Below are 57,496 nucleotides of genomic sequence, written 5' to 3'. Positions count from 1 at the left end.
AGGCGGAACAGGCTCTGCAGCCGCTCGGTGTTGTCCTCGTCGTGCTCGAGATCCTCGATCAGCGCGAGCTGCTGCTCGACCAGCGATTGGCTGCGCCGCGACAGCGTCTCGAACATGCTGCCGATCTGCACGCGCAACCGCGCCTGCTCGGCGGCCAGGTGCAGCGAGGCCTGGTGGATGTCGTCGACCGCGCGGGCGAGCTGGCCGATCTCCTCGGTGGTGCGGATGTCGACCGGCGTGATCTTCGGCGTCGCGCCGCCCGCGCGCACCACCTCGATCTCGTTCGGCAGGTCGACGTGCGCGACCTGGAGCGCGTCGTGGCGCAGGCGGCGGATCGGCACCACCAGCGAGCGGGCGACGGCGAGCGCGAGGGCCAGGCCGGCGAGCAGCGTGGTGATCACGATGGCGACGTCGCGCAGCACCGCGCCGCGCAGCTCGATGGTCCGGTCGGCCAGCTTGGAGTCGATCGTGTCGAGCAGGGTGTTGGTGGCCTGGCGGTAGGCCTCGGAGCTGGTGCGCAGCGAGTCGGTGATGACGCCGTTGTTGCCGAGGCTGTTCGGGGCCTGGCTCAGCGCGCCGATGCGGACCTGCACCTGCTCGATCAGGGTCTGCGCGTTGGTCGCGGAGGAGGGGTTCATCTGCGGGTACGAGTAGGTCAGCATCATCTCCGCGCCGAGCGTGGAGAGCATGTTGGCGAGCGCGGCCGGGTTGTTGCCGCCGCTGGCCGTCGCCGACATGATCTGCTCCTGGGTGAGCAGGCGCGAGGCGTTGGCCATCAGGCCCAGCTGCAGGAAGTAGCGCTGGATGGTGATCTCCTCGATCGAGGAGGACACCGAGATAGCTGTGATGATGCGGGTACCGACCTCGTCGACCTGTCCGCCGATGGTCGCGGGGGAGGAGGTGCGCAGTCCGTTGCGCATGGTGCGCGCCACGGCGATGGCGGCGGGCAGCTCCTTGGTCGTGCCGTCGTCGACCTTCTTGGTCCGCAGCGCGGTCTCCAGATCGATGGCCGCCTGATCGAACTTGGCCGCGACCGTGTCGATCGGGTCCTCCGGCCGGGCGGTGACCGCCGCGATCGCGAGTTGCTCGGTGGCCTCGCTGAATTCGAGGATCGGACGCAGAATACGGGCCTGCTCGGTAGCCGCGTCGAGCTTCGAGATCACCCCGAGCTCGTCCTTGATGCGCAGTCCGGCGAAGGCCGAGGCGAGCAACACCGGCAGCAACAGCACGATGCCGACCTTGCGCGTGACCGACATGTTGGACAGGCTGAATTGCCAGGAACGCGGTGCAGCTTCCATTCCGCTTCCGTCGCCTCCACTTCGCGCATGGTCCCCGAATGGTGGCTGTCTAGGAGCAGTCTGATCAACCCGCCGAGAACCAACTCAAGGTCTTCTTTTTACCGCACGGAACATACCGTGCTGACTGGCCGTCGGCAATCTGAGGGATCAGGTATGCCAGTGGCCGAATATGGCTACGCGGAACAGGTTTCGCGCTCTTTGAGTTTCCGAGTCTACATAGCTCCTGGACGTTTGATCTAGATGCCGCGAGATCGTTGATAGCTGATCGGGTGCTGGCCTTCGGCGGGCCGCGCGAGCCCGGCGGCGGCGTGTCGAGCGTGCCCTCTCAGTCGCCTCTCAGTCGGTACGGTCAAACTGGTCGCATGCGCATTCTGGTAGTCGACGACGATCGGGCCGTCCGCGAGTCCCTGCGCCGGTCACTCACCTTCAACGGCTACTCCGTCGACCTGGCGGTGGACGGAGTCGACGCGCTCGACAAGGCGACGAGTCAGCGGCCCGACGCGTTGGTGCTCGACGTGATGATGCCGAGGATGGACGGCCTCGAGGTCTGCCGTCGCCTGCGTAGCACCGGCGACGATCTTCCGATTTTGGTTTTGACTGCCCGTGATTCGGTGTCCGAGCGCGTTGCCGGACTCGACGCCGGCGCCGACGATTATTTGCCGAAACCCTTCGCGCTGGAAGAATTGCTCGCGCGTTTGCGCGCGCTACTGCGGCGCACGACCGCCGATCCCGGAGAGGTTTCGGAGGCAATGACGTTCGCCGATTTGTCGCTGGATCCGGTGACCCGCGAGGTTTCTCGCGGTGCGCGCGCGATCAGCCTCACCCGCACGGAGTTCTCGTTGCTGGAAATGCTGATGGCCAATCCCCGCCGGGTGCTGACCCGTAGCCGCATCCTCGAGGAGGTCTGGGGATACGACTTCCCGACCTCCGGCAACGCGCTCGAGGTCTACATCGGCTATTTGCGCCGCAAGACCGAGGCCGAGGGTGAGTCGCGGCTCATCCACACCGTCCGCGGTGTCGGCTACGTGCTGCGGGAGACGCCCCCGTAGGGGGGAAAGGCCATGGCACGAACAGTTCCCAAGCGGCCCGTGGTCGCCGGTCTCGGACAGCGCCCACCCGACCCGGCCGAGATGCGCCCGCCCATCCCGCTCACCCGCTCGGTCTCGCTGCGCTGGCGCGTGACGCTGCTCGCCGCCTCGGTGGTGGCCATCGCGGTCGCCGTCACCTCGATCGCGGCGTACGCGCTCGTCGCCCGCGCGCTCTACGCCAACGTCGACACCGAGCTGCGCAGCAGAGCCAAAGCGGTGACCGCCATCGACCCGTACGGGTTCAATCTGCAGAACCTGGCGCTCGCGACGGCGTTCTACCCCGACACCGGCATCGTGCTGATCTACCCCGACATCGGCCCGTATTCGGTTCCGCAGGCGACGATTCCGCCGGTCGGGGATCAGGAGATGGCCGTCTTCCACGGGCAGCTGAGCTCGTCGCTGCGCACGGTCGCCAACCAGCGCGTGCTCGCCATGCGCACGAATGAGGGTGCGACGCTGGTGATTTCGCAGCGGCTCGAGCCGACCAGGAACGTGCTGGACCGGCTCGCGTGGTTGCTGTTCGTCGTCGGCGGCTGCGGCGTCGTGCTCGCGGCGGCGGCAGGCACCGCGGTGGGCCGCACCGGGTTACGCCCCATCGGGCGGCTGACCGCCGCGACGGAGCGCATCGCCCGCACCGACGACCTCACCCCCATCCCGGTGACCGGCGACGACGAACTTGCCCGGCTCACCGAGAGTTTCAACGCCATGCTGCGCGCGCTCGCCGAGTCGCGCGACCGCCAGCGCAGGCTGGTCGCCGACGCCGGGCACGAACTGCGCACCCCGCTCACCTCGCTGCGGACCAACACCGAGCTGCTCATGGCCTCCAGTCGCCCTGGCGCGCCGCGGATTCCGGACGAGGACATGGCCGAGCTGCGCTCGGACGTGATGGCACAGATCGAGGAGCTGTCGAACCTCGTCGGCGACCTGGTCGACCTGGCGCGCGAGGACGCGCCCGAAACCGTCTACGAGCGAGTCGATCTCGGCGACGTCACCGAGCGGGCGCTGGAGCGGGCGCGGCGACGCCGCGGCTCGGTCGAGTTCGTCTCGACGGTCCGGCCGTGGTTCGTCTACGGCCACGAGGCCGGGCTGGAGCGGGCGATCCTCAACGTGCTCGACAACGCCGCGAAGTGGAGTCCGGCCGGCGCCCAGGTGTATGTCGAGATGCGCGAGACCGGACGGGGTCTGCTCGAGCTGACCGTCGACGACGCCGGGCCCGGCATCCCGCAGGCCGAGCGGGAGTTGGTGTTCGAGCGCTTCTATCGGACCACCGCCTCGCGCTCCATGCCCGGCTCCGGTCTCGGGTTGGCGATCGTCAAACAGGTCGTGACGAAGCACGGCGGGACGATCACCATCGAGACCTCCGCTCGCGGCGGCGCGCGGATCAGGATCGTGCTGCCGGGCGAGGCGGGCAGGCCCGCGGAGTCCGAGATGCTCGGGCAATGAGAATGCGTACGCTGATTGCCTGAAGCGGGTGGGTCGGGGTAACCAGCCTCGACGAGGCCGCGGCCGATGGGCCGGCAGGTCTCGGGTAATTGAAAGCACGGTCTCAGTCCGCTCTCAGTAGTCGTCGTCAAGCTTGTCGGCAGACGCTGAGGAGAAACGAGGAGTCCATGACCGAGGATTCGAAGGACCGGCGGGACGAGCCGGAAACGGCGAACGCCGCGCCGGATCAGCCCAATCCGACCGATCAGATCCCGGCCGCATCGACGGGCCACGCGGGCGCGCCGTACGGAGCGGGCTACCCGCCATCGGGGTACGGGCCGTACGAGGCGCCGCACCAGCCGTATTCGACGCAGCAGTATCCGCCGCCGCACCAGCACACCCAGCCGTTCCCCGGCCACGAGTACGGCGCCCCGTTCGAGCACGGGCAGCCGGGCCACGGACAGCAACCCCAGGGCGCCCCGCTCGGCGTGCGGCAGGAGCCGCGTCGCCCGGTGCGCACCGGCCTTGTTCTCGGCGCGGTCGCGCTGGCCCTGGTCAGCGGCGGCGTCGGCGGCGCGGTCGGCGCGCTGGCCACCCACTCCGACAACGGACGCCCGGCGGTCACCAACGCGCTCGACCAGCCGAAGCCCAACGTCAACAACGTCTCCAACGCGCCGGCCGGCTCGACCCAGGCGGTCGCCCAGAAGGTGCTGCCGAGCGTGGTGATGATCAAGGTCGCCAGCAGCCGCGCCGAGGGCGAGGGCTCCGGCGTCATCCTGTCCTCCGACGGCCTGATCCTCACCAACAATCACGTGGCCTCCGGCGGCGGGCCGAACGTGAAGATGGAGGTCATGTTCTCCGACGGCAGTACCGCCCCGGCCACGCTGGTCGGCGCCGACCCGGTCTCCGACCTCGCGGTGATCAAGGTCAGCGGCAAGACCGGGCTGACCCCGATCGAGCTCGGCTCCTCGGCCAACCTTCAGGTCGGTCAGCCGGTCATCGCGATCGGCTCGCCGCTCGGCCTGGCCGGAACGGTGACCACCGGCATCGTGTCCGCGTTGAACCGTCCCGTGTCCACCAGCGGCGAGAGCGATCAGCAGAACCCCGCCGCGGTGAACCCGGTGATCGACGCGGTGCAGACCGACGCCGCGATCAACCCCGGCAACTCCGGCGGCGCGCTGGTGGACGCCACCGGCAAGCTCATCGGCATCAACACGGCCATCGCCACGCTCGGCGCCAGCGAGATGGCCGGCGGCCAGAGCGGCTCGATCGGCCTCGGCTTCGCCATCCCGGTCGATCAGGCGCGCCGGGTCGCCGACGAGCTGATCAAGACCGGGCACGCGACCTACGCGCAGATCGGGATCAGCGTGTGGCGTCAGCCCGACGGCCAGCAGTCGGTGCTGGGCGCGAAGGTCCGCGACGTGGTGCCGGACGGCCCCGCCGCGAAGGCAGGCATCCCGGGCGGTGTGATCGTCACCAAGGTCGACGACCGCCCGATCGATTCGGGGAACGCGCTCGTCGCCGCGGTCCGCTCGCACCAACCAGGAGACAAGGTGAAGGTCACCTACACAGATGATCAAGGCAAGAATCCGAAGACCGTCGAGGTGACCCTCACCGGCGCGCCCGCGGACGGGGGTAGGTGATGCGGGTGCTCCAAGGTGGCTTGACGCCGCTGCTCGACACCGCCGCAGAGGTTCTCGGCGCAGACGCTACGGTTAGCACCATGGAAATCGATGCTCCGGTGGCGGGGCGTGCTCTGGTGGTGGTCGTCGACGATCGAACGGCGCATGGAGGTGTTGACTCGCTCGGGCCGCTGGTCACCGAGCTGCTCACCGAGGCAGGCTTCCTGGTGGACGCGTCGGTCTCCGTGCAGGCCGACGAGGTCGAGATCCGTAACGCGCTCAACACGGCGGTGATCGGCGGCGTCGACCTCGTCATCTCCGTCGGCGGCACCGGCATGTCCCCGCGCGACGTGACCCCCGAGGCGACCTCGCAGGTGCTCGACCGCGAGCTGACCGGTATCAGCGAGGCGCTGCGCGCCTCCGGCCGGGTGGCCGGCTCGCTCGACGCGGGCCTGTCCCGCGGCGTCGCCGGCATCTCCGGCAGCACCCTGGTGGTGAACCTGCCCGGCACCCGGGCCGCCGTCCGTGACGGTATGGCGACGCTCGGCCCGCTTGCCAGCAAGGTTATCGGCGAGCTCTCCGGATTGGTCGAATAATTACGGTTTCCGGTTCTTCCGACGACATCCCTCGTCCGGCCGCTCGCCGGGCGAGGGATGCGGCGCGTCTGGCCGAGATCTTCGGCGACGCCCTCCCAGACACTACGAGCGACGAACGCGGATACGACTCCGAGAACGAGTCCTCCAGCGACGATTGGCTGCGTGCGCAGAAGCCGCCGCATCACGGTTGATTGCCCGAAATCTACGTAGTTGCTACGTATCGAGAAGTTGGCTCGCCGTAATTTACTTGTGATTGTTTCACATCGGTGTTTTTCTATCGTTATTTGTACGGTGCTGTCCCGTAATCGGCGGCTGGCGCTTTGGCGACTTCGCCGGCACCGGCCGGTCGGTTCCACTGTCTCCACCAATGCGTTTGCGCACGTCGCGAGATGTTTGCCTCGGCAGGATTGTGACCTACATCACATTGATCTTTACGAAACCTCGCGTTGCAGCGCCGTTACCTAGCGTTTAATGTTCGCACGAGCCACCCACACTGGACTTCATGGGCCCGGGTGCGGCACGTACGCGTCGACCCGGCGGAACCTGGCTCGGTTCCGGTCGCCAGCCGGAGCGTCACGCCGAACTGAATAGCCGGTTACATATCGGCAACAAAGGCGCGACAAACTGAGCTGGGCCTGCGAGGACCACCTGTGCAACCTCGATGGTCGAGGTTGACTGTTTGAACCTGATGAGGGGAAGTATGAGCGAGAACCGCACCAACGGTCTGCGCCGCGGTGCCCGCGTCGCGGGCGTCGGCGCTGCCGCTGCCGTGGCCATGGGCCTGCTTTCGACCGGCGCCGCCAATGCCGATGTTTTTGTACCGTTGCCGGACGGACAGAAGCTCGGCCCGGGCGTGACCATCACCCGTACGGGTGAGCATGCCGTCGTGTCGCCGTCGCTCGCGGCCAACGGCGCCGGCCGTGTCGTCTGGGTCTCCGGCAACGCCTCCGCCGATGTCACCTCCACGCCGGAGGGCAAGGTCGGCCCCTGGAACGGCCCGAAGAACAGCCCCGGGAGCAACAACTCCTCGACGCACGGCACGTCCCAGATCAACACTGGCTACATCGTCGGCTGTCAGGTCAGCATCGCCGATGACGCGATCAGCCTCGGCGTCTCCGCCAGCGTCGATCTCACCAAGGGTGGCCTCGGCGGCTCGGTCGGCCTCAACCTGGGCCCCGGAGACGTGAAGTTCGTGCAGATCGAACTCAAGGACATCACCAAGCCGGGTACCTACTCCGTCGAGTACCAGGATGTCGAGATGGAGATCCAGGGTTGCGCGGGCTACGCCCAGGCCCGCTCCTACACCGTTGTCGAGATCATCGGTAACGACTACTCGAAGACCACCCTTTACGGGATGCCGTTCAGCATTGGCTGACGACTGTCGACTGTCGAAAACTCTTCTCGCTGAAACGAACTCAACCCCTGAGGGATTCACAACATGATCAACCGTAAGAATGTGGCGCGGGCAGCTGGTGTCTGTGCCGCCGCCACCATGGCTCTCGGCCTGTTCTCCACCGGTGCCGCCAACGCGGACACCTTCGTCGCGCTGCCGGGCGGCGAGATCACCAAGACGCTGTCCGACGGCACCGTCGTGACGGTGCGTCTGGTCAACGAGTCGGCCAACATCAACCCGTCGCTCGGCTCGACCCCGGTGCACCGCAACGCGTGGGTCTCCGGTTCGGCGCGCGTCGAGGTCTCCGGTGAGGGCGCCACCGGCGGCAAGATCCGCCCGGGCTACGTGGTCGGCTGCCAGGTCAACATCGACGGCGGCGGCGCGACCGCCGGCGTCGAGGGCAGCGGCCAGTGGGACGGCCAGAGCGGCAGCATCGGCGCGAACGGCGGCGGCAACCTGTCGCTGGGTCCGGGCCAGGCGACCTCGTTCTACCTGCTCGACCGTGAGGTGGCCGACGACTACGGCAACGAGGATCACTCGACCACGCTGACGTTCAAGGGCACCAACGGCTCGGTCACCTGGGCCGACTCGACCATCGGCCTGACCGGCTGCGGTGGCTACGCGCAGGCGCGGGCCTTCGTGAAGGTCAAGGTCGAGACCGACAACGTCATGTCCTACGTGACACTGTGGGGCCAGCCCTTCAGCATCGGCTGACGCCGAAAAACCAACTCGCACAATCTGAGCGGGCTCGTCGCTACGGCGACGGGCCCGTTCGGTGTTGCCGCCTGTCGCTGTTGAACCTAGGGGTCGACCTTCATGCTCAACCGTAAGAAACTGACGCGGCCGGCCGGGCTCGGGGCCGCCGTCGCCGTCACGATGGGTTTGTTCTCGACCGGCGTGGCCGACGCCGATATCGTCATTCCGCTGCCGGGCGGCGAGACCGCCAAGACGCTGGCCGACGGCACCGTGGTGACCGTGCAGCTCGTCGACGAGTCGGCCGAGATCGGCCCGACCCTCGACGCCCCGCCGCACCATCGCAGCGCGCGGGTCTCGGGTCGGGCGCAGGTCGAGATGGCGGGATCGCAAGGCGGACAACGCGGCTCGATCTTCCCGGGCTATGCCGTCGGCTGCGCGGTGGACATCGCCCAGGCCGTCACGGGCGATCTGACCTTGGCCGGAGACGCGAACGACGGCGTCGCCACCGGCCGCGATCTGACGCTCGCTCCCGGCCAGGCGAAGTCGTTCTACGTGCTGGACCTGGAGCAGGACGACTACTTCGGCAGCGCGGAGTACAAGACGCGCAATCAGTTCGAGGGCAGCAGCGGCTCGGTGAGCTGGACGGGGGAGAGCATCGACCTGTCCGGCTGCGACGGGTACGCGCAGGCGCGCGCGTTCGTCAGCGTCAGCGTGGAGACCGACTCGATCGTCACGTGGATGACGCTGTGGGGCAAGCCGTTCATCATCGGCTGAGGCCGAAAACCAACTGCGGCAAGGAAACAGGCTCGTTGCCATCGCGACGGGCCTGTTTCGCGTTCTCGCACAGGCTCGTTCGGTACTCGTGTGTTCCATTCGGCGCGGCGCTCGCGCATGCGTGAACATCTCAGTGGAAGACCACGGTGAGGGCTGTCTGCAGGGACGCGGCCGCGACGGCGGCGGCGTGTTCGGCGTCCATCGCGACCAGGACCACCCGTTCCTTGGCGGCCCGCCCGTCGCCGGGGCCGGACACCAGCACCACCGCGGCATCGGTGGCCAAGGTCCGGGCGGGCCGCGAGCCCTGCTCCTCGCCGCCGACCACGTCGACACGGTCGCCCGCGCGCAAAATCTCGGCGACGGCGGTGTCGGCGGGCCGGATCGGCACGATCCGCGCGTCGCGGGCGCCGGACGCGACGGCGGCCAGGCGTGAGCCGACGACGCGCAGATCGGTGAATATCTCGCCGCCGCGCATCGCCCCGGTCAGCGTGGCGCCGAGCAGGGTCGACGGATCGCGCACGACGCCGTCGGGCAGTGCCGAGGCTTCGCGGGGAGCCGCGCGCAGATCATCCGCCTCGAGGATGTGTCCCGGCGCGAGATCGCGTCCGGCGACCACGACCGAGGTGCGCCGCGCGCCGGGATCGCCGCGAAGGAACAGCACCGCCGCCGCCAGAACAAGGCCGAGGGCGAGCAGGCGCCGCGCCAGCAGGCTGTCGGCCCAGGGCGGTCGGTGCCAGGCCCCGAAGCGGAGGTCGCCGCCGCGACCGAGATCGGCGAATGAGCGAGTCATGACCGGATCCTATGGCGGCGAACACACCTCGCCCGGCCGGGAAACGACTAGCTGTGGATAACTAAGTGCCTGGGGATAACTCGTCGAATTAGCTGGCCACGGCGGTGCTGGCCGCCGTGCTGCTGCCGGTGGACGAGCTGGAATCCGAGCTGGACGACGACGTCGAGGAGCTGGACTCCTTAGAGCCGTTGTCGGACTTCGCGGGCTCGCTCGCCGTGGACGAGCCGTTGCGGCTGTCGGTTCGGTAGAAGCCGCTGCCCTTGAACACGATGCCGACCGAATTGAACAGCTTGCGCAGCTTCCCGGAGCACTCCGGGCACACCGTCAACGCATCGTCGGAAAAGGACTGAACGATGTCGAAGCGGTTATCACACTGGGTGCACGCATACGAGTAAGTTGGCACAGCATCCTCCGCGAGTTTCGTCATCTGGCACTCTACAGCCGACAGTGCCAACGTTGCCAATCCGCCTTTCATTCCACGGCGTGATCTTCGCCAAGTCGTTGCAGGCCGCCACGCGGAGTCAGCGCCCAGGCCATTCGCCGATCGTGCGGTTCCTCCGGTAGCCGCGGCACCAGTTCGTCGTCGCCCACCACCGCGACCAGCCGCGCGTCCGGCCGTGCCGCGGCCAGCGTCCGATCGTAGTAGCCCGCCCCGCGCCCGAGCCGGACTCCGCGCCGGTCCACCGCGAGCGCCGGCACCAGGATCAACTCGGCGGAGCGGATCGCGGACACCGGCAGCGTCTCGCCGGCCGGTTCGAGCAGGCCGAACCTGGCGCGCCGCAGGCTCTCTCGCCCGGTGTACTCCGCCCAGTTCAATGGCCCCGGCGGCCCGGTGACCGGCACGAGCACCCGCGCGCCCGCGACCCGCAGTGCGTCCAGCAGCCCGGTCGAGCCCGGCTCACCGCGTACCGGCACGTACGCGCAGACCCACTCGCCGACGTCGAGCCCGTCCACCGCCGCGGCCAGCGCGAGCGCGTCCGCCGCGTACTCCTCGGCGGTCTTCGCCGCCCGTCGCGCAAGAATTTCGGTGCGCCATGCATGTTTATCGCGCTCACCGGGCATGTCCATGGCGATCACCATAGGCTGACCGGGATGCCGGTCGGCTCGACGCCGAGTCAGGGGCTGTGACGATGGATAGGGTATGCGCATGACAGCAAAGGCCGGACAACCCGGCGACGCCACACCGGCTTCGTGCTTCCGCACGGCAGTTGTGCCCGCCGCAGGGCTCGGAACGCGGTTTCTGCCCGTCACCAAGACGGTGCCGAAGGAACTTCTCCCGGTGGTCGACACCCCCGGCATCGAGCTGGTGGCGGCCGAGGCCGCCGAGTCCGGCGCCCAGCGCCTCGTGCTCGTCACCTCGCCGGGCAAGGACGGCGTGGTCGCGCACTTCGTCGAAGACCTCGTGCTGGAGAGCACCCTCGCCGAGCGCGGCAAGTTCCAGCTGCTGGAGAAGGTGCGCAAGGCGCCGGGTCTGCTCGACGTCACCTCGGTGGTGCAGGAGGAGCCGCTCGGCCTCGGCCACGCGGTCGCGCAGGCGGAGTCGGTGCTCGATGACGACGAGGACGTCATCGCCGTGCTCTTGCCCGACGATCTGGTGCTGCCGTCCGGGGTGCTGGATGTGATGTGCCGCGTGCGCAAGAAGCGCGGCGGGACCGTGCTGTGCGCCATCGATGTGCCCAAGGAAGAGGTCAGCGCGTACGGCGTGTTCGATGTGGCGCCCGTGCCGGACGCGGTGAATCCGAATGTGCTGCGGGTCAAGGGCATGGTGGAGAAGCCCGCGCTCGCCGACGCACCGTCCACCTTCGCCGCCGCGGGCCGATACCTGTTGGACCGCGCCATCTTCGACGCGCTGCGCCGAATCGAGCCCGGTGCCGGCGGCGAGCTGCAACTCACCGACGCCGTCGCGCTGCTGATCGCCGAGGGTCACCCGGTTCATGTTGTGGTGCACCGTGGGTCGCGCCACGATTTGGGCAACCCGGGCGGCTATCTTCGTGCTGCGGTCGATTTCGCTCTGGAACGCGACGAATACGGCCCCGCCCTTCGGGAGTGGCTGGAGCATCGGCTCGGACCCGATTGGAATCCGCAGCTGACAACCGACGACTGAGGCGTCGGGTTTCGTCGGGAGTGGGCCGTCGGGTACCAATGATGGTTCACCGTGCGGGGGCGCGCCTCCGGCCGTAGCTCGCGGGACCGCGGAGGGCCAGAGCGCGCCGCCGACGACGTTGGCGTGCGCCGAATGGGTTGTGCCGGGCGAAGTTCGCGCGGTGGAATCGAATGGCGTGCGGAGAGATCAGGGAAGGGCTGGATGCGCTCGGTTGAGGATCAGCAGATCAAGGTGACCGCCGCGGCGGTCGCGCCTCGGCCGGTCCGGGTCGCGATTTCCGAGGCCCAGGGGCTGCTGTGCGCCGAGGACGTCGTCACCGAACGACCGTTGCCCGGCTTCGATCAGGCGGCCATCGACGGTTACGCGGTGCGCAGCGTCGACGTGGCCGCCGCGGGCACCGACATTCGCAACGAGGACGACGAACTCGTCGATCTCACCCTGCCGGTGGTCGGCGAGGTGATCGCCGGATCGCGCCAGCCCATCCGGCTGCAGCCGCGCCAGACCGTCCGCGTCGACACCGGCGCTCCGCTGCCGACGCTCGCGGATGCCGTGCTGCCCCTGGACTTCACCGACGGTGGCCGCGCGAAGATCAAGATCTACGAGCCGGTCCGCTCCGGCGACTATGTGCGGCGCATCGGCGACGATGTGCAGCCCGGCGACGTCGCGGTGCGCGCGGGCACCATCATCGGCGCGGCCCAGGTGGGCTTGCTGGCCGCGGTCGGGCAGGACAAGGTGCTCGTGCATCCGCGGCCGCGGCTCTCGGTCATCTCGGTCGGCGGCGAGCTCATCGATATCGACCGCACCCCCGGCCCGGGTCAGGTCTACGACGTCAACTCCTATGCACTCGCCGCCGCGGCCAGGGACGCGGGCGCCGACGTGAATCGGGTCGGCATCGTCAGCGCGGACCCGCGCCAGCTGCGCGACGTGGTCGAGGGACAGCTGGTGCGCTCCGAGGTCGTCGTCATCGCGGGTGCGGTCGGCGGCTGGGCCTCGGAGCAGGTTCGCGAGGCGCTCGAGGGGCTCGGCGAACTCGAAATCGCCCGCGTCGCCATGCATCCCGGCTCCGTGCAGGGTTTCGGGCGGCTCGGGCGCGACGAGGTGCCAACGTTTCTGCTGCCGTCCAATCCGGTCGGCGCGCTGGTCGTCTTCGAGGTCATGGTGCGTCCGCTGATCCGAATCGCGTTGGGGCGCAGGCATCCCATGCGCCGGATCATCATGGCGCGCACCATCACGCCGATCAGTTCCATGGCAGGACGCAAGGGATACTTACGGGCACAACTCATGCGCGACGAAACCACCGGCGACTACCTCGTGCAACCGCTCGGCGGCGGCGCCGGCGCCTCGTCGCACCTGCTCGCCACGTTGGCCGAGGCCAACAGCTTGATCGTGATAGACCCCGACGACACCGAGATCCGCACCGGTGACGAAGTCCGGGTCGCTTTTCTCGCACAGCGCGGCTGAGGCATGACGGCGATGAGCGTGTTCCGGGTGACGCAGCATCCCGGCTGGCCCGCGCGCCTCGGCCCGCTTCGCGTCCCCGCCGGGGAGGTGACCCTGCGGCCGGTGCGTCTGCGCGACGCCGCCGCGTGGAGCCGAATCCGCTTGCAGGACAGGGCGCATCTGGAGCCCTGGGAACCCACCGGCCGCGGCGCGTGGGAGGCGCGCAACCACGCGTCCAACTGGCCGTCGCTGTGGTCGAGCCTCAAGGCCGAGGCTCGGCGCGGCGCGATGATTCCCCTGGTGATCGAGGTGGACGGCGCCTTCAGCGGGCAACTGACCGTCGGCAATATCGTGCGCGGCGCGCTGCGTTCCGGCTGGATCGGCTACTGGGTCGCCAAGGATCTCAGCGGCCAGGGCGTCGCCACCGCGGCGCTCGCGCTCGGACTCGACCACTGCTTCGGCCCGATCGGCCTGCACCGGGTCGAGGCGACCGTGCGGCCGGAAAACCTGGCGAGTCAAGCGGTCTTGCGCAACGTGGGCTTCCGCGAGGAGGGTTTGCTGCGCCGCTACCTCGACGTCGACGGCGCCTGGCGCGACCACCTGCTGGTCGGCCTCACCGTGGAAGAGGTGATGGGCACGGTCGTCGACCGGCTCGTTCGCGAGGGCCGGGCGATCCTGCCCCGATAATCGTGCAATACGGACACGCCCGGCGCATCCGACGCGCGGAAGAATTGGTGGCTTTGTGACAGGTGTGGCGTGTGTGCACGGCGCGCCTGCCGTATCCCGACGCGTCACGGAATTAACCTACGGACGTCGGAGGTGCGCCCTGCATCCTCGGCAGGGAGCCTGCGAGGCGACCGGCGTCCACGCCACAGCGGCGGACGGACGCCGGGCGGACGCGGGGCGTGCTGCGCACCGCTCGCCGGCCGAACGGACCAAACCAGGCCGGGACGGAGGTGCTGACCACGATGCCGAACTCGATTCTGTGGATCGGTCTCGTCGTGCTCTGGGTCTTCGTCCTGTTCCCCATCCTCGCCGACCGGCACCCGAGAATCCGGCGGACCACCGACGCCGCCCTCGCCACCCGCGTCCTCGTGCGCGGAGATTCCAAGCGGCGCACCAAGAAAGGGCCGGCCGCGGGCCACGAAACCGATCCCAACTGGCGGCCCCGCCGCACACAGAGAAAGCATGCCCACAGCGATGATGCGGAGGACCGGATGACAACACCGGCCGACGAACCAGTCACCGAAGGCGACCTACCGGCGCTCACCGAATCCGCGGCATCCCAACCCGATTCCGAACCGGCCGAGGTCTCGCTGGATGCCCACGACGCTGATGTCGAGCCGGCCGAGGACGACGAGGTTGTCGAAACGGTAAGTGCCGAAGGGGAATCCGTCGACGCGGACGCCTCCGGCGACGAGCAGCCGCTCGACGAAACTGAGCTGGGCGATGACGAGGTCGGCGACCAGCGCGCCGAACCGGCGGCCCGCATCCCACCCGCGCCCTCCACCGCCCCCGCACGCGTCACCCACGACTACCTCGGCGACGACGACTCTCGCGGCCACGACGACTACGACGACTACATCCCCACCCGCCGTGGCCGCGGCGGCTTCGACCCCGAAGCCGACGCCATCGCCCGCGCCGCCCGCTACACCTTCCGCCAGCGCGCCGTCCTCGGCCTCGTCCTGGCCGGCCTGCTGTTCGGCGGCCTCGCCGTCGCCATGTCACCCCACTTCTGGTGGGGCTGCGGCCTCGCCTCCGTCGTCCTCGTCGCCTACCTCACCTACCTGCGCAAGCAGGTCCGCATCGAAGAGGACATCCGCCGCCGCCGCGCCGCCCGCCTCAGCCGCGCCGAACAACTCGGCCACCAGCCCGCCCACCGGAACCCCCACGCCGCCCGCGCCGCCATGGACCGCGACACCGCCCGCGCCCTCCGCCGCCGCTCCTCCCTCCTCGAGGTAGACGACGAAGACCCCTCCTTCGACCACCTCGACCCCTTCGACCCCGCCACCGCCCGCGCCCTCCGCGACCGCACCGGCGGTGGCGACATGCGTCGCGCGGCAGGCGAATAGTTCCTCCACAAAACCCCAGCTCACCCGCCCGATTCGGAGTCTCGCCGCAACCTTTGCTACAGTGACACAGCGCGGTTCCCCGGAGCCGCACGGGGCTATAGCGCAGTTGGTAGCGCGTCTCGTTCGCATCGAGAAGGTCAGGGGTTCGATTCCCCTTAGCTCCACCAATCGTGTCATTGCACGAACCGACTCCATTGGGGCTGGTACCGCGGAAGCGGTACCGGCCCCAATGTCGTTTCCGGGTTGGGGGATGCGGAAGGTGGGGACCAGACGGTCGGGGCCGGTGATGGCGACATGGGCGACGAGGGTCTCGATGAGTGCTTTGGCTTGGGTTCGGGTGCCCGTGGCGATGATTTCGGCGATGCCATCCAGGGTGGAGGGTTCCGGGGCGATGGGTGCGCTGGCAAGGGTGATGGTGAGTTCGTCGCGGCGGGTGGCGAGCTGGGCTGTCTGGGTGCGCAATTCGCTGAGCCTTCCGGCGAGGAGTTCGGGATCGAGAGTGCCGTTTTCGAAGGCGTTCAGGTACCGGTCGATCGCCTGCTGGGCTTTGGTGAGCTCGGCGACGACAGCGTCCAGTTCGATGCGGGTGTCACTACTGGAATCTTGGTGGCGTCGCTGCTGGGCGGTGATGGCTTGGCTGATCAGGTCGTGTCGGGTGCGGTAGAACTTGCCCAGGGCTTCGAGGACGGCCGCGTCGACGGAGTCGGCATCGAGTCGGGTGAAGTCGCACTTGTCGGCGTCGTAGCGGGCGCGATTGAAGCAGGTGTAGTAACGGTAGGTGCGGGAGCGGCCGGTGGCACGGGTGCCGCTCATGGCGCGCCCGCATCGCGGGCAGCGCAGGCGGCCGGTCAGCAGGTAGTCGGACGAGTTCGCGGCGCGGTGGGCGTGGGATTCCCCGCGCGCTTCGAGAACTGATTGGGCGTGGTCGAAGATGTCGGCGTCGATGATGGCGGGGTGGGTGTCGGTGACGGTGGTGCCGCGGAAGGTCAACTCGCCGAGATAGATCCGGCCGTTGAGGATCCGCAGGATGTGGTGGCCGGACCATTCGCGGCCGGTGCTGGCGCGATGCCCACGCGTATTCAGCTCCGCGGCGACGGCGCGAGCACCGAGAAGTTGTCGGGCGTAGAGGTCGAAGATCATGCGCACCACCACCGCTTCGGCTTCGTCCGCGACGAGGGTCTGAGTAGCCTTGTCGACCCGGTAGCCGTAGGGCCGTTTGCCGCCCTTCCATTTGCCTTTGGCTGCTTTGCGTTCCATGTCTGCGATGACGCGGTCGATGATGGTGTCGCGTTCGAATTGAGCGAACATTCCCAGCATCTGCACCAGCATGCGACCCATGGGTGTGGAGGCGTCGAATGGTTCTGTGGCGGAGCGGAACACGACCTTGGCCCGGTCCAGCTCGTCGAGCAGCGTGACCAGGTCGCGCAGGCTGCGGGAGAAGCGGTCAACCCGATAGACCACGAGCACATCAATGACCCCGGTACGTGCTGCTTGCAGGGCACGCTGCAGGCCGGGCCGTTCGGTGCTTGCGCCGGAGGCGTCGTCGGTGAGGGACGTCGTGTGTCGCCAGCCCGGTTGGGAATCGATATGGGAGTCCAGGCAGGCGTCCTGGGCTTCGATGGAGTAGGGCTGGTTCTCTTCGGTTGTGGAGCGGCGGGTATAGGTGCCTACCCGCACATCCTGTTCCCATGCGGCAGTGTTGGTGGGGATACGCGAGGATTTCTTGGTGCCTGCATGCTGCCGGTCCTTCCCATTGATACACGCTTCTCGTAAAGGTGGATATCCGAAACAACCTGTGACGGCACACAATTCGAGTGCGGGATTCGGTCCGGTATGTCGCCGGTCCTATTGTCCCTCGACCGGTTTTCGAATGTGTTGGTGTGGCGGGTATTTCGGTAGCCGCGTGTCATGCGGCGTTCCGTTCGCCGTTGTCGGTGTGGTGACGGTGGGTCCATGCAGTGAGGAGGTCGGCCAGGAGGGTGACGGCCTGGTCGTGTTGGGTGGTGGTGAGCGCTTCGGTGTCGACTCGGTCGATGTGCCAGCGCTTATGGGCGCGGTCCCGAGCAGGCGGCTTGGCGGGTTCTGTACCGGTCGGGGCGTGTTTTCCGGGTGCGGGACGTTCCATCGGGGCTCCTGTGGGATGTTCGGCGTTTGGAGTGGCGTCACCCTGTACTGGCAGGAGAACCCGCGTTTATCCGCGTCCGGGAACGGAATTGATGCAATTCCGTGTTCCGTGGTCAAAGTTCGGCATCAATCACGGGATCCGCTGGGTTCCGGCGTATAGGGGGTGTCGCGCCTGTTACCTGCCAAGAAGGGGCCCGATTTCGACCTTTCAGTACGAAACGGTTCAATAACGATCGGTGTCGCCGCAGGAAAGCGCCCCAGGGGCGATTGTCTTGTCCCTGGGGCGCTTTGGATGCGGTCACGGCGGTGGGCGACTCCTATCGCCGGTTGACCAGCCCGGTCTGGTCCTGTCCATCGTTACTGGCGGTGGTGTATTTGGTGTCGGTGTCTGTGCAGATCACGTCGGTGATCTTGACGAGTGCCGGGATATCGTCGGGTTCGAAATGGTCTGCGCTCGGCGCGATCACGCCGTTGGCGTGCTCGCTGTAGGCGAGGTTCATCAGGCGGTTGATCACCGCGCCGCCGGGTCGGTCCGGGTCGCCGTAGTACACCAGGATCACCGACCACCCGCGCTCCGCGGCAAGCGCGTGGATCCGCGGGGCCGGTGTCTACCAGCTGGCCGATTTCTATGTCGCCTATCAGCCCGCACCGGAGCTGGTGTGGATGGTTGCGGGCCGGGCGGTGAACGAGGGCTATGAGGCCGACGACCCGTACGTGATCGCGTGCAGTGCCTGGGCGATGGTGCAAGCCTTGCGCGATTCCGGGCGGTGGGAGGAAGCAATCACGTTGGCCCGCAATGCGATCGACCAGATCAGCCCCTTCCTCGGCCGCGAAGACACTCCCGACGATTGGCACGGCATCGTCGGAGCTCTGGAATTCGAGATCGCCTACGTCCACGGCCGGCGGGGCCGCTCCGGCGACGCCTGGCGCGGCCTCGAACAAGCCGACCGCATCGCCCAACAGCTCGGCCCGACCTATCGGCACGTGCAGACTAGCTTCTCCCAGCCGATAATGGCCGCGCACGCAACGACTCTCGGCGTGGAACTTCGCCAGCCCGGCGAGGCATTGCGCGCGGCCCGCTCCGTCGACACCGACCGCATCGTGTCTGTGCCCCGCCGCGGCCGTCATCTCATCGAGGTCGCTCGCGCGTACATGCAGCGCGACGAGGACACTGCGGCGCTCGCGATGCTGGTGAAGTCGGAACAGACTGCACCCGAGACGATCCGCTACAACGGATTCGCCCGCGACATGCTCTGTGACTTGCTGAAGAAACCACCGACGGGCATGCACGCCGATATCCGCGAACTGAGCCAGCGGGTCGGCGTCCGCGTTTAGTGGGAGTACGAGACCCTGGTGGAAGTCTGGAAGCGCGCAGACGCGGTTGAAGCAAAGTCAGACGGAGTTATCGACGGCTGGCTGCATCCCCTGTCCGACTACCGAACTTCGCGGCGACCTGCAAAGAGCCGTGGTGAGGGTGTGGCATCTACGGCGGGGTAGTCCTCCCTGCCTCGGTACACAAACGCGGTCGAGTTCAACCGGAGGGTGTTTGCGTGCTTCCACATTAGGAGGCATTGAACAACCTGCTCGTTCTGGAAACGCACTGTGCAGCAAGGTTATTACATACAGGTGCAGGGCCAGGTGTGACCGGTCCGACCACATGGGCGGCTGGGCGGACAACTCAACGTTTGATTGCGACGATCTCAACGGTGGCGCCCATACCCTGAAGAGCGGTAGCTGCTTGGAGCAGCGAGACCTGAGCGAAGGCGAACAGTGAGCCGACGGTGATGGGCTTACCGCCTTTTAGGAGAATCGCGAAGACGACGGTTGGCGCCCTGAGTGCATTCGTGACCACGCCGTCCGAGTTGGTCTTGGCGAGAAGGGCGAGGAACTTCTCGCGTACTTGTGCGTCATAGCGGAGCGTCTCGATGGAGACTCGACCCTGAGCGAAGAGATGGTTGAGATCGGCGGTGCTCTTGTCTGCTTTTTTTACATGGATAAGCTGGCCTTCGGGTCCGAGGAGGTCACAGATCTCAAGCCCACCGCCCCTGAATTTCTTGGTACGGACGGTCTTCTTATCGAGCAGCGTGTACGCGGGGTGCTTGGCGGCCTGCTCGTTGTACCAGCCCTCGTCCTTGCCCTTTGGCCACGGCGGCAGAACTATCTTGGTAGGACGGTCAAGGAGTTCCTGGATGCCGTCCTCGATTGCTTTGAGGTATTCCTCGCCAACCTCGTACCAGGTGCCCTGCCAGTAAAAATAGTGGACTGGTGCCTCGACGACCTCGGCCGTCAACCAACGGTGGGCGGCCACCCTGCGGCTGACCGGATCCTCCGCTGCCGGGTCGCTAAACATCTGAACCCGCATCTCCTTGAGCGTCTTCAGGCGGCTTCCCGCCGGTAGGTCACGGACGACGGCTAATAGGTGGTCCAGTTCCAGCTCATCGACGGTTTCCTCTATCGCCCCTTTTGAGACGGTGAATGTGTCAGCAAATCCGAAGTAGTCCACGCATTCGTTCGGCGCGCTCAAAGCCACGCGGTGGGCGTCCGAATCCGCCAGCATCTCGTCGAGCTTGGCGTCGAGATGCTGCACCAGATTGGTCTTGCCTCGGCCATTGAGGGAACGGACACGGGCCACGAGGTCGAAACCGGGCAGCGGCTCTAGTCTTTCGCAAACGTCCTCGATGGCTCGAAGGTCGCTCAGAAGCTCTGCCGGGGTCCGGGCAAGAGGAAGCTTGATCGAGTTGTCGCTTCCCGTGATTCGAGCAGAGCGGCTTCCATCGCGAGAGTAGGTGAGGGGGATGTCAAGAACGCTTCCCGTAATCCGGCTGACGATGTCACCGAACCGTTCGACACCGAAACCGCGGATATGCTCGCCGCGTGTTGCTGTGTTCTCATCGGTACGGCCGCGTGCGTCCATGAGGTGGTGGCGCACCAGAGTAATGCTGTTCTCGTCCAGGCAGCGGATTGCGAACGCGAGGCCGAAGCCCGAATCCAGCCGGGCCGAATCGATCATCAGGTGGCCCATGCCGTAGGTGAGTGCGTAGACGAAACGCCGAGTGCGGACCAGTAGAAGTCCAGCAGCTGTGCGGTTCTCCTCGTGTGTAGCGAGGCCAGTGAGAGACTCGGCGACCTCACACCAACCGGTACGACCGCGGGCGATTGTGCCCGTCGCCAAGAGGCCTTGAAGGCCGTCATGGTCGAAGGGGGCGGCCGTAAACCCGTCTCGGGTCAAGTACGACTCGGCGAGAACCGTGTGTAGATCGAGGTCAGGCCCCTCTGGGGTCCGGATGCGGTACAACGATGCCTTGTGAGTAGTGGGTGGCTGCTTGGTGCGGGCCATCGGTGGCGTCACCTTTCGCCGAGGAACCGGCATGGTCGATGGGAACGGCTCGAACAAGGAAGAGCGAGGAATGAACGTCGACGACCACCGGGGACAATGGCTCACGATGGTGACGCGATCATCTTGGCAGATATCCGTTAGCGCCGTCAACGGGTTCACAGATTTACGTCCTGGAGCAGGGCGTGTACTCTAGCTCCCATGTCTGAAGAGGAAATTGCTTCAGCGCCCGTGATCACATCTGCGCAGATCGCTCGACTTGCAGGTGTGACCAGGGCCGCCGTCGCAAACTGGCGACGACGGTATGAGGACTTCCCCGCACCCGTGAGCGGGGTCGCAACGGGCCCACTTTTCCCGCTCTCTGAGGTCGAGAAGTGGCTCGCTGGCCAGCGGAAGGGGCGTGGCACCTCACCGGAAGTTGCCCTCTGGCAGTCTCTGAGGTCCGCGTATGGCGACGACATGACCGGCGCACTTGTCAGGATCGGGTCTGCACTTAGCGGAGGCGGAATTGAATCCGGGGTGCTGCCGGACGAGTTGTCCAGCACCGTAGAGCAACTCCTTGATGAGCGGTCGGCACCACATCTCTTCGAGGATCTGATTAGTCGATACGTTGCGTCAGTCAGCCGGGCCGGCGCCCATGCCGTCTCGCCGCCGAGACTTGTTCGTGCTTTTGCGAACTTCGCTGGCACAGTGGACGGTTCGGTGTACGACCCTTCCTGTGGCATCGGCTCCGTACTGCTCGCTGTAACAGGCGATCGCACAACCCAGATTGCTGGTCAAGACGTCAACCCGGCCCTTGTGCGCCTGGCGGAACTGCGCCTCGGCTTTGCCGACGGTCCCCCATCTCGATTCAAGACCGGAGACTCACTGCGAGACGACGGTATCCAAGATATGCGAGCCCAACTCGTTGTATGTAATCCGCCGTTGGGCCAATCCGACTGGGGGCGCGAGGATCTACTGCTTGACCCACGCTGGGAACTCGGCGTGCCACCGCGTGCTGAAAGCGACCTCGCTTGGCTTCAGCACTGCTATTTCCACACCGCTCCGGGTGGCCGCACACTGATCGCATTGCCGCCATCTGCCGCCTATCGCCGAAGTGGCCGCCGAGTCCGCACTGAGCTCGTTCGGCGAGGTCTCCTCGTGTCGGTTGTCGCGTTACCTGCTGGCTTCGCGTCCAACCACAACCTGCCTACACTGCTGTGGGAACTCCGCCGCCCTGCCACGCAGGGCGAAGAAGTCCGCTTCGTACGGATGGTCGACCTCACAGCAAATGACCCAGACTGCTCTCTCGATCCGGCGCCGGAGCAAGTCACGGATGTACCTCTGATAGATCTACTCCGCGACGAAGTTGATCTGAGCCCAAGCACGTATGTCGTTGCAGTCAAGCCTGATTACCCGGCAGAGTACGCAGCGCTACGCCGAGCTCTTGAACGGCAGTTACGTGAACTTGTCTCGCTGCTCCCAACCCTGCCCGCTGGCCCAGGCACGGGGACGATAGACGAGTCGGCAGTCGTGAACGTCAGCGACCTCATCCAAGCGGGACTGGTAGACCTCAAAGGGCAGGAGGCGATCTCGACCAGCGATCAACTCGACACCGACTATCTGCGCGGGTTTCTACGCAGCGCTGGAAATATCCGCCGCAACACCTCGATCACTGGAACTCACCGCATGGACTTGCGTGGTGCTCAGCTGCCACAGATGGACATCGAACAACAGCGCCTGTATGGCGCGGTCTTCCGCGGATTGGATGAGTTCGAGCGGGGGATCAAAGAGATAGCCAAAATAGCCGACCAGGCTGCCCGGCTGGCCTACGACGGACTAACTAACGGCGCGCTCGCGCCGGACACGACACTGGAAGGTGGCAAGTGAGGAAGACCAATCAGGAGTTGGCCGACTTTATCTGGTCGATCGCCGACAAGCTGCGCGGGGACTACAAGCGCTCCGAGTACGCGAAGGTCATACTGCCGCTCACTGTGCTTCGTCGGCTTGATTGCGTATTGGAGGAGAAGGGCACGCGCCAGGCAGTGCGGGATCGTGCTGAGTCGTATCCGGGGGAACGCCCGCACAAACTACTCCGCGGCGTAGCCGACTTGCCCTTCTATAACGTGTCAAAGCAAGACTTTCGAACCATCGGTAACGATGACAAGAACGTCTATCTCAACCTCAAGGACTTCATCCGGGGTTTCTCCCCCGAAGCCACCGAGATCATCGACCGCTACGATTTCCACATCCAGATCGAACGTCTGAACGACGCCGGTCTGCTCTACCAGGTCGTGCAAAAGTTCTCTGAGATAGATCTAAGCCCGCAGCGAGTCAGCAATCACGATATGGGCTATGTATTCGAGGAACTCATCCGCAAGTTCGCGGACGCGTCGAACGAGACCGCTGGTGAGCACTTCACTCCGCGTGAGGTCGTCGAACTGATGGTCGAATTGCTGCTGGGGCCCGACGATGCGGCGTTCGTCCGCCCCGGGCAGGTTGCCGACATTCTTGATCCAGCCTGTGGCACCGGCGGCATGCTCGCTGCAGCCGACGAGCACATAAAGAAGATTAATCCCAGTACCCGAGTCAACCTTCACGGGCAGGAAATAAACGCCGAGTCGTACGCTATTTGCCGCTCAGACTTGCTGTTGAAAGGGCATGTAGCGGACAACATCCGCTTCGGTAATTCATTCACCAGCGATTGGTTCGACGGCGCCAAGTTCACATACATGCTGGCCAATCCGCCCTTCGGGGTCGAGTGGACGAAGTCGGAGGATGCGGTTAGGGATGAATATAAGCAGAAAGGCGATGCCGGACGCTTCGGTGCTGGCCTCCCGCGTATTAACGACGGATCATTCCTCTTCCTCCAGCACATGCTACACAAGATGAAGCCAGTGACCAGGAACGAAAAAGGCGAGTTGGACGGGGGCTCGCGTATCGCTGTTGTCTTCAACGGCTCCCCTTTGTTCTCCGGTGGCGCCGGCTCTGGAGAGTCCGAGATCCGACGCTGGATCCTAGAACATGATTACCTGGAGGCGATCGTTGGCCTGCCAGACCAGCTCTTCTACAACACCGGAATCGTTACGTATATCTGGATCCTCTCCAACCGCAAGACCAAACAACGCAAGGGTAAGGTTATTCTTCTCGATGCCCGGGGCGAATGGGTTAGGCGCCGGAAATCCCTTGGCGAGAAGCGAAAGGAGATTTCGGAGGAGCAGATTCGCCATATCTGTGCGATGTATCGCGACGCGGAGCATATCGCAGCGGACGAAAATCATCCTGATAACGCGAAGATAAAGATATTCCGCAACGAGGAGTACGGCTACAAGCGCATCGTTATCGATCGCCCTCTCAAGCTTCGTTTCGAGGTTACTGAGGATACCTTGGCTGAGCTGGCCGAGTCTGCCGCCCTTGGAAAAATCCTTGGCGACAAGACGACCGACCGACAAGAATTGGTTATGCGAAGGCGAGAATTTACGGCTGCGCTCGAACCGCTGATCGGTCAAACGTGGCCGACGAAAGCAAAAGCATGGGATGCCCTGCATCAGGCTGTCACTGCATCCGGTCTACTTTGGCCCTCATCATCCTCTTTTCAGAAGGCGCTGCGAGATGCTGTGGGTGTTCGCGATGCTAAAGGTGAAGTGCAGTACGTGAAAGGCAAGCAGCCTGAGCATGACCCTGACCTGCGCGATGCGGAGAACGTCCCTCTGGAGCGAGACATTGACGAATATCTGGAGACTGAGGTTAAACCGCATGCCAACGATGCGTGGATCGCTGAACTCAAGAACCCGAAGACTAAGCTGACCGAACGCTACAAGATCGGATATGAGATCCCGTTTACCCGTCACTTTTACGTTTACGAACCACCCCGCCCGCTTGTGGAAATTGATTTGGAGTTGAATTCGCTTGAGGATGAGATCCAGATGCTGCTTGGTGAGGTGACTGCATGACGATCGCTCATTCGATCTGGGGCACCCGGCGTTTGAAGCTGCTGACAACAAAGATCGGAAGCGGCAAGACTCCGTCGGGCGGCGCCGAGACCTACCAGGATTCGGGCGTTATATTCCTGCGTAGTCAGAACATCCATTTCGACGGTCTTCGCTTGAATGATGTCGCATATATTGACGAAGACGTCCATTGTGAAATGCGTGGAACGCGAGTGATGCCAGGGGATGTCCTGTTGAACATCACGGGAGCCTCTCTCGGTCGTGTCACGAATTTCCCTGAGGGGCTCGGGGAGGCGAACGTTAACCAGCATGTGTGCATCATACGCCCGAGTGAAATTGTTGATTCAAAATTTCTTTCTTACGCTTTGGCGTCGCACCCTTCTCAGGGTCAGATTCTATCAATGCAGGTGGGGGGGAATCGTGATGGGCTCAATTTTGAACAAGTTGGTCGTCTTGAGATCCCTGTTCCGGAGATCGAGTCTCAGCGCCGAATCGCAGATTTCATCGATGCTGAAACCGCCCGAATTGATAAGTTGGCTACCCTACGGCGGGAGGCGCTGGCGCTACTGGCAGAACGTGAGATGGCTGTGAGGGACAGTCTTGTTGACGGCTTGGCCCAGAAGTTTGGCGAAGTCCCACTGCGTCGGTTCATAACTCGAATTGACCAGGGGGCGAGCCCACAGTGCGAGTCATATCCGCGCGATGGCACCGAATGGGCAGTGCTGAAGCTTAGCTCTATCAAGCGCGGGCGCTTCAACGCAGAGGAAAACAAGCGGCTACCATCCGATATGAAGCCGAATTCTGAGCATGAGATCAGGCAGGGAGATTTGCTGGTGACTCGCGCAAATACTCCGCAGCTAGTGGGTGATGTCGCGGTAGCGTCCGGTGATATTAAGGGCCTGCTGCTTCCTGATCTGATTTATCGTATCACTCTTGATTCTCGACTCAGCTCCGAGTATGTGGCCCAGATCGCATTGAGTGGCCGTATTAGGACCCTGATTGAATCTATTGCACGCGGATCATCGCAATCCATGGTAAAACTGCGCGGCGAAGATATTCGAGAGTGGCTGATTCCTGTGGCGGATGAAGAGCAACAGGAGTCTTTTATTCGAGAGGCCAAGCGGTGCGCTTCGGCTACGGATCGAGCGGCGAACGCAATTCGTCATCAGCTGGATCTCCTCGCAGAGCGTCGACAGACGCTGATTACTGCTGCCGTCACAGGTCAACTTGACGTGACGACTGCCCTTCGCGCCACAGCGTAAATCTCGCCGCTAATCCCCGAAGCCTGAAGGAGGCACCGATCGTGACCCCGATTCCGTATCTGCGCCGCGTTGACGACGAGGAAGCCTTCGAATTCGCTATCGCGAACGGTCTAGCTGAGCACGGTTGGGCGCCGGGTCGGGCCATTGCTTATGACCACGATCTTGGTATCGAAACCGCTGAGCTCGAATATTTTCTTGAGGCAACGCAAAACGACGCCTGGCTTCGACTTAAGGCGGAGTACGGGACCGGCGAGAAGAATCCGATCCAGCGATTCGCCAAGCGGATTGCGCAGCAGATCGATTCTCGCGGTGTTCTCGATCTGCTGCGCCATGGTGTTGTGGACCAGCGGATCAAGTTTAAGCTGGCATTCTTCCGGCCCGCGCACACCCTGGCTTTCGGAGCGCTCGACGCATACAATGCCAACAGGCTCACCTTTGTACGGCAGTTTCGTTACTCGGCGAATCGATCGGTCAAATCGGTCGACCTGGCCTTCTTTCTGAACGGGCTGCCGTTGGCCTCCGCTGAGCTGAAGAACCACACAACTGATCACCCACAAACCGTCGAGGACGCGATCCGTCAATATCGCAATCGTGACCCAAAGGAGCTCTTTTTTGCCAAACGAACCCTGGTGCACTTCGCCATCGATCCAACGCTCGCGTTCCTGACCACTCGGCTGGCTGGGACTAGGACTCGATTTCTGCCGTTCAACATGGGTTCGGGCGGACCGGGCCAGATTGGTGGTGCGGGTAACCCGGCCCGTTCCGAGACCGACGGCTCCTATCCGGTGGCATACCTCTGGGAACAAGTCTGGTCACGAGACACCTGGTTGGAGCTGCTGGAGCGCTTTCTCCATATCGAAGATGCACAGGCGAAGGCTGGTAAGTCACCCTCGCACCGTCCGGGCAGCGCACACACCCAGCCGCTGATCTTCCCTCGATTCCACCAATGGCACGCTGTGCGGGAGCTCATCACACACGCGGCTCAACACGGTGCGGGAGAGAACTACCTAATTCAACACTCGGCAGGTTCCGGTAAGTCCAACACTATTGCCTGGCTGGCACACCGCCTCTCCTCGCTGCATACCCCCGAAGATTCGGCACAGCTCGGAGTAACGGCCCGAGCTAAAGGACTAGGCGCCAACGAGCCAGTATTCGACAAGGTTATCGTAATTACCGACCGTCGCGTTCTGGACAAGCAACTGCAGGACACGATTTACCAGTTCACCCACACCCCTGGCGTGGTGCAGCGAATCGACGAGGACTCCACGCAGCTCGCGGAGGCACTGACAGGATCCACTGCTCGAATTGTGATTACGACGCTCCAGAAGTTTCCCTTCATCCTGAAGAAGGTCGGTGGGCTCGGCACGTTGCGCTATGCAGTGATCATCGATGAAGCTCACTCCTCCCAGGGCGGTGATGGCTCGGCGGCGTTGAAAAAGGCATTGGGTGCACACACTGTCGACGAGGACGGTGACCCACTAACCTCCGGGGCACTGGCGCGGGGCCAGCAGCCGAACATGTCGTTCTTTGCGTTCACTGCCACCCCTAAGCCCAAGACGCTGCATCTTTTCGGTGTCCCGATTCCCGACAGCGAAGAGTACGGACCGTTCCACGTTTACTCGATGCATCAGGCCATCGAGGAGGGGTTCATTCTCGATGTCTTGGGGACCTACGCCACCTGGGCCACTTACTTCAAACTGCAGCGGGCGGCGGCGGAGGAGGCCGAGCGGCAGGTGGACCCGCGCAAGGCCCGTGCCAAGCTGGTGCGTGCCACCCTGTTGTCAGACGCCTCGATGGCCTCGCGCGCAAAGGTCATCGTGGACCATTTTCAATCTCACACTGCGGCCAAGCTCGGCGGGCGAGCCAAGGCTATGGTGGTAACGCCCAGCCGTGAACATGCTGTCCGTCTCTACCAGGCAATCCGCAGCCATATCGAGGAGCGCGGTCTGACCGATTATGGGACTCTCGTAGCGTTCTCCGGCACCGTCAAGATAGACGACCTTGAGTACACCGAACCCAAGCTCAACGGCTTTACGGAGAAAGAGTTGCCCGATCGGTTCGGCTATGTACGCGCAGACGATCCAAGCACTTCAATTCTGCCTAAACGGGAGTACCGAATCCTGGTTGTGGCCGAGAAGTACCAAACCGGTTTCGACCAGCCGCTCTTGACAACTATGTACGTCGATAAGCCCTTGGCTGGCGTTGCCGCAGTGCAGACGCTGTCCCGCCTGAACCGCACCCATCCGCTCAAGTCTCAGGAGGACCTTTTCGTCCTGGACTTTGCCAATAAGTCTGACGTCATCCTTGATGCATTCAAGAAGTACTACGGAGCATCCCTGACCCCGCTCACCGATCCCAACCTTCTCTTTGACAGACACGACGAGGTCATGGCTTACCAGCTGCTCGTCGAGTCGGAAATGGATGCTCTTGTCAAGGCGTACTTTGAAGCTCTCGACGACGGCCGGGCCAGCGAGGAACAGGTAAGGACGGCTCATGCGAAGCTGTATCACTACACAGCGCCGGCTGTAGATCGCTTCAACGTGCTAGTTGCCCAGGAGCCGAACAAGGCCGAGGAATTCCGGCGGGCCCTAGAGTCATATACCAAAGCCTACGGCTGGCTGTCTCACGTCATCGGCTTCGACAGTCCGGAGCTCGAACGGCTGTTCCAGTACGGACGATTCCTGTTGAGGCGGCTGCCGCGCCGGACCGGAACAGCCGCCGCAGACATTGGGGAGACCGTGCCTAGCCATTTGCGGGTGCAGCAGACGGGAACCCCTGAACTGAAGCTGGGGGCCCCCAGTGCACAGATACTGCCGGGACTAGTGCCAGAGGCTGCGAGCACCGCGCAAGAAGTCCAGGAGCGTCCACTCATGGAAATCATTGACGAGCTGAACGAGGAGCACGGCGCGGGGCTCACCACTGCGGACCAGATCCTGCTCGGGCAGCTCGTCGTGACCATCGCTGAAGATCCAGACATGCACCGGCTGGCTTTGGCCCAGGATTCGGAAACGTACGGCCGCGAACTTGCGAAGGATATGGACGGCTTTGTTATCAGGCAGGCGCAGTCAAACGACGCTCTGATGGTCCGCTACTTCGACGACGACAATATCAATCGCCTGTTTAAGGAGGTTGCGACGGCACAGTCCTACAACCTCATCCGCCGCCCGGCTCGGCGAGAGGCGGACCGGAGGGCAACAGCTGAGCGCGTTGCTCAGCTTAAGAGTGGCGTCCACCAGGTCGTGGAGCCTCCTACGCCGTAACCTTGGCATGCGGTCAGCGCATCGCTCGCACCGAGAGGAAGTCGATGGGGGACGTGACGCCAGGGCAGGACGAGGCGAAACAAGCGAGAATGCTTGCTGGCCGCTACCGGTTCAAGGAACCGATCGGCTCCGGGGGCATGGGCGATGTCTGGCAGGCATATGACGAGCGACTAGACAGGCGCGTCGCGGTCAAGCTTATGCGAGTTGAGCAGTCGACTGTTCCTCGGGTTGGACAGGAGGAGGCGCTTGAGACCAGGCGTCAGCGGTTCCTTCGCGAGGTCCGGACTACCGCCGATCTCCATGACCATCCTGGAGTCCCCGCTGTTTATGACGCGGGCGTCGATGAAGCGACTGGTCAGCTTTACGTCGTTATGCAGTTGCTCGTAGGACGCGAGATCTCGACATTGATCTCGGACACTGACTACGACTACGAGCCACTGCCCGTCGCTTGGGCGGCAGCAATCGGCACGCAGATCGCCTCTGTGCTGGATGAGGTCCACAGCCGAGGTGTTGTGCACCGCGATATCAAACCGGCGAATCTCATGCTTACCCCTGGCGGTGTGGTCAAGGTGCTCGACTTTGGAGTTGCTGCGCTCCTCGGCACAGGAACCAACCCTCATCTCACGCAAGAAGGCATGACGGTCGGGACCCCTGCGTACATCTCGCCCGAGCAATGCCTTGCTAACACAGTCGGCCCGGCCGCGGACGTATACGCCCTTGCCTGTGTCCTCTACGAGCTGCTCACCGGGAGGACGCCCTTCGTAGCGTCAGATGACCGATCCCATCTCTGGCACCATGTGACCACCGATCCGCCATCTGTCAGGGCATTGCGCCCTGACACGCCGAAAGCGATTGAGCAACTACTGCTGGCCATGTTGATGAAGGAAGGTGAACGGCGGCCCACAGCGGCGGTCGTTTACGAGGTGTTGCTCCCATACGCGCGCGAAGGGACCCCGACAGATAGCCCGCCGCTGTTGGCATTTGACGGCCGAGACCTGGACCCTTGCCGACCGATCATCCGCCCCTTCGGGGGTTGGACCCGCCACCCGCGGGCAGAAACTTGTGACCCTGCTCCGGCTTGTGCCGAGGGCAGACCGCTGACTAACGACGAATTCGACGAGGTGGTCGACCGTGCGGCGAAGCTCGCCGGGAGGGGGCAGTTCGCGCAGGCTGCCGACTTGCTGGGTGAATCCCTGGCCCGAGGGGGCAATGACACTTTGGTTGAGGATCTGACGCTCTCGCTCGCCCATGTGCATTACCTTGGCGGGACCTTCCGCGAAGCTGCTGCGCTCTTCGAGCGAGTCTGGGCGGCACGGGATGGTCGTTACGATGCCGCCGACCTGACGATTCAGGAGTGCCGGTATTACGCAGCGCAGTGCCGCATGGAGATTGGCGAGTCCACAGCGGCCATCTCTGCGTTTGGTAGCTACGTCCGGTGGAAGCCCGATATGCATGATCAGAGAGCCATCGATCTCCATCTAGACGCGCTTCGACGGATCATGCGATTGGAAGCCGGAGCGGAACGGTTCCATCAGGCTCAAGAGGCCGCGGTGGCGCTGCGCGATGCTCTGAGCCGCTATCGAGGGCCTGAGGATCCAGAGCTCGTGGAAATCGATGGGTTTCTCGCCAGGCTCCGTCGGCTGACAGATTGACTGGAGATGCCTTCCAGTGTGGGCGCGCTATTGGCGCCAGAACGGGGGGATCATCGGCAGCTGCACTGACGATTGAAATCTGTTGCGCGGTTGGGTCAGTCGATATCAGAGTCCCTCAGGTGGTGGGATTTCGATCATGATGTCGTCCCCGGGTACCGGATCGGCTCCCTCGTCTGAGTATCGGGTCGGGGCAGGTGTCGCTGGCTGGGTTTGCAGGGGTGGAAGCGGTCAGAGATCTCCGGGTCGTCCAGGGTGAAGGCGGCTTCGTCGTAAGGCTGGACCGCGCTGGGGCGGTGCGCGATTCGTGGGCCACGTTCGGGCAAGTCGGCCAAGTGGAGCCGTTCGATGACGGTGTCGCCGCCGATGGCCGTCCACAGGGCCCAGACCGGCCCTGCCGGGCCGTCGGGGTGGCGCAGGTCTCGGCTGGTGGTGGCGATTACCAGGCCGGGGTCGGAGCTGCCGAGTGCCCGCGCAGAGCGGTTCGCAATCCAGTTTCGCAGCGCGCCGAATGCACCGAGAACAGCAGGATTCCGAAGTTGTCGGTCGGGAAGCTCTAATAGTTGGTAAGTTTGGAGGTGACGGTTTTCAATGACTCGGTGCCGTTGTCGTATTCGAGGAAGAACCGCACTATGTGACCGCGTTCTTCCCAGCAGCCGTAGCCGTCGGGGTAGAGTTGGTCATCGCGGAGGATGTGTGTCCAGAACATGTCGGTGCACTGTTTCTCCGACCACCACTGTGTCAGTCCCTGCACCGGATTCGCGTTCGCGAGGTGGTGAAGGGCGGCCAAGTCACAGAAGAAGCCATTCACACCGAGCCGGTGACCGAGAGTAGGGGAGCAGGCCAGGCGCTCCAAGCTGAGGGCGTAGGCGGCTGGGGCGGGTGGCTTCTGGGCGCGTTGGGCGGCGATCAAGCGTGCGCCGGAATAACCGAGGGCGTGGTGGGTTTGGCTGGTTCCGCCACCGTAGAGGGATTCACGGAAGGCGAAGAGCATGCCCATCTCGCGGAGTTTGCGCAGCCGGTCTTGTGCACGGCGGACGGAGGCGAATTCGAGAGTGGCGATCTGGTCGGTGGTGAGCACTTTGTGTTCGGCAAGGAGGGAGAGCAGACGTCGCTCGCGGTCGAGCAGACGGAACCAGGGACCGCCGTCCGGGTGTCCGCCTCGGTGTACGCTGCGGCCGCTGCGCGGCCCTACGGGTGAATATGTATGAGTATTGATATTCATTCTGGATTTCGCCCCGTTGCTCCGAATGCGTGCCCTACCGGCCCAGTTGCCGGTTGCGTGTTCGGCGTTTGGGGTGGCGGCTATAGGACGCCGAGCACCCGCCGACCAATCAGCGCCACCAAACGCTGCCCCATCCGCAGCCGGGTTGTCGCCGTGGCCGTTCATCGGGCGTCACCGCCGACCGGCTGGCGGGAACCCACCGCGCGGATCAGGACGTCCGGCCCGTCGACCAGCACCGCCCGGTTCGTATGCTGGTCCGTTAGCTCCACTCGTCAGAGGCCCATGCTCATGGAGAGCATGGGCCTTTCTCGTTCCGCGTGTCTTGTGGGGGCGAAGCCCCCACACCCCGCCCGGCGGGCTTCGCCCCCGGACCCCCTTTCCGGTTCGCCTACCCGAGGCCGCGCCCTCGGACCCCCTCCCAGGTGCGCCTACCCGAGGCCGCCACCGGGCCCTTTCACGTTCGCCTGCCCCAAGGCCGTGTCACCGGCCCCCTCCCGGTTCGCGGGCAGATCCAGTGTCCGCTTCAGCACCTCAACACCTACCGTCAACTCGATGGAAAGTTGGTTCTCGGTGGTGGACCCGGTCCATCTGCATACGCTGCGGCTGGCAGTTGGAGGTCCATGTCAGTCTTGGTGGGGCTGACAAACGGCCGGAGACAGCAGTCCGATTCGCTGGCAGCAATCGAGTCGAAGTTGGCTGCCCGCCATCGAGCGGAGTTCGATGCTTTCGACGAAAACGGATCCATGTGTCGACTCGGTGGTGCGCGTCAGCTATCTGGCGACGGCGGAACTGCGGATGGTCTCACGGTTTCCGTAGGCGAACCCAGGGACCGGGTGCCGTCGCTGTTGAGTTTCAACGACGTTGGCGACGATGGGCACAGGCGGTGGGGCCGACAGTGGCTTAACGATCGTCGCGTCGATGGGGTTGTCGGCGTCACGCAAAGGCCGCTTATCACGAAGCGTTTCGGCGGCCGATGACGATCACCCCCGGATCTGGTTAGCATCGTGAAATTGTCAGTGACGAGTTCGGTGCATGAGGTTTAGGCGTAGCTTGCTGGTGGTAGAGAAACGGGTCGCTCCATGGGAGCGTTGGTGGGGAGACTGGTCCGTTTGACAAAACGTTGGGGGGCGGAGAGGGTGGGGGCGGCCGCCGGAGCGGCGGGTGGGTAGACGAGTGGGGTTCGGTGCTGACTCTTGGGACGAGTACGCGGGTGATGGGTCATGGATGCCGGCCCTGGCAATCCTTGGAGGCCGGGTGTTGATCGTGGCATCCTCCCGTCGCTCGGTGGCAGCCCGATATTTCCGTTCGTCGCGAGAGCTAGTGCAAGAGAGTGAATGACGGCGTGACGAGCTCTTTGATCGGTGCGGGACTGTTTGAAATGACTCTCGATGACGGGAATCTTCCTGTTCATGTCGAGGTGGATCGGAATATTCATGGCAAGCTGGAGCCGCAGTACTTTTCGGCTGCTGCGATGACCGGTTATTACGCCGCATTCTGGCGTAAGTATAGTGCGGATATCGCGGACGGGAAATGGGACGCACTGAGTGCGATTCCTTCGCGGCGGGCCGAGATGATCACCCTGCTCGGTGCGCAGTCGTTTGCGGAATTCGAGTCGATTGAGCGTGCAGCCTGGGGACTGGCTGAATACAGAGGTTACGGCGCGATGACGGATTTTGGCGTTCCCTCCCTGGCCATGACTGCGGATCTTGGCCGTGTGGGTTCGATCGAGATAGACGTCAGGTGGTCGGCCTCTACTCTGTCTTCATATATTTCCTACGACATCCTGGAAGCAGCGAATAAAATTCGGCAACAGCGTCCCATGTTCCATGAGGGTGGAACCTGGTCGGCTCGGACGGACGACGATCTCGAGGTCGAAGTTCGTGAGTACAAGAACTACCTGATGAGGATCTCGTAATGCCAGATTTTCACGCCGATCTGAACAAACTCCTCGACGCCGCAGCCGCGTGGCAGAACGCGAGCGTCGAACTCAATACGTCTGCGGAGAAGGCGGGCAGTATTCAGGGAAGTCATGCGGAGGTGGTGTGGGGAGTCTTCCAAGAGGTGTGGACCAGTCAGGTCAAAGCCGCAGAGTACATGAAGAACAGACTGACCGAGGCGCGTGACGAAGCCAGTGCCGTCGGCAACGTCTTGACTCACGTCGCCACGGTCTTTCGGGAGAAAGACGAGAACTTCGCCAATGTGCTCATCAAGCTCCAAGGAGAACAGTAGTGGCGCCCTCGAAAACTCTCGATGAGATCAATACGACGCTGCAGTCGTTTTCGGATCAGATCACCAAGGTGCGGGAACAGCCGGCCAAAGTGGACGAAGCGTTCAAAAAATTGGCTATAGCGGCAGCCGCGTCGGAAGGAGGCGTTTTCGGTGTCGTCGGTGCTGTCGTCGGTGGAATCTACGGTTCGATGACCGAAGATGACTTCACCGGGACGATGAGCGCCAAAAAGGAGGAGATCAAGGATCTGATCAAGACGCTTTTGGAGAAGTTGGCCGATGCCATCGAAGCACTGAAAGCTCCGATCGCTCTCTTGCAGACGAGCGGAGACTGGCTTGATCTGAAGACCAAGATAGGGGCGGCGCAGAACAACGAGGTCGTGCGCGGCGATCTCACCGGGAAATGGCAGGGTTCAGCCGCGGACAGCTATAGGGCGGCGCGAATAGTCCAAGACACGGCATTGGACTCGATCAAAGGAATTTGTGACACGGTCAATGCGCAGCTTTTGAAGGTTTCCGACGCGTCGTGGACGTTCTACTCCGAGGTCGCCGAACAGCTGGTCGATTTTCTCGCCAGTTTGGGCACGGCAATCGGGAAGATCGCGACCGTTGTCAGCTCGCCGATAGGCATCTCGGATTGTATCGACCTGATCAAGAAGATGATCACCTTTGCGGTCAGTGCGTTCAAGACTTTGACGACCGCTCTCCGGATAGAGGTGGCTGCGATCGATGCGATATCGGCGGCTACGGCCAACCCGAAGGGGTTACTGAACAACAAGTGGCCGCAGACCGCGACTACGGATCTCGACATCAATTCGCCAAACAACGAGAAATGGAAGGCGCAATGAACGTCGTGCGTGTCGCCGGAGCGGTGGCTGCGGCAGTGTGTCTGGCTAGCTGCGCGAACCAGTCGAAGTCGCCGGTCGAGCCGAGTCGTCCGGCGGAGAGTTCGCACACTCTGCGGGAGCTGTGTGATGCGCCGAAACAGTTCTTCGCGTCGGAGTTCCACGCTGCCGATCTCAAAATCGGTACCGTTACCGGTGTTCCATTGAGCGAGCGCCTCGGTGATCTCAACCAATGCACTTATCACACGGCAGATGACAAGTACCTCGGATATCTCTACCTCGACGCTCCCACTGCCGCTGATGTGCACTCCCAGCCTGCGCCCACCCGGCTGACCATCGATGGCGTGCCGGTAACCGAGACGCCGGAGCCGCTGCCGTCTTATATGGAAAGCAGATACACCCCACTACGGTTGACTGCCGTCATCGAAGGATGGAAAGGGCAGTTCTACTTCCTCGGTGGAGAGGATTCGACGGTGCAGGCGGCGGCTCGTCTGCTGGTCGATGCGGTGCGGATGGTGAAGGGCTGATGCTCGGTCAGCTGAAATGGAGGATCGAGATCAAGCCGGTGACTATGCAGTAAGTGGCGAAGGGGAGGAGTGTCCGGGTTCGGAAGTAGCGTTCCAGGAAGCGGACGGCCAGCCAGGAGGACAGGCCGGAGATGAGGGCGCCGAAGAGGATCGGGCCTCGGATACCGATGGTTTCGGGGCCGGTGAGTTCTGGGAGTTCGAGGAGGCCGGCTCCTAGGATGGCGGGGGTTGCGAGTAGGAAGGCGAATTTGGCGGCGTGCTCGTTTTCGAGGCCGCGCCAGAGGCCGCCGACCATGGTGAGGCCGGCGCGGCTGAAGCCGGTGAGGAGGGCGCCGGCTTGGGCGAAGCCGATGCCTATGGCGTCTCGGAGGTCGAGGGCGGCGAGTCTGCGGTCGGATTGGCGGGGTGGGGTGTCGATGGTGAGAACTGTTGTGCGCGTGCGTTGTAGGGCGAAGCGGCGGCCGTATTCGGCGAGGGTTGGTTCGTTGCGTCGCCGGAGTCCTTCGCCGATGGTCAGCACGACGCCGTTGAGTAGCAGGAAGACGCTGGCGCAGATGGGGGCGGCGAACAGGGCGTGCAGGGGGTGTTCGAGCAGCGGTCCGAGGATGGCGACGGGGAGAGTGGCGATCAGGATCAGCAAGGCCATCCGCTGTGCGACGGTGTCGACGCGGCGGGTTCGCACCATGGTGACGAAACCGGTGAGGATGTTGCGCCAGGTCCGCCAGTAGTAGCCGAGCAGCGCGCAGGCGGTCGCCACGTGCAAGGCCACCACGAAGGCCAGATATGGTGTGCCGCCGCTGGATTCGCCGGGGCTGACGAGTTTCTGCCAATCACCGCCCACCCAGGCGGCGATCAACACGGAATGCCCGAGACTCGAGATCGGGAACAGTTCGGTGACACCCTGCACCGCACCGATGACAGCCGCTTGAAAGTAGGTGAGCATCGCGACGAGTTTCGCATGCCCGCGACGGCAATCGGATACGCCCCCGCCTCTCGACCGAAATGCCCGAATTGGCTTTCCCGCACCAACTTTCGCTGCATCGGAGGTGGTCGGCAGGCTCGAATTAGGCCCGGTCGCCCCGGATCGACATCGCGCCGCGATAGCGGGTGCGTCGCAGGCGGCGAGTGCTCCGCGCCCGTGATGCCCGGCACCTGGGCACCGGGAACAGCTACCGAGATCCGCGACATGGCGCCGAATGTCGTGCTGCCGATCCGATGGGTGTCATCCGCTCGGCCCGACCTCCGCGCAGTCATGAACTGTTGCCGAATTGTTCACGGTAACAGCGGTTTTCGTTCACCACAGCGCTCGAGTGCCCCTCGAACTATGGGCCTACCCGACTCTTTCCTCGAGGTACTGTCGAACCGATCTCCTACTTCGCTGGCGTCGAGGGGCTGGGTGGATCGACCGCGCGGAGAAACATCCGGCGGATCGTTTCGTGCAACTGGAGGATCGGTGACGGACCTGGTTCAGGTGGACCTGGATAAACTGCACGGGCTCGGCGGCGAACTCGCCAAGCGGGCCGACGACATTTCGGCTATCGAACACACCGTCACCGTGTGGATGTCCGATGGGCCGATGCAAAAGGCGTTCGAGCAAACCAGGGAAACGGTTCGGTCGACGTACGGCTTTATGGGTGACGAGATTCGGCAGATGGCCGATGCGGCGAAGAACGGCGTGAAGACCTATGAGGACATGGAACATCTGCTGGTGGATCAGTTCCGCCGGTACGTCGACGGCCGATGACGACGATCAGTCATGTGCGGGCGTGCCAGCCCGACACGATGCTGGCGTTCGGTGAGCACCTCGCCGAACGGAATACGGTGTTCACCGAGCGCCTCGCGCAGATGAACCGTGACGTCGACATCGCGACGCTGAACTGGCAGGGAGCGGGTGCCGCGGCGGCCGCGGCGCGCGCCCTGTCGCACAAGCTGGCGGGCAGTCATATCGGCAGCGCCGTCGTGACGATTGGCGAGCGCTACAACACTTTCGGCGCGCAGCTGGCGGCGATCCGGAAGTCGCTGTTGACCGTCGCGGAGACGGAGGTGCCCGCGGCCGGAATGACGGTCGACGACCAAGGCAATGTCACCGCGCCGACCATGCCGGGCACGTCGTTCGAGTCCCACTTCATCCAGCAACTGCTGAACGATCAGGCCGCGTCGTTCCAATCCCGCATCAAGGCGCATCTGGTCGAGTTCGGCGACGCGGAAACCAAAGCCGCGCAGGCTATCGCGGCTGATCTCGAGCAGCTCGCCGGATACCGGAGGGCGCCGGACGGCGCGCCGCTCAGCCCCGCGGTGCTGGACATCATCGCCAATCGGGCGCAGCTCCCCACGGACCCGAAACAACTGCACGATTTCTGGGCGAGACTGACCCCTGCCGAGAAGGACGCGCTGTTTCAGCACGACCATTTCATCGGAAACCGCGACGGAATTCCCCAGGTCGATCGCGACTACTACAACCGCCAAAATCTCAATTACCTACGAGCGGACGCGCAGCACAAGCTCGACGCGCTCCTCAGTTTCCCGCCACCGGGCGGCACCGAGGAAGCGGCCAGGTGGCAGACGCAGGTGGACGCCTTACAGGAGCAGCTCGCCGGCTACGACAAGGTCAGGACCGAGATCAGGATGAAGGACGGCGTGCCGCGCTTCCTGTCCCTGATCGACGACCAGGGCCACGCGGCGATCGCGCTGCACAACCCGGACACCGCGGGCAATGTCGTCACGTTCGTCCCTGGCATGAATTCCAAACTGAGCGGCATAGACGCGGGCGTCAACAGCGCGGACGCCATGCGCAAGGCCGCCCAGCTCGCCGACCCGTCGAAGCAGACCGCGGCCATCGCCTGGTACGGCTACGAAACCCCGAAGACCCTGTCCGACGCCGCGGGCAGCCATATGGCGAAAGCCGCTGCGGCGCCGCTGGACTCGTTCCAGGCAGGCCTGCGGGTGACCCACGAGGGCCCGCGCGCGACGGACGTCGTCGTCGGGCACAGCTACGGCACGACGGCGATCGGGAACGCGGCGAGCGGCGGGCACACGCTCGACGCGGACAAGGTCGTCTTCATCGCCAGTCCGGGCGTCGACGTCGAACGCGCGTCGGAGCTCAGCCTGGTCGGTGTCGACCCGGACGACGTGCACGACCATCTGTACGCGACGACCGCCCCCAGCGATCCGATTCGGCTGGCCGCGGCGTCGGAGGCACACGGAACGTCGACGGAGTCGGAGCGTTTCGCGCATCAATTCTCCTCCGACGGCCCCAGCGAGGGCTTCCTCGGCTACGACACCGACGCGCACAACCACTACTGGGATCCGGACAACCGGGCGATGGACAATGTCGGAAAGATCGTCACCGACAGCGGGCCGATCAGTTGACAATCACTCTCCGAGACAAGCGGTGACGACAATGCACGGTGATTTCGAAGAACTCGGTCGCAAAGTCCAGCGCGCGCAATACGCCATGGCGCAGGTGCGCGGCATCGGCGTGGTGCGCGGCGTGAGCGTAATCGTCGACGCGGAGAACCGGCTGCTGTCGATCGATGTGCCGAACGCCACGGCCATTATCGAGGCCTATCAGGCCGCGCTGCGGGACAAGGAACCGAAGGCGGCGGCGGCCATGCGAGAACTGAACGCGGACGCGCGCTTGCGCTCGGTGCGGACGTTCACCGAGGCGAATTCGGCGCGGCTGGAGGCGGAGCGGCGCCTGCGCGCCGAACCGGGTGAGTTGTATGACACGCGGCAGTCGTGGTCGGTGTTCGAGTAGGTGATTTCCGGCCTCTCGCGATAACTTGATCGGGTGATCAAGAACTCGGTATCCACGACGGCGGGAGCATGGCGGGCGGATGACGGCACCGCGGTGACGTTGCGGGAGGCGACGGTGGCGTGGGCATTGGCCGCGCACGCGGAGTTGGCCGAGATCGCAACGGGGTACGGGCATTTCATCACCGTCAGCGAGTTGGCCGAGCGGGTGCAGGAGGTGTCGGGAGTGCGTACGGGAGCGCCGACGCGCACCTGGATGGACGCCATTCTGCGTAAGATCGCGCGACGCTGTCACGGCGCGGGGGAGCCGCCGCTGACCGCGCTCTGTGTGCGACAGAGCCACACGGTGGGCGACGCCTACAAGTACGTGCTCGAGCTGGCCGGCCTGCCGATCCCGGACGACCTCGAGCTGCACGCGGCCTACGCGCGCTGGCAGTGCTACGCGCACTACGGCGCGCCGATGCCGGCCGACATGGCGGTCCCGCCGCTGACGCCGAAGGTGGCGGGGCGCCGGGCGTCGAGCACCGCCCAGCAGGTCGAGATCAAGCCGCAGCCGTCCCGACCGGCGGTGTGCGCGCAGTGCTTCATCCAGCTGCCCGCCAATGGGACTTGTGAATACTGCGTGTAGAAGACTAATTCGGGCACGGATCGCCGGTGAACGGCAGACCCAGCGCCCGGTGCACGAGAAAAGCCACGGCGGGGGATTCGGGGAGGATGCCGTGGTGAAAAGTGTCGGTCGGGCACACATCCTGCACCCACAGATTCTCGACGGTGGCCCCGCGCCCCGCGCGTAAGAACGTCGCCTCGGGTGGGGTGACGACGTGGTCGACGCGGGTGGCGATGGCGGTATAACGCACGCCGGGTTCGGTGTCGCCGCCGGCGTTGAGCGTGCGGATGAATTCGCTGCCGCTCAACTGCTGCGCCGCCGCGGTGCCGAGCACCCTGGCGATCACGCCGTCGGAAACCATCGACGCACTCCCGGAGGGGAGAAAGTAGCCGAGCCCGTCCGCGGTGGTGCCGTGGTTGGTCGCGGCGATGCCGACGAGGTGGTCGACCTTGTTCCGGCCCGGGTCGCCGCGATCCGCGCCGCCCTCGAACCGAAGATACTGCCGCGTCAACGGGCCGCCCTGCGAATGCGCGACGATATCGACCTTGGCCGCGCCGGTGACGCCGCGCACCCGATCGATGAACGCCGCGAGTTCCTTGGCCGACGCGCGAATATCCGCGGTGCCGAAAACGCCGGGCGCCGAGCCGCGAACGCTGAACGGCGCATGCCCGTAATTGAGCGAGAATACGCACACGCCAAGGGATTTCAACTGGGGTGCCAGGGTATCCCACGAATTCTGATTCCCCCACGTGCCGTGCACGAGCACCACCGGCTCCGGCCGATTCGCATTCGGGACGCAGGTCCAGTCGTTCGCTCCGGCGGGTGCGACGCTGCCGTCCTCGACGACTCCCGCGACAGCGGGCACGGCGGCGACCATTCCGGTGACCGCGAGCGCCGCGGTGAAACCCATTCCCCAGCGGTATCGAAGTGAATAGCCCGCACACATCGTGACCCGGCCCCTTTCGCCACCAAACAGCTCGGTTCGGCACATCGAAAGCGCGGTTGTTCACCAGGTGTCGTTACCTCATGCAACCACTATGGCGAATACGTGGCAAACATCTGGGCGGAGTGGCGCGGACAGATTCATGTCCGGCGCTGTGGATTTCCCTCCGCGCGTTGCGCATGCTGCATAGGCTCACGAGGTTTGCTGCTCGACCCCTGGAGTTCTCAACGATGACGACGCCCCCGCCCACCGCGCACCGCCGAGTCGCACCCGGTTCGCCCCTCGACACCGACGGCCCACGGGTGGCGCTGTATACACCGGAGTTCGCGGCGGACCCGCACGGCGCGTATCGGGCGATGCGCGCGAAGCACGGGTCGCTGGTGCCGGTCGAGTTGGCTGCGGGCGTGCCGGCCACCCTGGTCATCGGGTATTACACCGCAGTGCGGATCTTCAATGATCCCGATCATTTCCCGGCCGATCCGCGCACCTGGCAGCGCAGCGTCCCCAGCGACTGCCCGGTCCTGCCGATGATGCAGTGGCGCCCGAACGCCCTCCGCAGCGCCGGCGCCGAGCACGCCCGCTATCGGCAGACCAATACCGCTGGCTTGGACAAGGTCGACCAGTACAGCCTGCACGACACCGTGGCGGAGGTGGCGATACCGCTGATCAACGCGTTCTGCGCGGACGGCTCGGCGGATCTGGTGCGCCAGTACGCCTTTCCGCTCGCCTTCGCCGTGCTGAACGCCATGCTCGGCTGCCCGGCCGAGCTCGCGCAGCAGGCCGCGACCGGGTTCGCGGCGATCTTCGAGGGCGTCGACGCGGAGCGGGGCAACAAGATGCTCATCGGCGCGCTGACGAAGTTGACCGAGCTCAAGCGGGCCGAACCGGGCGACGACGTCACCACGCGCATGCTCGAGCATCCCGCCGAGCTGACCGACACGGAGATGGTGCACCAGCTGGCGACCCTGTACGGCGCGGGCATCGAGCCGCAGCAGAACCTGATCGTCAACACGCTGCTGCTGATCCTCACCGACGAGCGCTTCGGCGGCAGCGTGCTCGGCGGCAGCCTGTCCACCCGGGACGCGCTGGACGAGGTGCTGTTCAACGACCCGCCGATGGCGAACTTCTGCATCACCTTCCCGAAACAGCCGATCCTCATCGACGACGTCTGGCTGCCCGCGCATCAGCCGGTCGTCATCAGCATGGCCGCCTGCAATACCGATCCGGAGATCAGCGGAAACCAGTACGCGGGCAATCGATCCCACCTGGCTTGGGGTACCGGACCGCACGTCTGCCCCGCCAGCTCGCTGGCCTACCTGATCGCCCAGGACGCCATCGACCAGCTGCTCGACGCGCTGCCCGAGATCCGCCTCGCGGTCCCGCCCGGCGAACTCACCTGGCGCCCAGGCCCTTTCCACCGGGCGCTGGCCGCCCTGCCGATCACGTTCCCGAAATCCCCGCCGCTGCTGCAGCCTTGAGCCTTCTCCGGGCGGAACCCAGGGTTTTCCCGGAGGCCGGAAACCCCGTGCCCTGTCAGGCTGAGAATCGTGAAATCCCCTAAGGTGCTTCTCTTCTCCGCACCGCTGTGCTTCGCCGTCTACGGGGTGATCCGGTTGTTCGGCCGGGCGGACGGGCGCTACGGCCCCGGCCTGGATTGGCAAGCGGCGCACCTCGTCGGCCTGCTCGGCATGCTGCTGTTCGTCCCGGCGGTGATCGGCCTGGAACGTAGGCTGCCCCAAGGGAATTGGCGGACGGGTGCGACCTTCGTCGCGCTGGCCGGGCTGGCCGCGACCATCGTGCAGTTCGGCGCGGACATCACCTTCGCCGCGCTGGCCGAGGACAAGACGGAGATGTCCAGGCTGAGCCGCGACTTCTCGGCCATCCCCGGCGTCCGCCCGGCGTTCTACACCGTCGGCCCGCCGCTGTTCTTCCTCGGCCTGATCGTATTGACCGTCCTGCTGGTCCGGGCCGGCCGGCTGCCGCGCTGGAGTCCGGTGGTGTTGACCATCAGCACCGTGCTTCCGATGGTGACGCTCGACCTGATTCCGCTCGCAGGCCTGGGCATCCTCGCGTCGTTCCGCGCGCTGCGGGACGCCCCCGACGGGTTCGAACCGACCCCGAGCGCCGGACACGCCACGGAAAAGGAGTCTCCGCCGCATCGTGTGCCCTGATGTAATGCACCTATGCCAGAACTCACCCTGTTCGCGGGGACGGAACTCGCGGCCCGTATCGAACGGGTCGAACGATCGCTGATGGAGCAGGGCGCCCGCGCCGCCGCCGAGCGGGAGCCGCGGGTGTTCGTGCGGCCCCTCGGCAGCGGCGCGGCCGTGTGGGCGGGCGCGAACTCGCCTCTGGACAAGGTCGTCGGCGTCGGGATGGGCGAGGAGTTCGACGACGCCGCGCTGGCGGCCGTGGAGGAGGCGTTCGCCGAACGCGCGGCGCCGATCCAGTTCGAGGTGTCGACCCTCGCCGATCCGGGCGTGGCCGAGCGCCTCACCCGCCGCGGCTACGCGCTGATCGGCTTCGAGAACGTGCTGGGCTTGCGGCTCGAGCCGGACAGGAAGGCGAATACTGCTGTCCGAGTGGAGGTTTCGCCGGTCGAGCCCGACGAGCTCGACGCCTGGCTGGACATCGTCATCGATGGCTTCGCGACCCCGGACACCCAGGGCGTCGCGTCCCACGAGGAGTTCCCGCGCGAGGCCCTCGCCGACTCGATCCGCGATATCGCCGCGGCCACCGGTTTCACCCGCTCGCTCGCCCGCGTCGACGGCGTCCCGGCGGGCGGCGCGAGCCTGCGCCTGGCCGACGGTATCGCTCAACTCTGCGGGGCGGCAACGCTTCCGGCGTTCCGCCGCCGCGGCGTTCAGGCCTCGCTGCTCTCGGCCCGCCTGGCGGCCGCCGCGTCGGCGGGGTGCGACCTCGCCGTGGTCACCACGCTGCCCGGCTCGAAGTCGCAGCAGAACGTGCAGCGGCTCGGGTTCCAACTCCTTTACGCCCGAGCCATTCTCGTCCGTCAGGTCTGACCGACGCGGCGTGTCCTCCTCGCGGAGGAGCGGCGAGGCCGGGGGTAGTCCCTCAGAACGAGTCCGATGCGGTCCGGCCGGGCGATGTGCGACGCGCCGCCCGGCCAGACAATTCCGGTAGCCGTTCGAGAGGGAGGTTCGTGATGCCGGACGTCGTGCTGAGCGCGAACTACATCGCCGCCACCGCGGCGGAGCTGCGCAGGCACTCCGCCGCGGACCGGGCGGCCGGCGTGGTCAGCCAGCGCGCGCTCTTCCCGCGCCGCGGCCGCATCGAGCTGAGCGAGCGGGGCCTCGTGCTCTCGGACTGGGGCGACTCCGGCGATCTGACCCTGTCGCGCCAGGCGATCGTCTCGCTGCGCCGCGAATTCACCTCGCTCTACGGCAGATTCATGGGCGGCCTGCTCAACGCGGGCAAGCCGCTGATTCTGCGGACGACCACCGAGGGCGAGATCTACCTCCTGATCAATCGACGCGAGATCGCCGAGTTCACCAGCAATCGTCGATGGCAGGCCGCGATCGCCGCGTGGCAGGAGTCGTAGTCGGCGTGCCATCCGGGCCCGACTCCCCGACCGTGGGTTTAATGGGCCAATGGTCCTTCGCTGGCTGGTCGCGGCGTCGGCGGCCGTGGTCGCCGTGCTGATGGTGCTGTTCGCCTATGTGATCGTCGCGGTGCGCGTCCCCGCGCCCTTCGTGCTGCTGACGCATGTGGTGAGCGACTATGGGCTGTACCTGATTCCGCTCGGTCTCGTCGGATTCGCGTTGTCGCTGATCGCTTTCGGCAGGAAGGGGCGGCCCGGCGTGCGCTGGGTGGCGTCGGCGAGCGGGCTGGTGTGCCTGCTCGGCGTGGTCGCGGCGGGTTTCCCGCTGGCCGCGGCGTGGGGGACGGCCGTGCGGCAGGAGGCGAGCCTGTCGCTGGGCGAATACCTGTCGGGGGACACGAACACCGCCGCACCGGTCGAGTCGCCGGGCACCGTGTACAACACCGTCGATGGCCAAGACCTGAAGCTCGACGTGAAACTGCCCGAGGGCGCACCGGTCCGGCCGCGGCCGGCGGTGGTGTGGGTGCACGGCGGCGGGTGGCGCAACGGCGATCGCGGCGAAGCGCCGCAGTGGCACAAGTGGTTGATCGACAAGGGATATGCCGTCTTCGCCATCGACTATCGGATGGTTCCGCCCGCCCGCTGGCGGCAGTCGCCCGCGGACGTGAAATGCGCCGTCGGCTGGGTCAAGCAGCAGGCGGCCACGTACGGCGTCGACCCGGATCGTGTGCTGCTGGCCGGCGGCTCGGCGGGCGGCAACCTCGCGCTGATGGGGGCCTACGCCGACGACCGGGTGCCGCCGAGCTGCGCGGTCGCCGACACCTCGGTCAATGCAGTCGCGGCGTTCTATCCGGTGCCCGACCTGGCGGAGGCGTGGCGCGACACCGGCCTGCCGGAGCGGATGCGCACCTTCCTCGCGGACTACACCGGCGGAACCCCCGACCAGGTGCCCGACCGTTACCGGGCGGCCTCGCCGGCCACCTACGTCCGTCCGAACCTGCCGCCGACGCTGCTCATGCACGGCGACCGCGACCACGTCGCGCCGTACCGCGGCTCGGCCGAGCTCGCCGAGCGACTGCGCCGGGTCGGCGTCGAAAACCGTTTGCTCACAGTGCCTTACGGTGAGCACATCTACGACTTCACCTGGACGGGCTGGGGCACCCAGATCTCACGACAGGTCTTCGACAGGTTTCTCGCCGACCACTTTCCAGCTCCCTGATCGAGGGGCGTGCGCGTTGGCGGACTCGCGTCCGCCTGGGTGCCGGTTGCGCCAGATCCAGAACACCGCGCACGCGACCAGCGCCCACCCGCCGAGCACCAGAAACGGCAGAACGTGTTGGTGTGCACCGAAATACACGGCGGTGTGCTGCGCGTTGACCGACGCGCCCGGCGGCAGCCAGCGCCCGATGTGGCCGAGCAGGGACGGCAGCAGCGGCCAGGACACCGCTCCGCCGGAGGACGGATTGCCCAGCAGCACCATCAGACCCCAGGTCGGCAGGATCGCCCACCGCCCGACCAGCGTGTTGAACATGGTGAACACCATGCCGGAGGTGAACATGGTCAGCGACAGGATCGCCCACGATTCCAGGTACGGCAGCCGCAGCGCGCCGAGCACCCAGTCCGCCATCGCCGCGATGGCGAAGCCGCCGCACACCGCGTACAGCGCGGTGAAGCCGATCCGCTCCACGGGGTTCAGCGCGGCGGCGTGCACGCTGAACTGCGTGGCGCCGACGAAGCCGATGATCACCGCGGCCAGCGAGATGTAGAAGATCGCGAGCCCGCGCGGATCGCCGTGCTGGAGTGGCACGACATCGACGACGTCGACCGGCATCCGCAGGGCCGGACCGGCGGCCGTGGCGACCTGGCCGAGCACCTGTGCGACGGATTGACCGGACGCGCTGGAGAGGTCGAGGCGCACGCCGGGCGGCTGCGCCGTGACCACGGCGAAGACGCGCTGGTCCTCGATGGCCTCCTTGGCCGCCGCCGCGGTGTCGTAGTGGCGCACCACCAGCGAATCGTCCAGGGAGCGTTGCGACTCGGCGAGGAACCGCCGAACCTCGGGCGCCTGCTCCGCGCCGATCACCGCGATGGGAATGTGTCGCGGCGTCGGATTGGCCAGCGCGTAGGTGTACGACCCGGCGAACAATCCGGCCGCGGCGGTTATCAGGAGCACGAGCACCATGGCGGGCAGGTACGGGGACGCCCGCACCATCGCCCACCATTCGGCTCGCGTCCGCCGCCGCCCGTGCTGACCACTCCGGTTAGCCATCCCCGCACACTAGGTCTCACCAGCGCGGATGCCCACTACCGGCGGGGCATGTCGCCGTGTGCGGCCGTCGGTCCGCGCAAAATTACATAAGTGACTTAAATAAATCAGTGATACATTGCCGACCATGTCAGCACAGCGGCGCGGCCTCGACGCCGACGAACTCGCCCGAGTCATGGGCGAGTTCACGCGGGGCTCCATTCGCCTGCCGAACGCCGAGAAGCACACCTTCACCACGCTGTCGGTGCTGCACACGCTGGCCAACCGGGGTCCGATGCGGGTGACCGCGCTGAAGGTGACTGAGCAGATCACTCAGCCGGCTATCACCCAGCTCGTCGATCGGCTCGAACGCGACGGGCTCGTCGAGCGCAGGCCGGACCCGGCGGACGGCCGGGCGGTGCTCGTGCACATCACCGACGCGGGCGCGGAGGTCGTGTGGTCGCGGCATCGCGAGCGCGTCCGTCGCCTCACCGAACTGGCCGAGGCGTTGACGCCCGCACAGCGGCAGGCGATCAGCGCGGCGCTGCCCGCGTTGCGGCGCATGGCCGCGTTGATGGACCCCGACGCCGCCGATTCACCTGTCTCGGAAGGACATTCATGACATCGACGTTTCCGTTGACCCCGTCGCCCATCCACGTCGCCGACGAGGTCCTCGACGATCTCGCGACGCGGCTGCGGCTCACCAGATGGCCCGACGACGTGGCCAACGACGACTGGAGCTACGGCGTCAGCCGGCGCTACCTACAGGAGCTGGTCGACTACTGGATCGACGAATACGACTGGCGCAAAGCGGAATCCGCGATCAACGCCTACGAGCACTACCGGGTGGACGTCGACGGCGTGCCGATCCACTTCCTGCGCAAGCCGGGTGTCGGCCCGAACCCGACCCCGTTGATCCTCACCCACGGCTGGCCGTGGACGTTCTGGCACTGGGCCAAGGTGATCGACCCGCTCGCCGACCCCGCGGCGTTCGGCGGCGACCCGGCCGACGCGTTCGAGGTCATCGTCCCGTCGCTGCCCGGCTTCGGCTTCTCCACGCCGCTGCCGAAGCACCCCGACATGAACTTCTGGAAGGTCGCCGACCTCTGGCACACGCTGATGACCGGCACGCTCGGCCACACGAAGTACGCCGCGGCCGGTTGCGATGTCGGCGCGCTCGTCACCGGCCAGCTGGGCCACAAGTACCCCGGCGAGCTGCACGGCATCCACATCGGCTCGGGCCAGAAGCTCACCCTGTTCAGCGGCGACCGCGCCTGGGATCTCAGTGGGGGGCAACCAATTCCGCCGGGCCTGCCCGAGCCCGCCTACCGGCAGCTGCTCTCCCTCGAGCGCCGCTTCGCCGTCCACCTCGCCGCCCACCTGCTTCAGCCGAGCACGCTGGCCTTCGGCCTGTCCGACTCGCCCGCCGGCCTGCTCGCCTGGATCCTGCAGCGCTGGGCGAGCTGGAGCGACAGCCACGGCGACGTGGAGACCGTCTTCAGCAAGGACGACCTGCTCACCCACGCCATGATCTTCTGGGTGAACAACGCCATCGGCACCTCGATCCGCTACTACGCCAACGCGAATCGCTACCCGTGGACCCCGTCGCACGACCGCGTCCCGGTGATCGAGGCGCCCACCGGCATCACCTTCGTCGGCCACGAGAACCCGCCTGGCGTCACCACGGCCGAGCAACGCGTCGCGAGCTGGCTGGCCAGCGACCGCGCCGAGTGGTACAACCACGTCAATCTCACCGCGCACGAGGCGGGCGGCCACTTCATCCCCTGGGAGATTCCCGACGCGTGGGTCGACGACCTGCGCCGCACCTTCCGCACGAGGCGCTGAACTCAGTGGGGGACAGCCGGATTCGGTAGCCGTCCGAGCTCCGGCGTCACCTCGAGCAGCCGGAGCAGCGGCGCGGTCATGGCCGTGGTCACCAGCGCCATCACGACCAGGATCGAGTACAGCTGCACGCCGATGAGTCCCGTGGTCAGGCCGATGTTCAGGATGATCAGCTCGGTGAGTCCCCTGGTGTTCATGAGGCTCGCCAGCGCGCCCGCCTCGCGCCGCTCGATGCCGGTGGCGCGCGCGGCGAGATAGGTGCCGCCGAGCTTGCCGATCAGGGCGGTCGACAGGATCGCCAGCATCTCGAGGACGCCCGCGCGGTCCAGTGAGCCGAGGTCCACCTGGAGCCCCGCGATGACGAAGAAGGCGGGCAGGAAGACCGAACTCAGCAGTCGCGCACCGGTTTCCACCACCGGCCGGTGGGTGCGGGGGAAGATCACGCCGAACAGGAAGGCGCCGAAGATCAGGTGCAGGCCGATCCACTCGGTGGCCGCGCCGCAGATCAGCGCGCCGCAGACGGCGAGGAAGATCATCGTATTGTCGCTGGTCGACGCGGTGGAGCGGGAGACGCGGGTGAGCAGGGGGCGCATGAGCCACCACATGGCCAGCACCAGCGGCAGGAAAAGCACCAGGCGCCACTGGGTTCCGGCGTCCGGCCGGGCGAGGCCGATGACGAAGGCGAGCACGATCCACGCCAGGACGTCGTCGATGGCCGCGCTGGCCATGCTGAGCTGCCCGATTCTGGTGCCCATCAGGTCGCGCTCGATCAGGATCCGCGCCAGCACCGGGAACGCGGTGACGGCGAGCGCGCAGCCGATGAACAGGGCGAAGGTGAACCGATTCCCGTGGTGGTATCGCGAAAGCACCGCGAGCGCCACCCCGCAGCCGAGCACGAAGGGCACGAAGTAGGCGGACAGCGAGATGCCCGCCACCGCACGGCGATTGCCGTTGAACGAGCCGCGATCGATCTCCAGCCCGGCCAGGAACATGAAGATCATCACGCCGACATTCGCGAACGCGCTCAAATACGAACGCACGTCGTGGGGAAAGACGACGCCGGACAGCTGCGCGCCCAGAATCGTTGGCCCCGCGATGATTCCGGCCGCGATCTCGCCGATCACCGCGGGCTGGCCGATCCGCTCCGCCAGCCTGCCGAGCACGCGCGCGGCCACCGCGATGAGCACGAGATCGACCAGCAGGAAGACCATCTGGTTACTGGGCACCGGCCCGCTCCGTTCGACATGGACGTGCCGCGGCCCGCCCTGCTCCTCCGTCTCCGCCGCGGCGCGAAACTCGAGGCCGGGCTTCGACTCCCCGCGACAACGATAGCGTGCGCCGCCGAGCCCGCGGTGCTCAGTTGAACGGCGGAGCAGGCGCGTCGAACGGCGGCGGGGCGACGTCCAGGCCGGCCGCCCGCGCGGCCGTGCTCAGCACCTGCTCGACCATCGCGGGCGTGAGCCGGCCGGTGAAGGTGTTCTGCTGGCTGACGTGGTAGCAGCCGAACAGGTGCAGCGGCGCGCGGTCGGCGTCGGCGGGGGCGAGCTGGACGTGCGCGCCGTGGCCGAACTTCGGTCGCGGGCGCGGAATGATCCAGCCGGCGTCCGCGAGGACGGGCAGCAGCGCCTGCCAGCCGAACCCGCCGAGCACCACGACGGCGCGGACGGTCGGTGCGAGCAGGTCGAACTCGGTGGCGAGCCAGTGCCGGCAGCGGTCGCGCTCGTCGGGGGTCGGCTTGTTGTCCGGCGGCGCGCAGTGCACGGGCGAGGTGACGCGGACGCCGTGCAGGCGCAGGCCGTCGTCGCGGTGCGTCGCCGTCGGCTGGTTGGCCAGCCCGACCGCGTGCATGGCCGCGTAGAGCACGTCACCGCTGCGGTCGCCGGTGAACATGCGCCCGGTCCGGTTGCCGCCGTGCGCGGCCGGCGCGAGGCCGACGACGAATAAGCGTGCGTCGTCCGGTCCGTAACCGGGAACGGGCCTGCCCCAATAGGTTTCGTCGCGGAACGCGGCGCGTTTCTCGCGGGCGACGTGTTCGCGCCACGCGACGAGGCGCGGGCAGGCGAAGCAGTCGGCGACAGCGGCATCGAGCTCGGCGATGGTGTGACACATGTGCTTCACGGTAGGTGCGGCGCGAGGGCGCCGGTGAGATGGTCGTGGGCCACGTGCGCGTGCAGCCGCACGCCGAGGCCGAGGGTGTCGTCGTCGGCGTAGAAGTGCGGGCTGTGATTCATGGCCAGCCCGCGGCCGCCGGGGGCCGGGACCGGCATCCCGTTGTCGCCGAGTTCGGCGTCCTGCACGCCTAGCGTCACGTAGAGGCCGCCGTAGTTGTTGACGAACTCCGAGACGTCGTCGTAGCCGAGCGTCGCCGGGGTCTGCACCACCCGGTCGGCGCCCGCGACGCGGCGCATCGTCGGCAGCGCGGCGTCGATCCACTCCTCGGTGTTGTGCACCGCGGGCACGTCTTGGAGATAGTCGACGGTGGCGGTGGTGTTGTAGGCCTGGGCCGTGTGCTCGGCGAGCGTCGTGAGCCGCTGCCGCACCTCGGCCATGTCGGACTCCACCGCGCAGCGGATGGTGCCCCAGAGCGTGACGGTCCGGCCGATGATGTTGAACCGCCCGACGTCCTCGACGTGCCCGATCGACACGGTGATCGGATCGAACGCGCTCACCTGCCGATAGAGCTGGCCGATGCCGGTGAGCACGGCGCCGACCGCGGGCATCGGGTCCACGCCCAGCCAGGGCGTCGACCCGTGCACCTGCTGCCCGGTGACGACGATGCGCACCAGGCAGGAGGCGCCGAACTGGTTGCCGACGCGATAGCCCAGGTAACCCTTGGGAAACGGCGTCACGTGGAAGCCGAACGCCATGGTCGGCGCCGGATCGGCGAACACGCCCTGCGCCAGCATCTCTCGTGCCCCGCCCCGCTCGTCCACCGGCGGCCCTTCCTCGGCGGGCTGGAAGACGAAGAGCACGGTGCCGGGCAGCCGCTCGCGCACGCCGGCCAGCACGCTCGCCGCGCCCATGAGCATCGCGGTGTGGCAGTCGTGGCCGCAGGCGTGCGACACCGGAAACGGGCCGCCGGGGTAGTCGGCGTCGACCACGTGCGAGGCGAAGTCGACGCCGCACTCGTCCGGCACCGGCAGCGCGTCGATATCGGCGCGCAGGGCGATCACCCGCTCGCCGGGCTGCCCGCCGCGCAGCACCCCGACGACGCCGTGGCCCGCGATGCCGGTGCGCACCTCGTCCAGCTTCAGGGAGCGCAGGTGCTCGGCGATGAGGGCCGCGGTGTTCACCTCCCGGTTCGACAGCTCGGGATGCCGGTGCAGGTGCCTGCGCCAGCCGATCACCTGCTCGGTCGTCGCCGCGGCCAGCTTGTCCAACGCGTCGTGGATCGGGCTGTCGGTCATCGGGCTCCGTTCGGTGTCGCCGTGCCGTGTCGGAGTGGCTATACCCACGCGCGCGTTTCCCGCTCGCCGGTCGTTTGTCCAGTTCGGGACGGTCGCCGGTAAGGGCACTCGACGCGGACATGTGATCGTGACCACGCGGTCTGTGTTGATAGCATGGCCTTTCCGACCGACCGGATGCGCGCTTCGCCCGAAGCTCGCTGCGCTCGCCGGGCGTTGCCGCCGCATCCCACGGCGACTTCGCCCCCGTATTCATCTCGAAAGAGTCCTTCCATGCAGTTTGAAATCGTCGAGCGGGACGAGACGTGGGTTGCCGGGCTGCCGGTGCGCAGCCCCAAACGTGCGCTCGGTGAGCTGCGTGATCACGACCTGGAGGCGGCCTGGGCGACCGTGCTGCACCAGGAGCTCGGCGGCCCGCTGGCCAGTGCCTACACCGACTACACTGGCGAGCTCGGCACCTACAACACCCAGATCGTCGGCTACGAGTGCGCGTCCTTCGGCGACGTCACGCGCGGGCATCTGGTGGCCCGGCTGCCGCGCGGCACCTATGCGCGGTTCTCCTCGGTCGGTAACTTCCCGCAGGTGATGACCGACCTGTGGACCCAGATCGCCTACGCCGAGGAGCACAACCAGATCAAGCGGACCTACACCGGCGATTTCGAGTGTTACCCACACGCGTACAAGATCGAGCTGTACCTGGCGGTCGACGCCCGATGAGCTACGCGATCGCAGTGCGGGGTGAGGCGATTTACGGCGGTCTCGTCGTGCCGAGGGTGCGCCCGAGTTTCAAGGTCAGCAACAGCGACCTGATCGAGTTCCTCAAGGATCGGCTGCGCGACCGCGAGGGCGCCGAGCGCCCGATGTACACGGTCTACGTGCCGGACCCGGCGGGCAACTACAACGCCGTGGTCTGTTTCGAGTACCGCGAACCGGATTCGGTGCCGATCGGCGACGTCCTGGTGCGCGTGCCCAAGGGCGTGTACGCCCGCTTCGCGCCGAACGGGGACTACCACGATCCGGTGGAGGACGTGTGGGCCCAGGTCGACGACGCGACGGCCTCGGCCGAGATCACCCGGGCCTACCGGGAGGAGATCGAGATCTGGCAGGGGCCGGACTCGGTCGAGCTGTTCATCTCCATCCTGGTCTAGACCAGGATGCTATCGATTAGCTCCGCTAGAACCGACCGGTCCCCCCGGTATCTCGTTCCGGGGAAAGATCACCTTTGACCAGGGGTAATTAGCTACAGCGCGTCCAGTTTTCGGAAGATTAACCAGACGTCTGGTCAATTCTTGCCCGATGACGGATACTGCCCTAGGCAAACAGAGCCGTCGGCCACGGTGCGACGACCGCGAAGGATGCGGAGCAACGGAGTAGGAACAGTATGGCTGTCGAGGCGAGCACGGTTGCGCGACATTTCCCGCCGGGACCCGATTCGGAAGATCGCTACCGGCCCGGTCCGCTCCGGTGGGATAATCGGCCTCGTCGGGCAATCGCCGATGAATCGCAGGGCTCGCCGATACGCGTCGAACGGCATGGACGCCGAGCGTCGGACACCGACCCCGGGACGGTGGGGTGACGGAATGGGTGATGACAGCAGCCGAAAAGCGCGACCCTCCAGCGCACCGGCCACGATTTTCCCGCATTTCGTGGATACACTGGCGTCGCTTCGTTTCTCGGACCTGCTCTCAGTACCTGAGCATGAGACCATGGCGTTGGTGCCCTGCCTGAGCGATCCGGCCGCCACCCGGAGTCGCGGCCGGCGGCCCCGCAGCCGACGGCGGCCGACGCCTGGCGTGGACACCCGTGGATAGCGTGATCGGAGACAAGGTGCCTCGGCGGACGCTCGACTCATTGGTGACTCAGGTCGCCTCCGAGCTGATGGGCGTCGACGCCACCACCATGGCCGAGGCGACCGAACGGGTGCTGGCCCAGCTGGTCGAGTACTTCGACGTCGACTTCAGCTACGTCCGCCACACCGACCGCGAGCGCCGGGCCTCGGTGCTGATCGCGGAGTGGCCGCACCGGCCGCAGGTGCCGGATCCGGACCCGCTCGAGGTCGTCTACTTCGAGGGCGCCGACCCGGTCTTCCGCGCCTTCGAGCACGCGACCGAGCCGATGATCGCCCGCCCGACGCCGGAGTTCGCCGACTATCAGGAGACGATGCGCCGCGCCTCGGGCCTTCCCGTCGTCACCACGGCGGCGGTGCCGCTGCTCTCGCGCGGCGAGTCGACCGGCGTGCTCGGCTTCATCAAGACCGGCGACCGGGAGTGGAGCACCCGCGAGCTGAACGTGCTCAAGGCGATCGCCGCGCTGTTCGCGCAGTTGCAGGCGCGAGTGGTGGCCGAGGAGCGGCTGCGCTACATCGCGCTGCACGACGATCTCACCGGACTCGCGAACCGCCGCGCGCTGCTCGAGCACATGGACGAGCGGTTGAAACCGGGCAGCCCCGGGCCGGTGGCGGCGTTCTTCCTCGACCTGGATCGGCTCAAGGCGCTCAACGACTTCCTCGGGCACACCGCGGGCGACAACTTCATCCGCACGCTGTCCTCGCGGCTGCGCGAGCACCTCGATCCGGACGACATGATCGCGCGCCTCGGCGGCGACGAGTTCGTCATCGTGCCCGCCAAGCCGATGGACGCGGTCGCGGCCGAGGAGGAGGGCACCCGCATTCAGCAGCTCATCGGCCGCCGGGTCACCGTCGGCGGCGAGTCGGTGAGCCGCGCGGCCAGCATCGGTGTGGCCGTGGGCATTCCCGGCGAGACCACCGTCGCCGACGTGCTGCGCCGGGCCGATCACGCGCTGCTGTCGGCGAAGTCGGGCGGCGGCAACGGCGTCGCCGTGTTCACCGACGCCATGCGGGCTCAGTTCGAACTGCAGGACGACGTGGAGCTCAACCTGCGCGGCGCGGTGTCCGACGGCTCGCTGCTGCTGCACTACCAACCCGAGGTCGACCTGCGGACCGGCCGGATCGTCGCGCTGGAGGCGCTGGTCCGCTGGCTGCACCCGACCAGGGGCCTGCTGCCGCCCGCGGCGTTCGTCACCGTGGCGGAGGCGACCAACCTGGCGGGCGAGCTGGGACGCTGGGTGATCAGGTCGGCGTGCGCGCAGTTCGCCGAGTGGCGCAGGCGCGGGCTGGCCGCGAATGTCGTGATGCGGATCAATGTTTCGCCGGTGCAGCTGGTCAGCCTGGACTTCGTGGAGCGGATCGAGGACATCCTGCGGCTGTTCGGCATCGACGGCAGCTCGATCTGCCTGGAGATCACCGAGCACGTCGTCGTGCAGGATCTGGCGCGCACGCAGGTCACCCTGCGCGGGCTCAAGCGGATGGGCGTGCAGATCGCGATCGACGACTTCGGCACCGGCTACAGCTCGCTGTCGCATCTCAAGGCGCTGCCGGTCGACGCGGTGAAGATCGATCGCGGCTTCGTGCAGCGCCTCGGCGCGAGCACCGACGATCTCGCCATCGTGAAATCCATTATCGGCCTTGCCGGTTCGTTCGGCCTCGGGGTGGTCGGCGAGGGCGTGGAGACCGCGGTGGCGGCGCGCACCCTGGTGGGGCTGGGTTGCTATCGGGCACAGGGGTTTTTGATCGCGCGGCCGATGCCCTCCGACGAGGTGGAGGCGCACCTGGCGGCGGGCCGCATCCCGCTGGATCTCGATCTGCCGAGGGCGAGCCGAGGCACCGCGGGGATATGACCGACGGCGATCGGCCGGAACCTGTTCTGCCCCACTATGATTGGTTGTTGATCGAGACACTCGGCCGCGACGCGGCCGGGCGGTGCGCGGTGCCGACCCTGGTGGCCGACGGGGACACCGTCAAGGAATGGGCCAGCCTGCTGCGGGTCCGCCGCGAACTGCACCCCGCCGCGCCGCAGCGCATCGCCGAGGTGGTGCAGGGCTGCGTCGACACCGGAGCGGCCGTGGACCATCACGAGGAGGGGCTCGTCGTGGTCGGCGTGCCCGTCCGGTGCGCGTTCGACGAGGTGCACGGTGTGCAGGTGTGGGCGGGACCTGCCGACGCCCGAACGCCGCAGCGTCCTCGGGTCGCCGCCTGGGATTGGCAGGCCGACACCGAATTGGCCCACCATGGACCGGGTTTGGAGGAACTGGTGTTCGCGCGGGCGCCCGAGGATGTCCGGGTGATCCGGACGCCGCCGGAGGCCTTCGGGCGCATGGTGCGTTTCGAGGGGCGCGTCGAGTACTTCGAGATGACCGGCGCGCTCGACGGCAGGCACCAGAGCGCGGTCGACATGATCGGCGACGACGATATCGTGCGCGGCTTCCAGATGGTGACCACGGCCGACCCGGTCGCCCGCCGGATCAGGGCGGTGATGCGCGAATGCGCCGACGCGCCAGCCCAACCCGATGTCGACATGGCCATGCTGCGCGCGGTCTCCCGGCGGACCGACGACGGCATCGGCTTCGTCGGCCTCGCCTCCGCGCTCATCTACGAGTGGACCAGGACCCCGGCCCCGCCGCTGGACCGCTGGGCCGTCGAGCGCCCGAGCGTGCACCCCGACGACCTCGCCGGCTTCCGCACCGCCTGCGCCGAGCTGGCCGAGAAACCCGGGGACGCCAGGCTGTTGCGCCTGCGCGTGCGCTTCGCGGGCACCGACTGGATCGCGGTGCGCGCCGAGCTGTCGCCGGTGCAGGCCGCGAGCGGGCACGGGCTGATCAGGGTGTGGCCGGCCGACTGAGCCGGTTCGCCGGGTCTTTCACGGCTGTTCACGCCGCGTTGGGCGCCTCGGTTCCGACGGTAACCCGACCGGCTGCACCATCGGCGAGGTGCGCATAGTTCAGCTTGCGAACTTCTACGGCCCGCGCTCAGGCGGGTTGCGCACTGCGCTGCATCATCTGGGTGAGGGCTACGCGGCGGCGGGTCACGAGGTGGTGCTCATCGTGCCGGGCCCGCGCCGCGGCGAGGAGCTCCTGCCGACCGGTGTCGTGCGAATAACCCTGCCCGCCTTGGCCATTCCGTGGACCGGCGGCTACCGCGCGGCCGACCCGCGCCGCGTGGCCGACGTGCTCACCGGCCTGCGCCCCGACGTGCTCGAGGTGTCCGACCGGCTGACCCTGCGCGGCTTCGGCCGCTGGGCCCGGCGGCGCGACGTGGCGGGGGTGATGATCTCCCACGAGCGACTCGACCGGCTGCTCGGCCAGTTCATGCCGCGCCGGGCGGCGAGGCGCTGCGCCGACGTGGCCAACGGCCGCACCGCCGCCGACTACGACATCGTCGTCTGCACCACCGAATTCGCGCGCGAGGAGTTCCTGCGGATCGGCGCGCCGAACGTCGAGCTGGTGCCGCTCGGCGTCGATCTCGATCTGTTCAGCCCGCGCCGCCGCGACGGCAGGCTGCGCGCGGACCTGGGCGTGCCGGGGCATCCGCTGCTCGTGCACTGCGGCAGGCTCTCGGTGGAGAAGCGGGTGGAGCGCAGCATCGAGGCGGTGGCGGCGCTGCGCGCGG

At 66.0% G+C, this 57,496-nt stretch carries 51 protein-coding genes, 1 tRNA gene and 1 pseudogene (1 of these 53 cut by a window edge); 38 read left to right on the top strand and 15 right to left on the bottom strand.

What is annotated here, in order from left to right; all coding sequences use genetic code 11:
- Positions 1-1,298, bottom strand: the start of a protein-coding gene (locus ON39_RS28470) for an ATP-binding protein (protein WP_255219304.1). It extends 1,399 nt beyond the left edge of the window; only the first 1,298 of its 2,697 coding nucleotides appear in the window; it begins with the start codon at positions 1,296-1,298; its stop codon lies off the left edge, out of view.
- A gap of 362 nt (positions 1,299-1,660) precedes the next feature.
- Between ON39_RS28470 and ON39_RS28465 the strand changes: the two genes are divergently transcribed.
- The 7 genes from ON39_RS28465 to ON39_RS28435 all read left to right on the top strand — a co-directional run bounded on the left by ON39_RS28465 (position 1,661) and on the right by ON39_RS28435 (position 8,889).
- Positions 1,661-2,347 carry a response regulator transcription factor gene (locus ON39_RS28465; protein WP_040738984.1) on the top strand — a complete coding sequence of 229 codons (687 nt, stop codon included), beginning with the start codon at positions 1,661-1,663 and terminating at the stop codon, positions 2,345-2,347.
- A 12-nt stretch (positions 2,348-2,359) separates the two neighbouring features.
- Positions 2,360-3,829 carry a HAMP domain-containing sensor histidine kinase gene (locus ON39_RS28460; protein ID WP_040738983.1) on the top strand — a complete coding sequence of 490 codons (1,470 nt, stop codon included), beginning with the start codon at positions 2,360-2,362 and terminating at the stop codon, positions 3,827-3,829.
- 167 nt (positions 3,830-3,996) lie between these two features.
- On the top strand, positions 3,997-5,451 hold the full coding sequence (locus ON39_RS28455) for a trypsin-like peptidase domain-containing protein (protein ID WP_083894741.1): 1,455 nt from the start codon (positions 3,997-3,999) through the stop codon (positions 5,449-5,451).
- 80 nt (positions 5,452-5,531) lie between these two features.
- Positions 5,532-6,026 (top strand): MogA/MoaB family molybdenum cofactor biosynthesis protein, encoded by a 495-nt coding sequence (locus ON39_RS28450; protein ID WP_040739017.1) that lies wholly within the window; start codon positions 5,532-5,534, stop codon positions 6,024-6,026.
- 700 nt (positions 6,027-6,726) lie between these two features.
- Positions 6,727-7,401: an MspA family porin gene (locus ON39_RS28445; RefSeq protein WP_040738982.1), complete on the top strand. Its 675-nt coding sequence runs from the start codon at positions 6,727-6,729 to the stop codon at positions 7,399-7,401.
- Between the two features lie 63 nt (positions 7,402-7,464).
- On the top strand, positions 7,465-8,133 hold the full coding sequence (locus tag ON39_RS28440; RefSeq protein WP_040738981.1) for an MspA family porin: 669 nt from the start codon (positions 7,465-7,467) through the stop codon (positions 8,131-8,133).
- A 102-nt stretch (positions 8,134-8,235) separates the two neighbouring features.
- On the top strand, positions 8,236-8,889 hold the full coding sequence (locus ON39_RS28435) for an MspA family porin (RefSeq protein ID WP_040738980.1): 654 nt from the start codon (positions 8,236-8,238) through the stop codon (positions 8,887-8,889).
- Positions 8,890-9,019: 130 nt separating this feature from the next.
- Here the strand turns inward: ON39_RS28435 and ON39_RS28430 are convergent, their stop codons facing one another.
- The 3 genes from ON39_RS28430 to ON39_RS28425 all read right to left on the bottom strand — a co-directional run bounded on the left by ON39_RS28430 (position 9,020) and on the right by ON39_RS28425 (position 10,747).
- Positions 9,020-9,679, bottom strand: a complete 660-nt coding sequence (locus ON39_RS28430) for an SAF domain-containing protein (protein WP_040738979.1) — start codon at positions 9,677-9,679, stop codon at positions 9,020-9,022.
- An 88-nt stretch (positions 9,680-9,767) separates the two neighbouring features.
- A complete protein-coding gene (locus tag ON39_RS47625) occupies positions 9,768-10,082 on the bottom strand; it encodes an FmdB family zinc ribbon protein (protein ID WP_083894744.1) in 315 nt (104 codons plus the stop codon).
- Positions 10,083-10,150: 68 nt separating this feature from the next.
- On the bottom strand, positions 10,151-10,747 hold the full coding sequence (locus ON39_RS28425; protein WP_040739016.1) for a 5-formyltetrahydrofolate cyclo-ligase: 597 nt from the start codon (positions 10,745-10,747) through the stop codon (positions 10,151-10,153).
- Between the two features lie 79 nt (positions 10,748-10,826).
- Here ON39_RS28425 and ON39_RS28420 point away from each other — a divergent pair, with 79 nt between their 5' ends.
- From ON39_RS28420 to ON39_RS28400, 5 genes are all read left to right on the top strand, one after another.
- Positions 10,827-11,783 (top strand): UTP--glucose-1-phosphate uridylyltransferase, encoded by a 957-nt coding sequence (locus ON39_RS28420; RefSeq protein WP_040739015.1) that lies wholly within the window; start codon positions 10,827-10,829, stop codon positions 11,781-11,783.
- A 201-nt stretch (positions 11,784-11,984) separates the two neighbouring features.
- The gene (glp, locus tag ON39_RS28415) at positions 11,985-13,244 is read left to right on the top strand and encodes a molybdotransferase-like divisome protein Glp (protein WP_040738978.1); all 1,260 of its coding nucleotides are present in this window, start codon (positions 11,985-11,987) and stop codon (positions 13,242-13,244) included.
- A 12-nt stretch (positions 13,245-13,256) separates the two neighbouring features.
- Positions 13,257-13,910 carry a GNAT family N-acetyltransferase gene (locus ON39_RS28410; protein ID WP_085998278.1) on the top strand — a complete coding sequence of 218 codons (654 nt, stop codon included), beginning with the start codon at positions 13,257-13,259 and terminating at the stop codon, positions 13,908-13,910.
- A 281-nt stretch (positions 13,911-14,191) separates the two neighbouring features.
- Positions 14,192-15,295, top strand: a complete 1,104-nt coding sequence (gene sepX / locus ON39_RS28405; protein ID WP_040739013.1) for a divisome protein SepX/GlpR — start codon at positions 14,192-14,194, stop codon at positions 15,293-15,295.
- A 91-nt stretch (positions 15,296-15,386) separates the two neighbouring features.
- Positions 15,387-15,462 (top strand) — tRNA-Ala (locus ON39_RS28400).
- Between the two features lie 565 nt (positions 15,463-16,027).
- On the opposite strand, the pseudogene ON39_RS51545 reads toward ON39_RS28400, so the two are convergent.
- The 3 genes and pseudogenes from ON39_RS51545 to ON39_RS46215 all read right to left on the bottom strand — a co-directional run.
- Positions 16,028-16,972, bottom strand: a pseudogene (locus ON39_RS51545) (recombinase family protein); the annotation flags it as partial.
- A 229-nt stretch (positions 16,973-17,201) separates the two neighbouring features.
- Complete coding sequence (locus ON39_RS28385) at positions 17,202-17,420, bottom strand: hypothetical protein (RefSeq protein WP_040738975.1); 219 nt, start codon at positions 17,418-17,420, stop codon at positions 17,202-17,204.
- A gap of 316 nt (positions 17,421-17,736) precedes the next feature.
- Complete coding sequence (locus ON39_RS46215; RefSeq protein ID WP_110293393.1) at positions 17,737-17,979, bottom strand: hypothetical protein; 243 nt, start codon at positions 17,977-17,979, stop codon at positions 17,737-17,739.
- A 121-nt stretch (positions 17,980-18,100) separates the two neighbouring features.
- On the opposite strand from ON39_RS46215, the gene ON39_RS28380 reads away from it, so the two are divergent.
- The gene (locus ON39_RS28380) at positions 18,101-18,754 is read left to right on the top strand and encodes a tetratricopeptide repeat protein (protein WP_157195525.1); all 654 of its coding nucleotides are present in this window, start codon (positions 18,101-18,103) and stop codon (positions 18,752-18,754) included.
- A 343-nt stretch (positions 18,755-19,097) separates the two neighbouring features.
- On the opposite strand, the gene ON39_RS28375 is transcribed toward ON39_RS28380, so the two are convergent.
- On the bottom strand, positions 19,098-20,756 hold the full coding sequence (locus tag ON39_RS28375; RefSeq protein ID WP_051187259.1) for a DUF6119 family protein: 1,659 nt from the start codon (positions 20,754-20,756) through the stop codon (positions 19,098-19,100).
- Between the two features lie 198 nt (positions 20,757-20,954).
- Here ON39_RS28375 and ON39_RS28370 point away from each other — a divergent pair, with 198 nt between their 5' ends.
- The 5 genes from ON39_RS28370 to ON39_RS28355 are packed head-to-tail and all read left to right on the top strand — an operon-like array spanning position 20,955 to position 30,856.
- Complete coding sequence (locus ON39_RS28370; protein WP_040738974.1) at positions 20,955-22,622, top strand: N-6 DNA methylase; 1,668 nt, start codon at positions 20,955-20,957, stop codon at positions 22,620-22,622.
- Positions 22,619-24,685, top strand: a complete 2,067-nt coding sequence (locus ON39_RS28365) for a type I restriction-modification system subunit M (protein WP_040738973.1) — start codon at positions 22,619-22,621, stop codon at positions 24,683-24,685. Before ON39_RS28370 ends, ON39_RS28365 begins: the two co-directional genes overlap by 4 nt.
- Positions 24,682-25,944: a restriction endonuclease subunit S gene (locus ON39_RS47615; protein ID WP_083894739.1), complete on the top strand. Its 1,263-nt coding sequence runs from the start codon at positions 24,682-24,684 to the stop codon at positions 25,942-25,944. Before ON39_RS28365 ends, ON39_RS47615 begins: the two co-directional genes overlap by 4 nt.
- 41 nt (positions 25,945-25,985) lie before the next feature.
- Positions 25,986-29,204 (top strand): type I restriction endonuclease subunit R, encoded by a 3,219-nt coding sequence (locus ON39_RS28360; RefSeq protein WP_051187258.1) that lies wholly within the window; start codon positions 25,986-25,988, stop codon positions 29,202-29,204.
- A gap of 44 nt (positions 29,205-29,248) precedes the next feature.
- A complete protein-coding gene (locus ON39_RS28355) occupies positions 29,249-30,856 on the top strand; it encodes a serine/threonine-protein kinase (protein ID WP_051187256.1) in 1,608 nt (535 codons plus the stop codon).
- Between the two features lie 553 nt (positions 30,857-31,409).
- On the opposite strand, the gene ON39_RS50145 is transcribed toward ON39_RS28355, so the two are convergent.
- Positions 31,410-32,078, bottom strand: a complete 669-nt coding sequence (locus ON39_RS50145; protein WP_211336273.1) for a replication-relaxation family protein — start codon at positions 32,076-32,078, stop codon at positions 31,410-31,412.
- A gap of 1,330 nt (positions 32,079-33,408) precedes the next feature.
- Here ON39_RS50145 and ON39_RS28345 point away from each other — a divergent pair.
- From ON39_RS28345 to ON39_RS28330, 4 genes are read left to right on the top strand one after another with little or no spacing between them, the layout of a single operon-like run.
- Positions 33,409-33,993, top strand: coding sequence for a hypothetical protein (locus tag ON39_RS28345; RefSeq protein WP_146251029.1), 585 nt, complete (start codon positions 33,409-33,411; stop codon positions 33,991-33,993).
- Positions 33,993-34,307, top strand: a complete 315-nt coding sequence (locus ON39_RS28340) for a hypothetical protein (protein WP_040738971.1) — start codon at positions 33,993-33,995, stop codon at positions 34,305-34,307. Before ON39_RS28345 ends, ON39_RS28340 begins: the two co-directional genes overlap by 1 nt.
- Entirely contained in the window at positions 34,307-35,152 is an 846-nt protein-coding gene (locus tag ON39_RS28335) for a hypothetical protein (RefSeq protein ID WP_040738969.1), read from the top strand. Before ON39_RS28340 ends, ON39_RS28335 begins: the two co-directional genes overlap by 1 nt.
- Positions 35,149-35,676, top strand: a complete 528-nt coding sequence (locus ON39_RS28330; RefSeq protein WP_040738968.1) for a hypothetical protein — start codon at positions 35,149-35,151, stop codon at positions 35,674-35,676. Before ON39_RS28335 ends, ON39_RS28330 begins: the two co-directional genes overlap by 4 nt.
- 7 nt (positions 35,677-35,683) lie before the next feature.
- Here the strand turns inward: ON39_RS28330 and ON39_RS28325 are convergent, their stop codons facing one another.
- Positions 35,684-36,619 (bottom strand): undecaprenyl-diphosphate phosphatase, encoded by a 936-nt coding sequence (locus ON39_RS28325; RefSeq protein WP_040738967.1) that lies wholly within the window; start codon positions 36,617-36,619, stop codon positions 35,684-35,686.
- 510 nt (positions 36,620-37,129) lie between these two features.
- Here ON39_RS28325 and ON39_RS28320 point away from each other — a divergent pair.
- The 4 genes from ON39_RS28320 to ON39_RS28305 are packed head-to-tail and all read left to right on the top strand — an operon-like array spanning position 37,130 to position 40,057.
- Positions 37,130-37,420: a hypothetical protein gene (locus ON39_RS28320; protein ID WP_040738966.1), complete on the top strand. Its 291-nt coding sequence runs from the start codon at positions 37,130-37,132 to the stop codon at positions 37,418-37,420.
- Positions 37,417-39,045, top strand: coding sequence for an alpha/beta hydrolase (locus ON39_RS28315; protein ID WP_040738965.1), 1,629 nt, complete (start codon positions 37,417-37,419; stop codon positions 39,043-39,045). Before ON39_RS28320 ends, ON39_RS28315 begins: the two co-directional genes overlap by 4 nt.
- Before the next feature lie 31 nt (positions 39,046-39,076).
- Positions 39,077-39,433, top strand: a complete 357-nt coding sequence (locus ON39_RS28310) for a hypothetical protein (RefSeq protein WP_051187251.1) — start codon at positions 39,077-39,079, stop codon at positions 39,431-39,433.
- Positions 39,434-39,466: 33 nt separating this feature from the next.
- Positions 39,467-40,057 (top strand): hypothetical protein, encoded by a 591-nt coding sequence (locus ON39_RS28305; protein ID WP_246002766.1) that lies wholly within the window; start codon positions 39,467-39,469, stop codon positions 40,055-40,057.
- 4 nt (positions 40,058-40,061) lie between these two features.
- Here the strand turns inward: ON39_RS28305 and ON39_RS28300 are convergent, their stop codons facing one another.
- The gene (locus ON39_RS28300; protein ID WP_040738964.1) at positions 40,062-40,946 is read right to left on the bottom strand and encodes an esterase/lipase family protein; all 885 of its coding nucleotides are present in this window, start codon (positions 40,944-40,946) and stop codon (positions 40,062-40,064) included.
- A gap of 263 nt (positions 40,947-41,209) precedes the next feature.
- Here ON39_RS28300 and ON39_RS28295 point away from each other — a divergent pair, with 263 nt between their 5' ends.
- The 5 genes from ON39_RS28295 (at position 41,210) to ON39_RS28275 (ending at position 45,760) form a co-directional block, all read left to right on the top strand.
- Positions 41,210-42,457 (top strand): cytochrome P450 family protein, encoded by a 1,248-nt coding sequence (locus ON39_RS28295; RefSeq protein ID WP_040738963.1) that lies wholly within the window; start codon positions 41,210-41,212, stop codon positions 42,455-42,457.
- Positions 42,458-42,526: 69 nt separating this feature from the next.
- Entirely contained in the window at positions 42,527-43,150 is a 624-nt protein-coding gene (locus tag ON39_RS28290) for a hypothetical protein (RefSeq protein ID WP_146251030.1), read from the top strand.
- 12 nt (positions 43,151-43,162) lie between these two features.
- Positions 43,163-44,002, top strand: a complete 840-nt coding sequence (locus tag ON39_RS28285; RefSeq protein WP_040738961.1) for a GNAT family N-acetyltransferase — start codon at positions 43,163-43,165, stop codon at positions 44,000-44,002.
- 143 nt (positions 44,003-44,145) lie between these two features.
- A complete protein-coding gene (locus tag ON39_RS28280; protein WP_040738960.1) occupies positions 44,146-44,541 on the top strand; it encodes a hypothetical protein in 396 nt (131 codons plus the stop codon).
- Positions 44,542-44,590: 49 nt separating this feature from the next.
- Positions 44,591-45,760, top strand: coding sequence for an alpha/beta hydrolase (locus tag ON39_RS28275; protein ID WP_040738959.1), 1,170 nt, complete (start codon positions 44,591-44,593; stop codon positions 45,758-45,760).
- Here the strand turns inward: ON39_RS28275 and ON39_RS28270 are convergent.
- Positions 45,710-46,810 (bottom strand): hypothetical protein, encoded by a 1,101-nt coding sequence (locus ON39_RS28270; RefSeq protein ID WP_051187249.1) that lies wholly within the window; start codon positions 46,808-46,810, stop codon positions 45,710-45,712. The two genes, ON39_RS28275 and ON39_RS28270, sit on opposite strands and share 51 nt — an antisense overlap.
- 124 nt (positions 46,811-46,934) lie before the next feature.
- On the opposite strand from ON39_RS28270, the gene ON39_RS28265 reads away from it, so the two are divergent.
- Both ON39_RS28265 and ON39_RS28260 read left to right on the top strand, forming a co-directional pair.
- Entirely contained in the window at positions 46,935-47,408 is a 474-nt protein-coding gene (locus ON39_RS28265) for a MarR family transcriptional regulator (protein ID WP_051187247.1), read from the top strand.
- Positions 47,405-48,631 carry an epoxide hydrolase family protein gene (locus ON39_RS28260; RefSeq protein ID WP_040738958.1) on the top strand — a complete coding sequence of 409 codons (1,227 nt, stop codon included), beginning with the start codon at positions 47,405-47,407 and terminating at the stop codon, positions 48,629-48,631. Before ON39_RS28265 ends, ON39_RS28260 begins: the two co-directional genes overlap by 4 nt.
- 2 nt (positions 48,632-48,633) lie before the next feature.
- Here ON39_RS28260 and ON39_RS28255 read toward each other — a convergent pair whose 3' ends face one another.
- The 3 genes from ON39_RS28255 to ON39_RS28245 form a co-directional block, all read right to left on the bottom strand.
- Positions 48,634-49,854: a cation:proton antiporter gene (locus ON39_RS28255; RefSeq protein ID WP_146251031.1), complete on the bottom strand. Its 1,221-nt coding sequence runs from the start codon at positions 49,852-49,854 to the stop codon at positions 48,634-48,636.
- Between the two features lie 130 nt (positions 49,855-49,984).
- A complete protein-coding gene (locus ON39_RS28250) occupies positions 49,985-50,737 on the bottom strand; it encodes a uracil-DNA glycosylase (protein ID WP_051187277.1) in 753 nt (250 codons plus the stop codon).
- A gap of 5 nt (positions 50,738-50,742) precedes the next feature.
- The gene (locus ON39_RS28245; RefSeq protein ID WP_040738956.1) at positions 50,743-52,035 is read right to left on the bottom strand and encodes a M20 metallopeptidase family protein; all 1,293 of its coding nucleotides are present in this window, start codon (positions 52,033-52,035) and stop codon (positions 50,743-50,745) included.
- Between the two features lie 270 nt (positions 52,036-52,305).
- Between ON39_RS28245 and ON39_RS28240 the strand changes: the two genes are divergently transcribed.
- The 5 genes from ON39_RS28240 to ON39_RS28220 all read left to right on the top strand — a co-directional run.
- The gene (locus tag ON39_RS28240; protein ID WP_040738955.1) at positions 52,306-52,749 is read left to right on the top strand and encodes a GyrI-like domain-containing protein; all 444 of its coding nucleotides are present in this window, start codon (positions 52,306-52,308) and stop codon (positions 52,747-52,749) included.
- Entirely contained in the window at positions 52,746-53,180 is a 435-nt protein-coding gene (locus ON39_RS28235) for an effector binding domain-containing protein (protein WP_040738954.1), read from the top strand. Before ON39_RS28240 ends, ON39_RS28235 begins: the two co-directional genes overlap by 4 nt.
- Before the next feature lie 706 nt (positions 53,181-53,886).
- Positions 53,887-55,728 carry a putative bifunctional diguanylate cyclase/phosphodiesterase gene (locus tag ON39_RS28230; protein WP_281278347.1) on the top strand — a complete coding sequence of 614 codons (1,842 nt, stop codon included), beginning with the start codon at positions 53,887-53,889 and terminating at the stop codon, positions 55,726-55,728.
- A 47-nt stretch (positions 55,729-55,775) separates the two neighbouring features.
- Positions 55,776-56,729, top strand: a complete 954-nt coding sequence (locus ON39_RS28225) for a GAF domain-containing protein (protein ID WP_146251032.1) — start codon at positions 55,776-55,778, stop codon at positions 56,727-56,729.
- Between the two features lie 88 nt (positions 56,730-56,817).
- On the top strand, positions 56,818-57,496 hold a 679-nt coding region (locus ON39_RS28220), incomplete at its 3' end, for a glycosyltransferase (RefSeq protein ID WP_040739001.1).

The sequence above is a fragment of the Nocardia tenerifensis NBRC 101015 genome, from assembly GCF_000308715.1.
GTDB classification, from domain to species: Bacteria; Actinomycetota; Actinomycetes; order Mycobacteriales; family Mycobacteriaceae; genus Nocardia; species Nocardia tenerifensis.
Note: the sequence above shows the minus strand (reverse complement) of the source record. Positions and strands in the feature narration are given on the sequence as shown.

Bases quoted from the DNA above. Each gene is read 5' to 3' on its own strand.
- ON39_RS28410 (WP_085998278.1), top strand. From the start codon at position 13,257: ATGAGCGTGTTCCGGGTGACGCAGCATCCCGGCTGGCCCGCGCGCCTC.
- ON39_RS28430 (WP_040738979.1), bottom strand. From the start codon at position 9,679: ATGACTCGCTCATTCGCCGATCTCGGTCGCGGCGGCGACCTCCGCTTC.
- sepX (WP_040739013.1), top strand. From the start codon at position 14,192: ATGCCGAACTCGATTCTGTGGATCGGTCTCGTCGTGCTCTGGGTCTTC.
- ON39_RS28425 (WP_040739016.1), bottom strand. From the start codon at position 10,747: ATGGACATGCCCGGTGAGCGCGATAAACATGCATGGCGCACCGAAATT.
- ON39_RS28260 (WP_040738958.1), top strand. From the start codon at position 47,405: ATGACATCGACGTTTCCGTTGACCCCGTCGCCCATCCACGTCGCCGAC.
- ON39_RS28310 (WP_051187251.1), top strand. From the start codon at position 39,077: ATGCACGGTGATTTCGAAGAACTCGGTCGCAAAGTCCAGCGCGCGCAA.
- ON39_RS28325 (WP_040738967.1), bottom strand. From the start codon at position 36,619: ATGCTCACCTACTTTCAAGCGGCTGTCATCGGTGCGGTGCAGGGTGTC.
- ON39_RS28455 (WP_083894741.1), top strand. From the start codon at position 3,997: ATGACCGAGGATTCGAAGGACCGGCGGGACGAGCCGGAAACGGCGAAC.
- ON39_RS28245 (WP_040738956.1), bottom strand. From the start codon at position 52,035: ATGACCGACAGCCCGATCCACGACGCGTTGGACAAGCTGGCCGCGGCG.
- ON39_RS28370 (WP_040738974.1), top strand. From the start codon at position 20,955: ATGTCTGAAGAGGAAATTGCTTCAGCGCCCGTGATCACATCTGCGCAG.
- ON39_RS28250 (WP_051187277.1), bottom strand. From the start codon at position 50,737: ATGTGTCACACCATCGCCGAGCTCGATGCCGCTGTCGCCGACTGCTTC.
- ON39_RS28375 (WP_051187259.1), bottom strand. From the start codon at position 20,756: ATGGCCCGCACCAAGCAGCCACCCACTACTCACAAGGCATCGTTGTAC.
- ON39_RS28330 (WP_040738968.1), top strand. From the start codon at position 35,149: ATGAACGTCGTGCGTGTCGCCGGAGCGGTGGCTGCGGCAGTGTGTCTG.
- ON39_RS28340 (WP_040738971.1), top strand. From the start codon at position 33,993: ATGCCAGATTTTCACGCCGATCTGAACAAACTCCTCGACGCCGCAGCC.
- ON39_RS28355 (WP_051187256.1), top strand. From the start codon at position 29,249: ATGGGGGACGTGACGCCAGGGCAGGACGAGGCGAAACAAGCGAGAATG.
- ON39_RS28465 (WP_040738984.1), top strand. From the start codon at position 1,661: ATGCGCATTCTGGTAGTCGACGACGATCGGGCCGTCCGCGAGTCCCTG.
- ON39_RS28450 (WP_040739017.1), top strand. From the start codon at position 5,532: ATGGAAATCGATGCTCCGGTGGCGGGGCGTGCTCTGGTGGTGGTCGTC.
- ON39_RS28440 (WP_040738981.1), top strand. From the start codon at position 7,465: ATGATCAACCGTAAGAATGTGGCGCGGGCAGCTGGTGTCTGTGCCGCC.
- ON39_RS28460 (WP_040738983.1), top strand. From the start codon at position 2,360: ATGGCACGAACAGTTCCCAAGCGGCCCGTGGTCGCCGGTCTCGGACAG.
- ON39_RS28280 (WP_040738960.1), top strand. From the start codon at position 44,146: ATGCCGGACGTCGTGCTGAGCGCGAACTACATCGCCGCCACCGCGGCG.
- ON39_RS28435 (WP_040738980.1), top strand. From the start codon at position 8,236: ATGCTCAACCGTAAGAAACTGACGCGGCCGGCCGGGCTCGGGGCCGCC.
- ON39_RS47615 (WP_083894739.1), top strand. From the start codon at position 24,682: ATGACGATCGCTCATTCGATCTGGGGCACCCGGCGTTTGAAGCTGCTG.
- ON39_RS28270 (WP_051187249.1), bottom strand. From the start codon at position 46,810: ATGGCTAACCGGAGTGGTCAGCACGGGCGGCGGCGGACGCGAGCCGAA.
- ON39_RS28285 (WP_040738961.1), top strand. From the start codon at position 43,163: ATGCCAGAACTCACCCTGTTCGCGGGGACGGAACTCGCGGCCCGTATC.
- ON39_RS28300 (WP_040738964.1), bottom strand. From the start codon at position 40,946: ATGGGTTTCACCGCGGCGCTCGCGGTCACCGGAATGGTCGCCGCCGTG.
- ON39_RS50145 (WP_211336273.1), bottom strand. From the start codon at position 32,078: ATGAATATCAATACTCATACATATTCACCCGTAGGGCCGCGCAGCGGC.
- ON39_RS28385 (WP_040738975.1), bottom strand. From the start codon at position 17,420: ATGGAACGTCCCGCACCCGGAAAACACGCCCCGACCGGTACAGAACCC.
- ON39_RS28275 (WP_040738959.1), top strand. From the start codon at position 44,591: ATGGTCCTTCGCTGGCTGGTCGCGGCGTCGGCGGCCGTGGTCGCCGTG.
- ON39_RS28265 (WP_051187247.1), top strand. From the start codon at position 46,935: ATGTCAGCACAGCGGCGCGGCCTCGACGCCGACGAACTCGCCCGAGTC.
- ON39_RS28420 (WP_040739015.1), top strand. From the start codon at position 10,827: ATGACAGCAAAGGCCGGACAACCCGGCGACGCCACACCGGCTTCGTGC.
- glp (WP_040738978.1), top strand. From the start codon at position 11,985: ATGCGCTCGGTTGAGGATCAGCAGATCAAGGTGACCGCCGCGGCGGTC.
- ON39_RS28240 (WP_040738955.1), top strand. From the start codon at position 52,306: ATGCAGTTTGAAATCGTCGAGCGGGACGAGACGTGGGTTGCCGGGCTG.
- ON39_RS28445 (WP_040738982.1), top strand. From the start codon at position 6,727: ATGAGCGAGAACCGCACCAACGGTCTGCGCCGCGGTGCCCGCGTCGCG.
- ON39_RS28315 (WP_040738965.1), top strand. From the start codon at position 37,417: ATGACGACGATCAGTCATGTGCGGGCGTGCCAGCCCGACACGATGCTG.
- ON39_RS28295 (WP_040738963.1), top strand. From the start codon at position 41,210: ATGACGACGCCCCCGCCCACCGCGCACCGCCGAGTCGCACCCGGTTCG.
- ON39_RS28235 (WP_040738954.1), top strand. From the start codon at position 52,746: ATGAGCTACGCGATCGCAGTGCGGGGTGAGGCGATTTACGGCGGTCTC.